Consider the following 45234-nt stretch of genomic DNA (forward strand, 5'->3'; position numbering starts at 1 on the left):
CAGGAGAACCTCATCGTCGATGTCAAACTCCGGCACTTCTTTACTGAGAGCCATTTTTATTGTCCTTTGGTGAGTTCGACCCCAAGCTCAGCGCCGCCCTATCCATGGCAACGCTAGAGCCCGTCCCCTCTACGTGACGGAACAGGCTGAATAGCGATCAACGACGCGGCAGGAATTGCAGCGGATCTACAGGTTTACCCTGGCGGTAAATCTCAAAGTGCAGTTTCACCCGGTTTGTACCCGTGGATCCATTTCGGCAATTGTCTGTCCGACCTTGACCTGCTGCCCCTCCTGAACCAACAGCCTGCGGGTTATGTCCGTAGGCACTGACGTAGGTATCGCTGTGTTTGATGATGACTAATTCGCCGTAGCCCTAAGCCACTCCCGGCGTACCCCACCTAACGCAGTCAAAGCAGGCTGTCTCAATTCACCGGCGATATCAATTCCTTTATTCCCTCACTGTGTGATTTTTACGGTCTGAATCAGTCTGCCCTGCTCTGCTTTGCCAAAATCTTGTGAGAGGACGACAGATGTGAATCCGCCTACTCGGTCCGGGTGGACACGAGCCCCCCGGGGCGTTGTCGACCCTTTCCCGATGACTATCCCACGCTTCAGGGGCAGATAGATCACGGACATTGCAAGCAGGTCTGTGGTGACAAGCGAAGGTCGCGGATTCCTCCTGACTTACGCAAGGCGAGTTGGACAGACGCTCACCATGGAAACAGACATCGGTATTTAAATCATGCGGGCGGCGGATACAATGCTCCTTTTTTGCGTCAGCAAGGCCAATGCAAAATGCCATTTATAGATTGGGTTAATAAAAACCAAGCCAAAGAAATCCCGCTTGAGGTGCCCTATCACCTACTGCAGCGTGAAAAAACCTACGGCGATACTCAGGCCGCCAGCGAGAATTTCATCATCCAAGGTGACAATCTCTTAGCCCTAAAATCGCTGATTCCATTTTACGCCGGTCAGGTGAAGTGCATCTTCATCGACCCACCATACAACACCAAAAGCGCTTTCGAGCACTACGACGACAACCTAGAGCACAGTCAGTGGTTATCGATGATGTACCCCCGCCTTGTACTCCTACGCGAGCTGCTCGCCGAAGACGGTAGCATCTGGGTAACCATTGACGACAACGAAGCGCATTACCTCAAGGTTCTCATGGACGAAGTATTCGGTAGGAAAAACTTCGTTGCGACTTTCGCTTGGGAAAAAGATAAGGGTCGCCGGAACGATACAGATATTTCCAGCGCTCACGACCATGTCATTTTATTTGCACGCCAGCGGGACGTGTGGAGCAAAACCAGAAATCTGCTCGACAGAACGCCGGAGCAGAACGCCAGGTATAAAAACCCAGACAAAGATCCAAGAGGTCCATGGTTACAGGGAGACAATGGAACTGCCAAAAGCGGGAGTGCCGCGCAGAGATATCCAATAACCCTGCCATCCGGGCGCGTAGTGACGCCTCCCTCAGGCAATTACTGGCGATTCTCACAGGAAAATTTGAAGCAAGCTCTCGCTGAAAGCCGCGTCTACTTTGGGAAGGATGGAGACCGCCTGCCGATTATCAAGCGTTATTTGACCGATGTTCAGGATGGGGTTGTCCCTCGAACTTGGTGGCCTGCCGAAGATGCGGGGTCCAACCAGTCTGCAAAGCGTGACCATCTGCGTAAACTTCTTCCTGAAATAGAGCCATTCTCTACACCTAAACCAGAAGAACTAATTCACTTAATATTCCGGATCGCTACTAATCCAGGCGACCTAATATTAGATTCATTTCTGGGATCTGGCACTTCTGCCGCAGTTGCTCACAAGACAGGTCGACGCTACATCGGCATCGAAATGGGAGAGCATGCCCGAACACACTGCGTGCCACGCCTCGAAAAAGTCATCGAAGGTGAATCAGGTGGCATCAGTCACGCTGCCAACTGGAGCGGTGGTGGTGGCTTTTCTTTATATACTCTCGGTGAAGCTGCCTTCGATGAGCAAGGCCAGCTCACCAGTTCTGTGCGTTTTGCCACTTTGGCGGCATACATCTGGCATCTTGAAATAGGAACCCCCGGCCAGCAGGATTTCAATTCCCCATTCATGGGCGAACAGAACGGAACCAGCTACTTCCTCCTCTACAACGGCATCCTCGGTGACCGGCGCCCTGCAAGCGGTAATGTCCTAACAAGTGCAGTCGTTGCCATGTTGAGAGAGCTACAACCCAACCCAGGCCCCATGGTGGTGTATGGAGAAACTACCCGCCTAGGCTCAGCCCGCATGAATGCCGAAGACATCACCTTCAAGCAAATCCCCTACGACGTGAAAATGCGCTAAGAGCCGACCATGTTCAAACTGAAAAAGTACCAAAATGACGCCTTGGACGCTCTGGGCGATTTTTTTGATAGAGCTCGCAAGGTTTCTATCCAAGATGCCTACAAGGATGTACTGCAACGACAACAGCGCACTGAAGCTTACCAAGAGATTTTTTCGGACATTCCTAGTGTCTGCTTACGCGTTCCAACAGGTGGCGGTAAAACCCTACTGGCCGCTCACGCCGTAGCACTGGCCGGCAAGTCAGTTTTGGATAGCGATGCCCCTGTTGCACTGTGGCTCACCCCTTCGGATACCATCCGAACTCAGACGCTTGAAGCTCTCTCCAATGCCCGCCATCCATACCGGCAAGCCCTGGCCCACTATTTCGGTGACCGCATCCGCATTTGCGATCTCGAAAGCCTACAGACAGTCGGCCCACACGACATAGGTAAAGCTTGCATCGTCGTAGTGGCTACCATACAGGCGCTCAACGTCAGTGATACCAGCACTCGAAACGTCTACTCATTTTTTGAAGAGCTGGGTGAACACTTCCGTGACCTACCTGCCTCACTGACATCCAACCTGGAAAAGGTGACTGAGGGCGATCTGCAAAGCCAGAAGTTCCTGACCTCCAAGGATATTGGCAGAGTTAAGTGGTCCGTTGCCAACTGGCTACACTTGCACCGCCCACTGGTCATTGTGGATGAAGCCCACAACAATCGCACCGACCGTTTCTTCAAAACGCTAGGCCGGTTGCACCCGAGCTGTGTAATAGAAATGACTGCAACCCCAGTTCCAGGCAACAACGTGCTCTATCATGTGTCCGCCCAAGAGCTACGTGCTGAGCAGATGATTAAGTTACCAATTGTTCTGGCCGAGCATCCAGAAGGATGGCGAGAGTGTCTACGGGACTCAATCCTGACGCGTGACAGTCTTGAACTCATCGCTCTAAAGGAAGACGACTACGTCCGCCCAATCGTGCTTATCCAAGCAATGCCCAAAGGTGGTGAGGCAACAGTCGACGTTGTGAAGCAGCATCTCATCGAGCAGGAAAATATCTCTCCCGAACAAATTGCAATTGCTACGGGAACCCAAAAAGAACTAAATGGAGTCGACCTGTTCGACCCGGACTGCAAGGTTCGATACATCATTACTATCGAGGCTTTGAAAGAAGGCTGGGACTGCTCCTTCGCCTATGTACTCTCCAGCCTGCAATCGGTGAGTTCCTCCAAAGATGTAGAGCAACTGCTGGGACGTGTACTCCGCATGCCATATGCAACGGATCGCAGCCAAGCTCCCCTCAACAAAGCCTACGCCCACATTGTGGCAACAAACTTTGCAGAGGCCGCCAGCAATCTACGGGATCGCTTAGTTCAGAACATGGGTTTTGAGCGTTTGGATACCGCTGGCATTATTGTGCCTCAGCAATCCCTTCCCTTGGCTGGCGGATCAGGTGGTACAGCGCAGAGTATCGGCCAGAACACAACTCCCTCAATACCGGATTGTCATGTCGAGTTGCCAGCAGTACCTGAAACTCATAATTGGCCGGAAGACTTGAAAGCCCAGGTTGAAATTCGCCCTACTTCGCAAGGCGCAACAGTGGTACTCAAAGGCAACGTGGACAACGAGGTGCTGAAACAGGCAGAAACGTTCATCACCGCGTCCCTCCCCCCAAAAGCCAAAGAGAAGGTAGCCCAGCAATTTTCTGATCACCGGGCCGTTCGAAATGCCCTACGAGCCCCAGCACAGTTAGGCATCTTGTTCTCACCAATCCCCCAGCTGTGTCTAAAGCTGGATGGTTACCTTGAAATTGTGGAAAAGGACACACTTGCGGAGCTAGGAGACTGGAACCTGCTGGACTACCCCGTGCAGCTTGCTGGCTTTAGCATCCACGAAACAGTGAATTCCTTCGAGATTGATGTGCAGGGGGAGAAGGTCAAGTTTCGGCATATTGACGCCCAGCAACTAAAGCTGAACGAGGTTGCGAGCCATATCAGCCCGCAAGACCTAGTGCGCTGGCTGGACATACAGGTGCGCAAACCCTTCCTGCCTCAGCCACAGGTACTGGCCTACCTGACAAAGATGCTTTCCTACCTCATGAGTGATATCGGCCTTAGCCTGACCGCACTGGTTCGTGCCAGATTCCAGCTGGCCGACGCCATCAAGGGGGAAATAGAGCGTCTGCGTAAGCAGGCTATGGAGAAAGGATTCCAAGGACGACTCTTTGAGATGTCCGTACCGACGCTGGAAGAAGTGGCGCAGTACAGCTTCTCGTTCGACGCTGGAAGGTATCCAGCCCGGAACATGTATCAAGGGAGCTACGAATTTAGCAAACACTTCTACCCCGTTATTCATGACCTACGGGAAAAAACTCCTGCTGGCAACACCGCAGAGGAGTTCAGATGTGCAATGGCAATTGATGCTCATCCCAAGGTGAAGCACTGGGTTCGCAACATTGAGCGCCAGGAAAGCTGCTCATTCTGGTTGCCGACCGCATCTGACTACTTCTACCCAGACTTTGTAGCAGAGTTGGAAGATGGTCGCATCCTAGTTGTGGAGTATAAGGGGGAGCCCTACAAGACGAACGACGACTCCAAAGAGAAACAACAGGTTGGGCATCAGTGGGAAAAGTCTAGCAACAGCCTCTGTCTCTTTTTGTTTGCCGTTGAACGAGATGACCTGGGGCGGGATGTCTTCAAGCAGCTGGCAGACAAATTGCTATAGATAACTCAAATGGTATCAACTCGGCTGTCTACCCCAGCGGAAGATAGCCGTAGTTTCTATTGATTGGAGTACCCGAGCTCTCCGGTATGGATTTCAATCTCGGGCGCGTACTTTTCTGACGTGGAAACCAGGGCCGATTTTTTCAACAGAATCGGCTGTTTCGGCTTGTCGTCACCGATGGCAGTCGATCTCAAACGGTCTCTGACCACGCTCAGGAAGCCAAGGCCGATTCACCAAATACAAAACAATGCGCAACCTTTACTATTCGCGCACGCCGTCTACCTTGCGCTTGGAGTTGCAATGTCCGTCCCTACTTACGACCAGTTCATTGAGCCGATACTGCGCTACTTAGCAGCTTCACCCGTAGGCGCGGCAGCTCGTGACGCCCATGAAGCAGCTGCCGAAGCGCTAAACCTGTCGGAAACACAACGGCAGGAGCTGATTGCGAGCGGCCAGGCCATATACAAGAACCGTGCAGGCTGGGCCCATGACCGCCTCAAGCGCGCGGGCCTATCTACGAGCGCAAAGCGAGGCTATTGGAAACTAACCGATGCAGGCATCACCTATGCTGCACAGCATCCTTACCCCCTCACTGAAAATAAGGTGGAACAGCTTGCCATCGGCTTTATGGATGTAAAGCTCAAGGGTCCAACCGACGCCATCCCGCTCGACGGACAAGAGCAGATTGCTCCGATAGCAAGCTCAGCCACTGTCAGCCCAGATGATCGGCTGGAGCAGGCGTTGCGTGAGCTACGCCAAGCAACTGCAGCCGATCTACTGGACAACCTTCTGCAAGTCAGCCCTAATCGCTTCGAGGTCATAGTGCTGGACGTACTGCATAGCCTTGGCTACGGCGCTAGCCGCAATGACTTGCAGCGCGTAGGTGGTAGCGGAGATGGCGGAATCGATGGGGTGATCTCGCTTGACAAGCTCGGACTGGAAAAGGTCTACGTCCAAGCCAAGCGCTGGCAAGGCACGGTTGGCCGCCCTGAGTTGCAAGCCTTCTACGGCGCACTTGCCGGGCAAAAGGCCAAGCGCGGTGTATTTATTACCACCTCTGGCTTCACTGCCCAAGGTATCGACTTTGCTCGTTCAGTGGAGGGTATGGTGCTGGTTGATGGCAATCGGCTTGTTAACCTGATGATGGATCACGAAGTTGGAGTAACGTCGCGACTGCTCAAGTTGCCGAAACTGGATAGCGACTACTTCGACGAAGAATGAGGCTATTAAGCTTGGGAGCAGGGCACTGCAAGGCATCCTAACTTTGTGGGATTTTTTACTCTTATTTGCCTTTGTGCTGTGTCGCCTCGGTTGCGACGAGCGCGTTCAACACCCCAAGCTAGGGCCCGAGTCATCGACTCACCAGGCCGGGAATCACAGATTTCTTCGAAAAGGCTCATGCCGCCAGATGCATACACTCCGATAAACATTTGAGTGCTGCCCGCTTTTGATAGCAATCCTGCCTCGTCGATTTCCCGATTGGACCGCAGCTCACTGCTGATACAGCACGTTCAGCAAGTCTTCGTACAGCTGGTTATAGCCGGCCTCGTCAATCAGTCCAGCAAAGCGCAGGGCACCGACATAGCCCATGGCATTACCATAGATCACGTATTTCTCCAGGCCCTGATACAGGTGCAGCGTCTTCTTGATCAATTCAATCGCGCCATTCAGTCGATCATGTAACAGTTCGGTCGGCACTGGATCCAGACTCATGTATTCCTCCTTGCCCGGTACCTACGGGTAGTCTCCTTGTCTGCGCATTTTAGTGTAGGCGCCGACTCCAGCCGTCAGCGCTCACGGTGCGGTAGTCTATTTTTCCCTTCACGGCACAGGCAACACCTCCTCCTCGATGAACCACTTACTCTTTCTGATGCTCTCCAGCGCAGCCTCTGGGTTTTCCGACCAGAGCACTAGCGCCAAGCTTTCGCGCGCCCGGCTGCAGGTGACGTACAAGAGCCGCAAGCTTCGGTCAATGGTTGTCTCCTTCTTCGCATCGACGTTGCTCACGTCATTTTTGCTGAGATCCTTCGCACCAAACAACTTGTCGTAAGATATTTGGAAGCCACCTGCTTCACTGTCATCCATCACCACCATCACGTGAGGAAACTCGGAACCCTTTACGACCTGATGCGTGGCGAGGTCTGTCTTTCCAGCTAAGTAGTTTCGGTAGCGCGCTAGCTCCTCCCAAGGGGCAGCAAATAGAGCACACCAGCCGCGTCGCACTCGAGCCTCCGACGGTTCCTTTGTGCGCGGAGGAGGCGCAGCAGGCGCGGGCGAATTGTCACTGAACGCTGCTACTAAACGAGTATCTACTTCGAAGAGTCGCGCTCCCAACACTGACTCCAAAATCTCCCTCACCGTGGCACTGGGATTGGAGATGACCGTCGCAAAGCCCGCTATAGCTTGGAGCATTTCCATCATGCGCAATTGTCTAGTCGCACCATCCTCGGGCAAAGAATTCAGGCTGCCATTCCGTCTCAGAACCTCCGTAGCCGCAAACTCGTTGATGCATCCGTCAGCTTCGACGCAAGCAGCTAGTTCCATCAATTCCTCTAACAACAGCCGCGCTACGGTTGGGCCTTTATTCTCACCGCTTCCCTGTGGCGCCGCAGCGTTAGGGTCTAGGAGATCCATGGCTCGGTAAGCTTGAAGAAACCCCCCGCGAGTGGCGACAAGCTTGTGCTCAAGCGCAAGGATTTGATGTCCCCGCGTTCTCCAGACGGTAGATGAAGTGGCGTCAGCCATGAGCTCGGCGCACAGTTCTTCCTTCTTTACTTTCTCATCAGAGCTGAGCTTCGCATCCCCCACAAACACTCGTACAACTCCGCCAGTTTTTTCCGTACGTGGATGCTGTTTGACACCAGTGGGTTGCTGCGTACGACCCTCATGCTCCGCCTCCCAAATCTTGTTTATCAGCGCAACGATTCGCTGTTGGCTGCGATGGTTCATCTGCAGCTCGGGACGCCCCCACCCTTCTGGCACCAGTCCAGGCAGGTCCAAATGGCCATCCGTGTAGATTCGTTGCCGATGGTCACCCAACAGGCCCAAAGTGAGTCCGTTACCCTGTGGAGTGGCAACCTCCATCAACGCATCTAGGACACCCTTCATTGTGTCCTGCGACTCGTCGATGAGGACTATCGGATGACGGTCTCTTAATATGGTTCGGAGAGTTGGCCTGTTCGCCAGCAGCCAAGACGTGGCATCCAGAACGTGTCTATGTTGAATTGCCCCAGAACCATACCTGTTCCGGTCCGGGTGGTAGATGAACTTCTCAGTAGTACGAAACTCTTCGATGTCCTGCTCAATCTCTGCGAAGTTGGTTTCATCAGTGGCGCTGATACCTCTTGCCTTCTGGGAGGCTTCGAGTCTATCCCGTTCCAATTGCTTCGTCTTGACTGCGATAAGGGCCTCTCTAATGTCGTCGTCAAACCCACCAATCAACTCCCAGCAGAAGGAGTGAATGGTCGAGACATTAACAAGGTCGTTATTACCCAGGCGTCCGTTGATTACGGAGACAGCATTCTTGGTAAACGTGATCACTCGAATAGAACGACCAAGCAGCCGAAGGTTTCTCGCGAGTTCACCTCCAGAGTCATGGGGAACCACACCCGTGAGCCGACGTAGAACCTCAACTAACGTTCTAGTCTTCCCGGATCCCGCGCCTGCAAACAGAAAGAAGCTGCGACCTGGCTTTTCCGTAAGATAGCCACAGATTTCCTCGACGACACCAGCATCGCGCTCATTACCATTGCGAATCAACCCGACGCTCACAGGTAAACCTCCGATTCAAGATTGAGCTGCTCTTGGAGCCATTCAAGTGCGTCAGCGATATATTGCGGGCAAGTAATGATCTCACCCGAAGCAATTTTCTCGAAAATCGTTGCAGAAAAGTCTCCTTTGCTGAACTTTCCATGCATCAGCGTGTGGAGCTTTTTCGCCAAATCGGCATTGGATTCGGCGCCGGTCACTGTCGTCACGACCTTGCCAAGTGCTCCAGTAGGCTTCTTTATCTTCACCCCGTCTGGGCTGAACTTCTCCTTACCCAACTCCTTGAACCATGAAATGTTTGAAAGGATCAGGGAGTCTTCGAAGGAACTCGGCCAACAGTTATCAGCCTCTTTCACAGGTAACTGCCATGTGAATCTGACCTTGCAGTCAGCCACCTCACTCCAGACTAAATGGGACTCTTTGGGTTCCTTGAAATCATCGAGCTCAGTGCACTTAGGGTGCCATGTCCTAAGCGTCGCGTTCCCACACTTCAGTCCTGCTTGCCCTTCATTGGCGACAGCAGTAAGAGTGATTTTGCCGTTAGCATCTGAAGACTCTTCCACGGGGTCAATATCAGTAATGATCACCGTTGGAATTCTCAGACGCTCCACCAGCGGGCGAAGCCGATGAGCGTGGCTACCGCCGATATCAAGGAGCGACACGTACCGACTGCTCAGCGCTCCGAACTGTCGTTCGATGAATAGAGGAACCAGCATACGCTCCGCCGTCCCCTCAACGAAAACTGCCGCATCTGCGAACAGAAGATCCGTGTGCTGCACACGGAAGTATCTCTCGGCGAAGATCCGCGTATCGTCATCGTCACCAAAAACGTCACCCATATTCACAATTTCCGTGCTGGGCATCGCCACAGTTTTTGACTTGGCAACGCGCCGCAGGTATCGCAGGTGAGCAAAGCTTTGCGCATGCGCCAGGTGACTAGAGTGCGTACTGATGAGTAATTGACTCTTCAACGAGCCAGGTTCTGTTGCCGTCGGACTGATTAGTTTGTGCGCCTTATCCGAAAAGATGCGCTGGACCTGGACATGTAGGTGCGCCTCGGGCTCTTCAATCATCACAATATGGACTGGCGCAGGCGAGCCCTTTGTAGGATTCAGCCGCGCCGCCTTAAACGACACCAACTGATAACTCAAGGACTGAAGGTTTTGATAACCAAGGCCGATTGAGTATTCCGGCAGCAGATCATCCACAGAGTCCTTGCTCATGCGGTACTGAACTGCCGTACCGTGGTCGAGGAGATCCGCGGTTTGAATGCGCGTGCGGAAGTGAATTTCGTGCGGGTCATGGAGACCGGGATATCCCAGAATCTTGACGTCCTCAACCGACGGAGCTAGAGCATCTCGAATCTTCTGGTCGAGGTCGGCCTGAGCGTTCGCGACCGCTTCGACTAGATCAGCACGATGCCCATGACCAGTGGCAGCGATGTTCAGATGCTGTCGCGCAAACTTCAACAACTGATTGGAGAAGAGGCCCACACGATGCGGACCGGATCCGGAACGCGTGTCCGCCTCTTCAGTGCCTAACCCACGCTGCGCCGGTACGAAGTCCACTCGAACAAGCCGGGAAAGGTGGGTTCGGTCAACAGGTGTCGCGTTGGATGCCAAAACCTGAGCCTTGTACACCTTACCCTTCTCGATGGGGTTGTTCTCCGCGTCCAGCTTGTAAACCTGAACGCGACCAAGGTCACCGGGGTACCGGAGCCAGAAGTCCAGAAGATCGATGGGCCAGGCGTGCGAGGCTTTGTCCAAATCCTTCACAGGAGCTCGGGCCTCACGATAGCGCCACGCAAGTCGCTGCAGTTCGTCAACAGACGAGGCCGGCTCCAACCGAAGGCGAACGCCGACCGCACCACCTGTCCAGTTGAATTTCGAAAGGAAGGGTGCGACGAAGTGATACATCCCTTCCTCGGCATTGAGCCAGAGGTCCAACGTTGGCATTGAAGATCGTAGCGTCACGAGCTGAGCGTCCCAGTCGTCGACGGACGAATCAGCTGTTGCAGGATCCTCGGCCAAGCCTTCCCAGAGTTTCCCTAGGGCTCTCAGAGCAGGCCACTGCGATAGGCTGATATCGAATGCCCCAAACGTCGGCGCATCAGAGAGGAACTGGCGAAGCGCGGTTAGGATTGATGTCTTCCCACTGTTGTTGGCTCCAACAAGAATCGTGGTTTTTTCGTCGACGTCGAGCTTGACTCTGGTGAGACGTCGAAACTGACAGAGTTCGACGTGGCTGAGGGTAATGCTTCCAGAAGTTACTGAGGTAGACGCTTTGTCGGTCATATCTATCCATAGACGTCAGGTTGAAGCAACCAACGAAATTGTGTGGTTGCAGATACATGCGAGGGCGCGATTGCGCCGTGCCGCCTGGCCTGACCAACCCCAGTCTCTCGACGAGCCCTCCCTTGAGATTTATAACGGAATTTCAACGCGAAACCCAATCCGCACTCACTAGGTGGCTCATCATCATCGTTCGGTAGCGGACGCCCCAATGGCCTATCCGCCGCCGTGCCTTGCCTGCAACGGGCTTTCGCGGCATATCCTCGGTCGCAGGCTCCCTCCGGTATTCCACGACCCATTGCACGCGGCCCAGCTCTGGATAGTCCGGGCTTACCGCGACCGACCGACGCTGACGAGCAGACCACCACCGGCAGCGCGCTCCAGGGCGAAGGGTCTTGCGGCGTCCGCTGCGCGAACGCGCTGAAAAGCGTTTGTTTACCGCTCGCAACACTCAGCCTCGGAGCAGCCAAGGAGAGCGGGGCGTCAAGTCGAAAGGGCAATTTCTCGCACGCGAGAATAGGAATCTTTAGTAAAATAATATTTTACAAATAGTTGACGCGGTGAGCGAGGCTTGAGATACTAAACCCGTCGAAGCAATACCGCTTCGATTGCCCGGATCCAGCGGCGGCAACCGCTCCGGGAATTCTGCGAAGGAGATTCAAAAATGCGTCTATCCAGCAACTTCCGTAACCCTTGCATGATCCGCAGCGATGCACCTCTGAGCAATGACGAGATCGCCCGCGTAGCGCCGTCGATCTTTGCCGAGGAAGCACACGACAGCCGCTCCGATCGTTACCTGTATATCCCGACTGTAAAGGTGCTTGATGCTCTGCGCGCCGAAGGGTTCCAGCCGTTCATGGCCTGCCAAACCCGCGTGCGCAACACCGACAAGCGCGAGCACACCAAACACATGATCCGTCTGCGCCATGCCAACAACATCATGGACAAAGAGGCGAACGAAATCATTCTGCTGAACAGCCATGATGGCAGCAGCAGCTATCAGATGATGGCCGGTAGCTTCCGTTTCGTGTGTGCCAATGGCCTGGTGCTGGGCGATTGCTCTATGGATCAGAAAGTGCGTCACAGTGGCCGTGGTGATGTTGTCGGTGACGTGATCGAGGGAGCCTATGAAGTGCTCAACCAGTTCACACAGATCGACGACAAACGCGACTGCATGAAACAGATTCAACTGCGCCCGGAAGAGCAAGAAGCCTTCGCCATGGCCGCACTGGCCTACCGTTACGACCCATCCGAAGGCCCCGCACCTGTCACCCCTTCGCAGTTGCTGCGCGCACGTCGCAGCGAGGACAGGAGCAGCGACCTCTGGACGACCTTCAACCGCGTACAAGAAAACACCATCAAGGGCGGCTTGAGTGGCCGCAACAAGCAAGGACGCCGGACAACTACCCGCGCCGTGAATGGCATTGACCAGGACGTGAAATTGAATCGCGCCCTGTGGGTTCTGGCACAGGCTCTGCGCACTCAGCAGGCCGCATAACCAACCAGCCGGGCGCCAAGTGCGCCCGGTTTCATGTGGTAGGGAGATACAGCCATGTCCAAAGTTTTCTATGTACCGGGCCAACCTTCGATCATTGATTATGCCCGCGAGATCGGCCCGAACCAGTGGGCAACCCGCTGCAGAATGCTGATGCTGGCCGAGTTGCATATCTGCCATCCCGGCGCTGTTCTTGGCGATGAAGAATCGTTCTTGCTGGCCCAGGAAGCCGCGCTAGGAACGCAGCCCCAGGAGATCAGCGAAGCCCGCTATGAGTACGCGCTAACCCGCCTGCAGGTGCTGGACTTCGCCGCTGTCGGCAAAGACTTTTCGTTCAAGCTGGAAAAATTCGAGGTCGGGAACCTCACGCGCATTTATGCGCGTTGCAATGGCCGGTATTGGACGTTTGTGGGCCTGGCCACCCTCACGCATCAAATGATTGTCCAGCGCGTCACCCTGAGCGCTGCAGGAGCCGGGCCGGAAGTTAGACAGGCTTACGCAACCCACTCACACTAGAAGCTAAAAGCGCCTGGTAGATCACCGGGCGCTTCACCCATGGAGAATATGAATGCAGCCAAAGTACACCGCCGATCAATGGGAAAAAGTATCCCCTGCCTTTCGCGGGTTGGCTGTCGGTACTGTCGAGATGGCCAAGGCCGTGTTGGTCGATGGCCAGCGCCCTGCAGATCTGGCGAGACAGGCCGACGTGTCGCGGCAGTTGGTCTATGCCGCCGTGAAGCGGGTTCGCAACATCCTAGAGGAACACGAGGCGCAAGAACTGGTGCCGGTCATGGTCTGGTTGCCGCCTGAGTTAGCCGAGCAGGTCAAGCAGATGGCCGCGCCATATGCTCAACCTGGAGGCAAGAAGTAAAGAGCGACGGCGTCGAGTGACGTTGCCGCCTTTCTCGCGTGCGAGAAATCAGGGGTGGACGTGTTGCCGTGTGGTCAGATCCAGGCCAACGGCGCGCATCACTGCGAGCATGGTTTTCAACGTAGGGTTGCCCTTGTCGCTGAACGAGCGGTAAAGCTGTTCGCGGGATAGCCCCGACTCTTTGGCCAGCTCTGTCATGCCTTTGGCGCGAGCGACTACGCCGAGGGCTTTAGCGATATGGCCAGCGTCACCGGTTTCAAAAGCATCGGCCATGAACAGGGCGATAGTTTCAGGATCGACCAGCGCAGCCGCTGGATCATAGTCATAGATTGGCTCTTTCATTCATCCTCACTCCACTGGCTGGCAAGCAGTTTGGCGGTTTCGATATCGCGGGCCTGGCTGCCTTTGTCGCCACCACACAGCAGCAATACAAGCTCGTTACCACGCTGCTGAAAATAAACCCGGTAGCCGGGGCCGTAGTGAATACGCAACTCGCTAACACCCTGGCCGACCGGCTCAACATCGCCCAATAGGCCGTTGGCTACCCGGAAGACCCGCGCCGCGATGATCGCTTTTGCCCGCTGATCTCTCAGCTTGCGTTCCCACGTCATGTAAGTAGCGGTTTGTTTGATCGTTTTCATAGGAGCATTGTAGTTTATAAATTACGGCAAGGCAATAACTATTTGTACAATATGATTTTACAAATAGTTGACACTCCGAAGGCCGTTTGAGATACTAATCCCGTCGAAGCAATACCGCTTCGACACCCGGAACCAGCGGCGGCAACCGCTCCGGGAAATCTGCGAAGGAGCTTCAAAATGACTCACGTACTTGGATTGTGTGTAGAACCTGAAGGCATGGATGTTGATTCCGAAGTGCTGGCCCAGGTCGAGCCGAAAGCGCCGCAGGACGCCATTGAAGATGGCCTGTCTCGTTTGGATTGGCTGACCACCGCTGATTTCCGCCGATTCACCCACGGCATCCACCACGCAGCATAAACACTCACCCAACCCCCCGGCCAAGCGGCGGCAACCGCCCCGGGGGATCGCGAAGGAGCGAACCAATGTCTACCACTACAACCTCCCACGTTTTCTATCAGCCTGGCACGGGCTGGATGCATGACTACGCCGTCCAGCTCGACGGCGGCGAATGGGTAACACGCAGCGGCCGCACGTTCGATCAGTTGAAGGAAGGACAGCCTGACATGATCGTTTGCACTAAGGATGAGGCGTGGCAGCAGATCGAAGCCGCGGCGAAATCCGCGCCGGTTCTGATCGATCGTGAACAGTTTGAATACGCGCTGAATGTTCTGCCGCCTGCGGGCTGGGTTCGTGCTGGTGATTGCGAGTCGTTCAAGATGATCGAGCGCGACAACGGGCGAGTAACTCGGATCTATGTTCGCCTCGGCGAAAACTTCTTTCGGTTCGCCGACCTCTTTACCACTCCGCATGCAGACGCCGTGCGCCTGGTCGAAGCTGCAGCACCTGCGCTGCTGGCCTCACGTCAAAACCAGTAACGAAGCCAGGGAGCGGCAAGCCGCTCCCCTCTTTGGTTAGGGCGAGAACATGAAACGAAAAGACGCGATTGCGCATATCACTGTTGCCGGTTATCACGACGACTCTCGTACGGCCATGCGGATCTACACCGAAAACCGGATCAGCTACCAGGTGTATACCGAGGCTTACGCGAAAGGCGCTCAGCTCAAAAGTGAAGGCATGGCCTGCACTTGCTTCCAGTGCAAGCAACGCCCTGCGTCTGCTTGAAATCTACGGTACTACTGCCCTGCAGCGGCGTCAGATTTCAACGTGCTGCAGGTGTTGAAACCATCAAACCCGCTTCGGCGGGTTTTTTATGGCCACGGTTGAGCGGTGGCCACCGCATACCCCGGGCGTGCTCGGCTTCGCCTCACCGGCTGTCGTGAACCAAGCCCCGGCCAAGAGCGCGCCGGGTCTTGGCCCTTCGGGCTTCCATCCTCACGCCTTCGCCCGTGCCGGGCTGCGCGCTCCGCTTGCAATTGGGGGCTGACAGGATTTCGGTTTGGTAGATGATCTAAAGGTCGAACAACTGCCGGGGAAATCCCGCCTCGCTCGGAAAGCCCATTGCACGATACGTACAGCCTGGCATTGTTGGTTTGTGAGGGATGAGATCAGCAACGTCCTGAATCCAGGTTGATCCAGGCGCGACCCGTTGCAACAGGAACCAGATAATCGCGATCAATCCGTACATGCGCTTCAACGCATGCTGGTTGAGGTTCAGCGCCTGAAAGTATGGGTCGGCAACAGCTGATAATGGGTTCGGGGATGCCTGGTTCCATATTCGAGTGTGGTGGGCGCATCGATTGCGAAGATAGCTGATGTGCTGCAGCCAACGACTGAACATTTTGGCATCCGAAAGCCCCAGTCGGCCCAAAATAAGATTCTGGTACTTACCCGCTAGGAGCTCAAAGAATTGGGACAGATCTCCAAAGTCCCACGCTTCGACCGCGACCCATATCGGAATGGATTTGCCCGTATTGAAATGCCACTGAATGCAGTCTTCCTTGCTGCGTTTGATGTGAGATTGTTGTTTTCGGCGCCAATCATCCCACTTGCTAACCATTTCACCATCTCGGGGGTACTTTTTTTTCCATTTGGCGAGGATGAAATTTTCGTTCGTATAAGCCATCGGATCGTGGTAGCCAACCTCATGCGCTACCAACGTTTTGAGGTTTACCTCTAGGCGCTCGATGGCATCCAGCATGAGCAGCCTGAGTTTTTTGTCGAAATTATAAAGAGCCACAGACTCATCAAAGTCGGTAGTTGCCTGGAATAGGTCAAGACGTAAAGGTTTCTTCGTGATCGCGCAGTGCTGTCGCTGCTGCTGGGCATCCAGTTGGAACTGCCGTGCTGGATACCAGTAACCGCTGAGGCGGTAGTACCCCAATTGAGCAAGCTTTCGCTCCGCACGCTGGATATCTTTGATCTGCATTCCACGGGCGGTCAGGATGCCAACCAGGTCGGAATAGGTGCGGAAAGGTTTCGGAGGAGTCAGAGGCGGCACTTTTCCATGTCCCAGAAACAAGAAGGCCCGAACGTAATGCCGGACTAAGCCAGCACCAGAGGATCGGGCGCGATTGAGGCCAGTTTGTCGGATAGGCTAGCTAAGGTCAATCGAATTTCGTTGATGTTTGATAAGTACGGCAAGCCGTTTGTAACGTACGATACAGGGAAAAAGTTGTTGGCCCGGGCCAGCCCGGGCGATGCAACCGCCGCGATCAGGATCTGTGCCCGACTCAGGAAATCACCCTGCAGTTGCCCACCGCCCGGGTAAGAAGCCGCCCGGCCCGTGGACAACTGCACCGCTCGCTCTGGCCTTTGTTGGGCCTCGCTCGCTGGGCGATTTTGCGTGCGCTAGCTGTTGCATCGGAATGCCTTCGGCGACCAAGGGGGTGCCCCCCTTGGATCCGCAGGCTGAAAGGTGCGGGCTTCGCCCGGGAGATCGGCGTGGACTAATCGCCGGTTTCGGCGACCGCCTCGGGCGGGACCTCGACCAGCTCTTTCGAGTCAACGAACTGGACTTTGCATTCGACGCATTCAATTCGGCCACTTAGACCAGGCTTGCCCCACAAATTGAGGTGGCAGCTCGGGCAGGTGTACTTGCGTTTGTTCTTCGGGTCTTCTTTGCCTGGATCTGGCTGCAGCAACCCCGCCGAGGTCAACGCGGGAATATCAATAGTCGGATCTTCGGACATGCCGGGAACCGGTTCGCCGCCAGGCCCGTAGAGCAATACCGCTGACATCGGCACGCGCTTAGTTACCACGTCGATCCAGGACAACATGCGGCCCTGCTCGATCAACTCATTGCAGGCAACATCAAACGGCCCGCCTTCGATGATGTAATGCGTCATCTGCTGGCCATGGCGCTTGCCGCCAGGCTCGCCGGTATTGGACGGCATCAAACCGACTAACTCCATTTTGTCAGCCCATTCGGCATTGTGATAACCGCTCCGCGAACGCTTGCCGTGATGAGCCTGCCATTGGTGGACTTGCTCATGTACCAACGTCGAAAGCGTTTGCTGAACGCGACGGTGTGCAAAGTACGCCGGATTCAGCGCGATCTCATCGCTTTTTCCATCGCCGTTCCGGCGAAGGAAACGCGACTCGGAGTAATAGCCGAACGTGTTGCTTTTACGCTGGAGCGTGAACAAGCAGCCAGGGAGCTGGCCACCGAAAAGCACCTCATTGAAGTACGCATAGGCGCCTTCAATTTCCTCGTAAAGCTCTTGGCTCGCAGTTGCTGTCATGTGTCCTCCTTTTCTCGCACGCGAGAATTCCCCCCAGCCTGTCCACCAGCGGGGGAAGGTCATGGGTCATCTGCAAAGTTTATCCTGTATCGTACGATACAGGATAAATCCCAAAAAAAGGGGGCGCCCCCCCTCACATCGCCAGGGCGAATCGGAAGACGAGGAAACCGCCAACCGCACCGGCCACCACTGCCGCTATCAAGGCCGTCAGCGCGATGGCCACCAGCCGACGACGCAGGCCACCGGCAGCGAGCAGCACCGGAGCTGTGCTCCGGTTCAGCTCGTTACCAATCCGCGCCGCCGCTTCGCGGCCTGCTTGGAGCAGTGCCGCTTGCTGGGTTTCCATCATCGATTCGAAGTTCATTTGCGTCTGCAGCAAGGCCTTGCCCGCTGCATCCTTGATCGCGCTCGCGACCTTCTCCCGCAGTTCGGCGTCTACTTCTTCCAGGCGGCGTACCAGGGCGTCAATGTCTTCGAGCATCTGGCCCGCCAACGCTTCGCGGGCGGTTGTCGGATCCTTGGCCATCGCAGTTACTTCCCTTTGCCGAACAGCACCGCGTAAACGTCATCGAGGTTCTGCCAGGCCGACTTGGCCAGGCGCTGAACCGAGATCATCCGTACAGCGTGTTCCTTGTCTTGCTCGGTCTTCGCCTCGCGCAACATTTCACGGTACGGCGTGGTGTCCTGTACCACCTCGGCGATGTTCTTTTTCAGCGCACGCAGGCGCTCGAACACTTCGTTCGAATAAATCACCGCATCACGCTTGAGGGTGAATTTCTTCTCCAGCTCGTGGAAGCCGAACAGAGCGGCGAAGGTGTGCGGCAGATCGTCAGCGTCATCGATCTCAACCTTGTTGAACACGATCAAGATTTTCTTGGCCGGTACACCCAGCGCGGCCAGCGTCTTGATCGTATTGATGGTGTCGGCCTGCTGCTTTTTCTCGCCGACCGTGGGCACCAGGAAGTAATCGAATTCCTCATGCGAGCCTGCGAACTGGCCCATGTACTTGAAAAAGTCCTCGACGTTCGAGGCCCCCACATCGACCACGGCATTGGTTTCAACCATCAGCCATTCCTGCAGCTCGCCGAACTGGCGACCTTTCATGCGCTCGATCTCGGCAGCGGTGTCAGATGCACCCGCGTTGATCGTCTCGATAGCAAACCGAGGCGCGTTCATCCGTGGCGTCAGCAGTTGATCCGATACGGTCGTCTTGCCGGTGTTGCCGCTGAAATTGACTACTGCGATCTTGCTCATGTGCTTTTCCTTCTGCTACGGCCCGCACTTTCGTAGCGGGCCAGTTCTGAGGCGTTCACATCGTCCCCAGGGTTCATGATTTTGCTCAGTTCGCTCGGCGCCATTGGCGCGGGTTGCTGCTGATTGTCCTTGTCTGAGTCGTACGATACAGATTCCGGTTTTGGTTCTAGTTGGACTTGGGGCTGGGCTTCCATCGCTGGTTGTTTGGGTACATCCACCGCGTCACTTTTTCCCTCTGCCTTGAGCGCCTTCCGATACCGATACAGGTAACTTTTCAGCGTCTCCATGCCGATCTCGATCCCCTGCTCTTTGAGCACATTCAGGATCGCTTGGCGTCTCACTCCAGCCTTCAGTTGTTGCTCAATAATCGGCATCACCTGGCGTATCTGTGCTGCCTTGGTTTCCGGTTCAACTGCCTTCAGTGCAGCTGCTAGGTCTAACCTTGCCATATTGCACCCTCTATGCACCCTTATTGCTATCTACGTGCATCCTACTCACCCCCTATCTGTAGTCAAGCTAAACCCTAACTGCAATCACTATGGAGCCTTACAGCACCCATTCTGCACCTACTTTGTATCCCCCCTGCTACGGCCTTCGGCCTAGGCACTGAATACGCCCTCTTAAGAGCATGATTTTTGATCCTTAACAGGATCAAAATCTCAATACACAACACGCACCACCCTGGCGGGAGGTGTGGCCCGCGTAAACTACGGGCTACAGCGCAATTGCCGCGTAATGCAGCGTGATACGTTTGTATTACAGATATACCATACAAGCCATATTTTACTAGCATTTTGTGTAGTACGTTTGTTATACAAGATGTCAGAAACAAAAAACTCCCGTTTCAGGGAGGTTTTCAACCGCCAAAAGGGGGCACCGTGGGGAAGACAGTACCGATACGTTTGAACGATCAGCAGCTGGCCAGGGTCGAGGAATCGGCTGCTTTGGCAGGCTATAAACACCTGTCTACGTACATGCGTGATCGCCTGCTTGAGCCGTCCAAAACCGACAGTCACCAAGGCGGCGTAGACCAATGGGCCGACCAGCAGCGCACCTTGGCTTTGCTCGAATCACTCGACCAGGCCCAGGCGACGAATCGAACCATTCTGGCCATCGTGGTCTACCTGCTGCGACAGAACAGTACACAAGGAAAGCTCAACGAATTGCGGGCCGAACTTTCCGCATTGGTAAGCAACGAGGAAGTGTTAGCCACCCTACTGCCGGAGTTGGCTAAGGACATAGAACGTCTATCAGGAGAGGACTGATGCACAAACAAGATGTTGAAAACGCGACAATGACGGCAGGCATAGGGTTGCCGTTGGCTGGTTGGCTCGGCGGCGCTCACCTCGCGCAAATGCCATTCACCCCATTCCCCGACGCCCTTCGGGAGACAATCCACCAGACACTGCAGAACCCCATCATGGCCAGTTGCACGGTGGCCAGCGTCGCGGCGGCTGGGGCGCTGGTCTACTACCTCAATGAGTATTGCGACGATGGCTTTCGAGGCGAACGCTTCCAGCAACACTTGCGGGGATCGCGCATTCGCAACTGGCATTTCGTAGACAGCAAGGTACGCACTCGAAACGGCCAAACCAATCGGCAGCGGCGCAAGAAAGGCATGCCGAAACTCGACCCGATCATGATCGGCAAAGTACCGATGCCGCTGCACCTTGAAGACCGTAACACCATGATCTGCGCGTCCATCGGTGCGGGTAAATCCGTGTCCATGGAAAGCATGATGGCCTCGGCGCTGAAGCGCGGTGACAAGCTGGCCGTGGTCGATCCAAACGGGACGTTCTACTCGAAATTCAGCTTCAAGGGCGACGTGATTCTCAACCCATTCGACGCTCGTTCAGCCGGTTGGACGCTGTTCAATGAGATCAAAGGTGTCCACGACTTTGACCGCATGGCCAAGTCGATCATCCCGCCGCAGGTCGATCCAGGCGATGAGCAATGGTGTGCGTATGCGCGTGACGTGCTGGCCGACACCATGCGCAAGCTCAAGGAAACCAACAACCCGAACCAGGACACGCTGGTAAATCTACTGGTACGGGAAGACGGCGACACCATCCGGGCGTTCCTGGCCAACACGGACTCCGAAGGGTACTTCCGCGACAACGCCGAAAAGGCGATTGCCAGCATCCAGTTCATGATGAACAAGTACATTCGCCCGTTGCGCTTCATGACCAAGGGCAACTTTTCCATCCACAAATGGGTGACAGATCCAGACGCGGGCAACCTGTATATCACCTGGCGGGAGGACATGCGTTCGACCATGCAGCCGCTGGTAGCCATGTGGATCGACACCATCTGCGCAACGATCCTCAGTTACGAACCCATGACCGGGAAACGCCTCTGGCTGTTTCTGGACGAGCTGCAATCGCTTGGCAAACTTGAGTCCTTTGTGCCCGCTGCAACCAAAGGCCGTAAGCACGGCCTGCGCATGGTCGGCAGCCTGCAGGATTGGTCGCAGCTCATTGCCAGTTATGGCAAGGAGGATGCCGAAACAGTGCTCTCTTGCTTCCGAAATTACGTCATCCTCGCCGCCGCGAACGCCGAAACAGCGATCAAGGCCAGTGCGATCCTCGGCGAGCAGGAGGTTAGGCGCGCCCGGGTTTCGTTTACTGCAGGACGCCAAACGCGAGCGCAGGAGATCAAGAAAGAATACGTGGTGATGGCCTCCGAAATTTCCAACCTCAACGACCTTGAGGCCTATCTGAAATTCGGTGAAGACTTCCCAATCACCAAGATCAAGCTGCCCTATGTCGATCACAAAGAACGGGCACCGTCCATCGTCATAGCCGGTCAGGCATAACGGGGGTCGGCATGTTCAACGTCACGCCCATCAAGGGAAACAACCAGTATGCGGCAGCGCACTATTTTTCTGCCGCAGATGACTACTACGCGAAGGAATCGCCGGGCGAGTGGCAAGGCGAAGGTGCCGAAAGACTCGGTTTGACCGGCCCGATCGACAGCGTGGAGCTGGCCAAACTGCTCGATGGAAAGCTACCGAACGGCAAGCGCATAGCAACCACCTTCGACCCGAAGTCCGGCAAGAAGCGCATGGGCCTGGATCTGACATTCTCAGCGCCGAAATCTGTCTCGATGCAGGCACTTGTCGCCGGCGACAAATCAGTTGTCCTCGCCCATGATCGCGCAGTGACCAAGGCCATGGAGCACGTTGAAAAGCTTGCTCAAGCTCGCCGCAAGGAACAGGGCAAGACCATGCGGGAGCGAACGGGGAACATGGTCATTGGCAAATTTCGCCATGAAATGAGCCGTGGTAAAGATCCGCAGATGCACACCCACGCCGTGGTCATGAACATGACACAGCGGGCCGATGGCGAATGGCGCGCCTTGTTCAATGACGACATTTTTGTGGTTCAGCACGAAGTTGACGCCATGTACAAAGGCCTGTTGGCCTATGAGCTGCGCGAGCTGGGCTACGAAATCCGTGTGCTGGACAACGAAGGCAACTTCGAGCTGAACCACATCACCCGCGAACAGATCGAGGCATTCTCAGGCCGTAGCAAGGTCATTGAGGATGCGTTGGCCAAAGACGGAAAGACTCGCGCAGACGCAACCACCCTCGAAAAGCAGATCATCGCCATGGCGACCAGGCCGCGCAAGGATGAGCGCGACGCCGAGCTGGTGAAACAGTATTGGGTCACGAAAAGCCGCGAGCTGGGGATCGACTACGGCGCGCGCAGTCGGCTTGATGGCCGCGAGTATGGCGAGAGCCGCGCTGAACCAGGTGCGCGAGTTCACGCCGATTCCAATCTACCCACCGGCATGACACCCGGCCAAGCCGTGGTGCAGTACGCAATCAATCACCTGACCGAACGTGAGCAGGTCGTCGGCGAGCAGGATATGAAAACCGTCGCGCTTCGCCGTGCGGTTGGCTTGGCCACACCCGACCAAGTTTCTGCAGAGATTGACCGTCTGGTGAAGCAGGGAACGCTGATCGAATCGACACCGGCCTACAAGATGGCCAAGGGATCCGCAGAAGACCCGGTGCTGTCTCCTGCAGGTTGGCAATCCCACCTGAAGGAGTTGAAAGGCTGGACAGACAAACAAGCGCAGCAGTACGTGGCCAAGGCCATCGACCGGGGTTCATTGGTCGCGGCGGAAAAGCGCTACACCACGCAGAAAGGGCTGAAGCGAGAAAAGGCGATTCTCGCCATCGAGCGTACAGGCCGGGGCCAGATCGCGCCGCTCATGTCTCAGGAGCAGGTAGCCAAAGCACTCGAAGGCTCGACCCTCACCACTGGCCAGCGGCAAGCGGTCGAGACCATTGTCAGCACCCCGAATAGGTTCGTCGGAATCCAGGGCGATGCCGGTACCGGAAAAACCTACTCCGTGGATCGAGCGGTGCAACTGCTTTCCTCGGTCAACGAGGCGATGAACCACGGCAAGACAGAAGATCAGCCCGGCTATCGGATCCTTGCATTGGCTCCCTATGGCAACCAAGTCGCAGCACTCAAGAATGAGGGACTGGACGCGCACACGCTGGCCAGCTTCTTCCATACCAAGGACAAGAAACTGGACGAGCGAACCATCATCGTCCTCGATGAGGCCGGTGTGGTCGGCGCTCGCCAGATGGAACAACTGATGCGCCTAGTTGAGAAGTCGGGTGCTCGCTTGGTTCAACTGGGCGACACCAAGCAAACCGAAGCTATCGAGGCGGGTAAACCGTTCGCCCAGCTTCAGCAAAACGGCATGCAGACCGCTCGAATCAAAGAGATTCAGCGGCAGAAAGACCCCGAGCTGAAACGGGCCGTCGAGCACGCCGCCGATGGTAATACCCCACTTTCGCTGCAGCACATCAAACACATTGAGGAACTGCGCAACCCTTCCGAGCGGCACCAGGCCATTGTGAACGACTACGTTCGCCTCACTGACCAGGAGCGCAAAGAGGTGTTGATCGTCGCGGGCACGAACAAGGATCGCAAAGAAATCAACACGCTGGCCCGCCGAGCTTTGGGGCTGGAGGGGACAGGGGCCAAGTTCGATACGCTGAACCGTGTAGACATGACCCAGGCAGAACGCCGCTATGCCCCGGCCTACAAAGCGGGAATGCTGATCCAGCCGGAGAAGGACTACAAAAAAGCGGGCCTGATGCGGGGCGAAACCTACACGGTGAAGCAGGCACTGCCGGGGAACATCCTCATTGTGACCGGCGCCGATGGAAATCCCATCCAGTTCAACCCGCGCCAGGTAACGAAACTCAGTGTGTACAAGCACGAACGCCCCGAGCTGGCCATGGGCGACCTAGTTCGGATCACCCGGAACGATCCGGCTCTTGACCTCACCAACGGCGACCGGATGCGCGTAGTCAGTACGCAAAACGGTTTGATCGAGCTGGCATCGATCAAAGAGCGCAACGGCAAACCTGAGCGAGTAGTGAAGCTGCCAGCGAACAAGCCGTTGCACCTAGAGCACGCCTATTCGGCGACGGTGCATAGTGCGCAGGGGCTGACCAACGACCGGGTAATGATCTCGATCAACACCAAGAGCCGAACCACCTCGCTCAACCTGTTCTATGTGGCGATCAGCCGGGCGCGGCTGGAGGCGCGTGTATACACCGACGCTATTGCCGGACTACCAGCAGCCATTGCCAAGCGCTACGACAAAACCACCGCTTTGAGCCTGCAGAAAGAGCGTGAAATGATGCGCCTGCAGAAACCGCACGCACTCAAAACCATCGCGGATGGCGCAACCAATGAGCGCGCCCTGGAGCGGAAACAGCGAGTGCAACCCGCGACACCAAGCGAGGGCAGAGAGCGTACAAAGTAGGATGAACAAAGCCCCGGAAGGGGCTTTTTTTCGCGTGCGAGAATTGCTGCCATGGCGCATGAGAGGAAATTTTCTTGGAATTTCAGTCAAAAACTCGCCTTTCGTGAACCAATAAATGAATCTTAAAGACTTTAATAAATCTGTTTAACTCATTGTTTTTAAAGTAATTTTTCAAACATTTTTTTTATAGCTCGATCACCTTATTCTAGAGAGAGGTGTGCGAGATCGTTATAAAGACCACATCCCAAGTCATTTGAGATCTGGCTAATGAACAGTTTTCGCAAAGCAGTAGAAGCATTGGAACGCCTCGCTACTAACGCAGATCGCTTAGTACCGCTGGTTCTGTCACTAGCAGTGTTCGCTGCTATCGTCGTCATCGGAATGCAGGGGGTTTGGAAATGAGATTGCTGCCTTGGGTGCGGATGCCCGCGATATGGATTAAGGAGGGAGGTCTGCGCGACTTTGGCTGGTCAAACCAAGCCAAGGCGTCCCGATCAACCGCGATTGCAGCATTGCAGCTGTACATCGCCCTGCTGACCCAGGCTGAAGAACAATGGAGGGGAAACGACTGCCTGCTAATAGCCGAGCTGACTTACACACGCTTGATGGAAATTACAGGCTTGAGCCGACAGCTCGTTGCTGCTGGCTTGGAAGGACTGGTTGTTACAGGCAGGATCAAAAGCGAAAAGGATGGCCGCAAATGCAGGTACGTCCTTGTGGGTTATGACTTCACCGGCAACTGGTGCAAGCTGCCCTCAAGGCCGCTTTATAACGTCTTGAAGAACACTCAAATCGAGCCTTTCCAGATGTTCCAAAAGCGATCTGTCTGTGAACTCGACGCGCTGAAGCTCTTTCTCTACTTTGCTTTTGCGCGGGACAACAAGACCATGTTCACGATGGCATCGTTTGAAACCATCAGCGAAAAGACCGGTGTGGCTGAGAAGCGGATTCCCAGGGCAAACGCCTTTTTGATCAACTGCGGGCTACTCGCAAACCTATCGCGTGAACACTCGGAAGACGTTAAGAAAAAAGAGCCGAACAAGTATTTCATGCGTGGGTATCGAGAGCTTTTCACGGGACAAAAAGCAGCACCGGCACCGGCCCCAGCCTGACAGGCCGCACGCTTAGCGTACAATCTTGTCCGTTTCCTCTATCGTCCCCCAAAGAATGTATGACCGCTGACTGGAAAAACATCGGATTGCCCAAGTGGTACGACTGCAAGCTTGGCCGGATGAAGGATCGAACATTGGCCAGGTTGGTCGGGACGACACAGCACAGGATCCGACAGCGCCGCCTGATGTTCGGCATCGCGGCCTATACGGTCGACCAGGTGATTGAACCGTTCCGTGATTTGCTGGGGGTTGAATCCGACCCGGCTATTGCCGCTCGATGCGGTGTGTCCGTTTCCAGTGTGACGACCTACCGCGAGTCGCAGGGCATACCGCCCAGACCTCGACCGACGCCGAGAAAGCAACGGATCCCGGCAAACCATCCAGTCAGACCCTACAAGGCGTTGTTGGGCCTTGTGACTGACCAGGACATAGCCAAGCTTTCAGGCGCTACCGTCGCCACAGTCAAAGCATTGCGCGAAGCATTCGGCTTCGGGCCTGCTGCCCCCCTACCTGAGTCGCCGAACCCCGTCCCGCTTCCAAACTATCAAGGGCCGTGGCTTGGGTTCGAGTCGCTATTTGGCACCATGTCTTCGGCGAAGATCAGTCGCGCAGTGGGCGTGCCATTTTCGGTGGTCGAACAGCGGCGGGAGTTTTTGGGCATCAAGCCCTATCAGCGGGTGTCGCGGGTAGCTCGTTACGAGCATCTGCTTGGGATGGTATCCAACAACGTGTTGGCAAAGCTGGCGGGTGTGGCACCGTCACGCATTGCGGACATTCGCAAGAGCAAGGGGCATAACTGCTGATCTACAAAAAAGGGAGCCTACCGGCTCCCTTGAAAGTGTGTCATGCGCTGTGTTGGCCAGCTACGGCTCGTTAAGGTCAAAAGCCCTTCCCACCAAAGCCTTTCGGCTGGTGCGAATGCTCCTTCCGTTCGTGCTGAAGCTGACGCTCTTGCACAATGCCTACCCCGGCGAATGGGTAGCGTATCGAAAGATCCTTGCCAGCATGCAGGATCCCGGCCTTGGCGCTGCTCAGAGCTGCACGTTCATGTGCAATGTGAACGGTCTTCTGTCCGTCGCTGACAGCTTGGATTACCTGGTTGCCCTGGAAGCCAAGGATCTTGCCCTCGTAGGTCTGACCACGCTCAGCATTCTTAATGGCAGGCATATCCATCGGTTTGGAAACGGCCAGAGCTTCGGCAGGCTTGCCAGCGGCAGCACCAGAAGGCCCCGATTTTTGCAGCTCCAGCGCTTCCTTGAACGAGGTTTTGAAGTCGGCAGCGCCTGGCATGTTGTCGAATGGCAGATCCTTGTAATACTGGCTACCTTCCTTGCCCACCTGCGCGAATACGCGAGCGCCGCCGCCTTGCTGAACGGTCATCACAGTCTTGTCGGAAAGCTCGGCCTTGAACCAGGCAGCGCCCGCTTCCTTCGGATCGGTGAACGTCTGCAGCTCCTTGTCTTTCTGGAACAGTTGGTACGTGGTCTGGTCAGTGTTTTGCTTTTCCATATGCGTTTCCTCTCAGTATTTCGCCTTGAAGGCGATTCCTTGATCCCAGCGGCTTTGCCAATGGTTCAAGTAGGTTTCAGCGAGCGCCGGGTCATTCCAGACCACTAATGCGTTTTCGCTGTTGCTCTTGGCCGCTGCAGCGGTGAAGTTGAAACTGCCCGTTTCGACCGTCATACCGTCCACCACCATGAACTTGTCGTGATGAATGGCGTACGCATCGACAGTGCGAGTCGGTATCCCTGCTTTCGCCAGAAGCGTCAGTGCATGGCGAGCGGCTGACGTGCGTTGTTCCTGCAGGTTGCTGCGATGGTCAGCGACAACGGCAACATCGACCCCGCGCTGTTTCGCAGCGATCAGCGCACGGGTTACGTCCGGGTTGGTGAACACGTAAGCAGACAGGCGAATAGAGCTGCTTGCTACCTCAATGGTTCGCAGCACCAGTTTTTGCGCCGATCCCTCCGGTGAAAAGCCGACTTCAATACGCCGGGGGCCATCTACTGCAGCGGCTAGGGCCAGCGTCTGAACGCTGGCCCCCGCGATCAATGCAAACGCCAATGCCAATGGCTTGAGCACACTAGAAGCCATTCGGGACGCTCCCCCAAATGTCGTTGGCCTTCTTGGCCAGGCCCTCATCGTCCTTGCACGAAGCAACCGCGTCTCCTCGGGCTGCTTTCGTACGCGACGGGCTGAAATTGCCGTGCTTGTAACGCTTAATGCCGAAATAGTTTTTGATGTACTTGTCGCAGTCGCCATCGCGGGTCATGCCCAGCAGGCAGAGCACTGCGCCACAAGCATCCGGGTCGCTGTCATGCCCATATGGGAGGTCGGTAGCGTTGGCAGCACCGGACAAAAACAACGCACCGAGCAGCGCAGCAAATGGAAGTTTTTTCATAAATCCCCCTTTTCTCGCGTGCGAGAAATTCAGTTGATGATCTGTACGAAAGAAGGTGCTGCCTGGGCTTGGGCTTGCACCGGAGCCGGAGCTGGAGCCGCTGCAGGTGCTGCGAGCGGCTGGTCAAAGCGCTGGAATCGCTGATCGCTTTCAGGAACATCGGTGTTCAGGTGAACCTGCACCTTGGGTTGTTCTGGCGCCTGAGCTTGTCCAGTAGTCGCACTCTGGAAAGCCACGGCCTGCACTGGCGCCACTTGTTGGCCGTTTTCGTCGGTCACAATCACCCACGGGCCACTCTGTTGCTGTGAGGCTCTACGAGCACGCACAGGCGCCTTGCTTGCCCCTTGCGACGGAACGGCCATGGCAATCGCCTCATCACCATCCAGCGCCTCTACAGCTGGCACAATTGGATCGGCGGCAGTGGGATTGAGAGCACCGGTAACAACCTTTTCCACATACGATGGATCGCCAGGCTTGTCCGGCTGGTATCCACGGGTGCGGTTGCCGCTGTAGTACATCGAGAACGAATCACGCAACGCTTCTTGCGGTTGAGCGCCCGAAGTCAGCGCTTTGGTGTAGTTCTTCACCATGAGATCGCTGATTGCCTTGAGGTTCTGGCAAGGCTCAAAGGCTTCGGCATAGGTCATGCCCATGGCGCGCATGTTGGTGACCAGGAGCTGGCCGATTCCCACCGAGAAACGCTGACCCTCCCGCTCCAGTCGTTCAGCGGTGGCCACCGCCTCGCGCAACGACTGGGGCTGACGCTCCAGCCGTCCACCTACAACCCCAATTGCATAGGGGTTGTAGGTCGATTCATTACCGATCAGGGACTTCAGCGTTTGCTGGTGAACTGTCGGTGCACACTTCGCCGCCAGTTCAGAGAAAGGCATAGGGGCAGGCTCGGCCCAGGCCTGGCCGACTGTACAAGCCAGAGCCAGCATCGTTACCGCGAACTTAGGCAGCTTTTGCATATTGCACCTCCGAAATGTAGCGGCGACCGTCGAAGCCGTATTCCCACTGAATGACTACATCGATCAGTTGCCGCGAATACTCGACCAGTTGGTTCTTGGTCATATCCGCACCACCTCGGGCAGCCATTGAGGCCAACCGGTCAAACATCATTTCCGGAGAGTCCGCGTGTATCGAGGACAGCGAGCCGCTGTGACCGGTGTTGAGCAATTCCAGAAACGGGAATGCCTCACCGCCGCGAATCTCGCCCATGATTGCCCGGTCGGGCGTCAGCCGGAGGATCGATTCAAGCAAGTCGAACGGCGTCACCTTGGCGCGACCTTGGGCGCCGCGCGAATAGAGCAGGTGAACCGCGTTCCGGGCTGGTATACGGATCTCACGGGTGTCTTCAATCGTGACAATCCGCTCATGTGGATCAATGTGCTGCAGCATTCCGTTAAGCCAGGTGGTTTTACCGGCGTTGGTGCCTGCAGAAATCATGATGTTCTTGCGGGCCTTGATGATGCCGATGAAAAACTCTTTCCAGCGCTTGGCCCGGTACAGCTCTATCAAGTGATCGTCTGAATAGTCGGAGTGCGCCCGAGGTTTGTTGATGTGCTCGAACGCGCCAAATTCCTCGTACTCTTTCAAGGTGATCTGCGTGATTCCTGGCTTACGGATACAAACGATGCCGCCAATGTGCTGCTCAACAGCGGGAGCCAGCACAACCTGGACGCGGTAATCACCGCGCTGGTTGTCTGCTACGCCATCCGCAAGATTGATCGGGATACGGCCCGACAGGATCGGCGTACTGGTATCAACCTTTTGGTCGGTATGCGCAGCGATTACCTCACCAAGCGAGGTAATCAGCGGAACGGTCACACCCTCGATCTGCACTGGCTGCATGAACCGATGGCCGCGAAAACCGGCCCAGACATTGTCCGGGCCGTTGATCGCAATTTCGGAAACTTCAGGATCATCCAGCAGCGTGACTAGATTTCTCAGCTTGGAACGGAAAGATGCAATAACAGACATACCGCTTCCTCACTGGATGTAGGTCACGCCGCCATTGCTGGCGTGCTCGATCTCTTTCTTGAAATGCGAGCTGAAATCCAGATCGCGCTGCAGGTAGATCACCACACGCGAACCGTGCGGGACGGTCAGCGTTGGTTGAATATTGGCGTAGCGACCCAGGATCGTCTGAGCAGAGTCAGCCGCGGCTTCCTGCACCTCAGAGCGATAGCGCGAAGACGAGTTTTCCTGATCGCCGGACGAAACCCCGGAATTCGAGGCACCGGCCCCAATGATCGACACCGCTGCAGCAACACCAAAAATCTGCGCCCAGTGGTTGTCGACAATGCCACCTTGGCCAGCGGTGCCGAGTTGGTCAGCACCACCGCTGTTGATGGCAATTTCCATCGCAGGCCTGCCAGGCAGGACAGGCGTGCGCAACCAGTTCCAGATCGTGAACAAGCGTTCCTGTCCTGGTCGCAGAGTCGCGTTGTAGCTGCCACAAACGGTCGAACCCCATGGGATCATGACCCGACGACCTACTGCCGCATAAACGTCCTGCTGAATGTCTACGCAGACCTGGCCCGGCAACTGGCTGACGGCGCGAGGTTGAAGAACACCCTCGATCACCGCGCCTTGCAAAACCTTGTACTCAAGATTTTCCAACTGACGACCCGTTGAAACCGGCACGCCATCGGAGAAGGTCGATGCCGCGTAAGCGTCGTTTGCATTGGTCGGTGTCGAAGGGCCATTGTCCCCCCCAAGCGATGAGCCAGATCCACCCTGTTGGCCACCTGCTCCATCCTTGAAGCCGTCCTCTTTCGCACTGGCGAAAATGGCCGACCGCTGACGAGCTGCAAGCATCTTCTGCCGCTCCAGCTCCATCTGCATTTCCAACGCTTGCCGCCGCTTTTCTTCTTCACTCAAGCCGGTTTGTTGGTTCTGCCGATCCACCACCGAGCGCGGCGTATCAGCAGGAGCAGACGAGCCGTCATTGCTAACGGGGCTTACCTTTGCCGCCTCACGTTTCGGCGAAGGATCCAACACACGCTTGGGCGATGCTGCGACCACTTCTTCTTTCTTCAAGCCGCCCGTAGCTTTGCTATCGCCGTTGTTGTTCAGCCAGTAAACGAAGCCCAACCCCGCCACGGTTGCGACGATCAGCGCAATGCCGGTCGCTTTGTTGGAGCCGCCTTTGGCCTTCAACATCGAGTTGGATTGCGATTCGTTCCACTCGCGAATTTCGTCCTCGCGAGTTTTCTCCGTCGCTTGTTTTTCAGGGGTCTGCTTGTTGTCTTCAGTGGCCATGCTTATGCCCCTCCGCCGTCACGGGCACCACGGGTAACAGTGCGTTTGTAGGGATTCACCAGGTTCTGCACACACACGTAGGAATTGCCGTCACGCAAAACAAACATGCTGTCCAGGCGCTCAACGACCACGTAGTCACCCTCACGACGCTTGTTGACCATCGCCTCGGTGCCATCCGGCAGCACGCGGTAGAACTGCGGCATGTCGGCACCTTTCTTGAGCAGGAACTTGGTGAACTGGCCATCGTCCATCACCGACTGCAGGCCGATTGCGTCCTTGTCACCCGAAAAGCCGTAGTTGATGTTCGGCTCGCTCGCGGTGCCGGAGCTGGCCACCGGCGCTGGCTCATTGCTTTTGAACTCGGAGTAGGTGGCCACCCGACTGGTCGGATAGATGAAGCGCACCAGGTACGACTGGCCAGCAGTTTTTTTGGTGCTGCCCAGCTGGAAGTAATAGGTGCGTTTGCTGGTGATAACGGTCAGGTTAGTGTCCGCATTTTCTTCAACCGGCTTGAGGAAAAGCCGGTTGCGGAATGGGATGGTTTGCCAGGCGATGGTATCGCCGAGTGCAACAACCTTGACCATTTCGTCTGCTTCGAATTCCAGCGAAGTTTGATAGTTGTACGTCCCTACCAGTTCATAAACTTGGTTCGGGTCGTAAGGAACTTGTTTTACCCGGCTATCGCTCATAAGCGGCTTTGGCAACTTTGCGGCATGTGCGATGCCACCCGCAAAACACAAACTCAGGGCGATAGCGGTCGGCAGAATGCAGTTTTTCTTCATGATCAGTTTCCTTGAATTGAATGAATTACCGGCGGCTCAGTTCTTCACTCTTACGGTAGACAGTAGCCAATGTTCCGAGCGGGTTTACCCAACGGTCGCCAAGTGCTCTTGGCTTCAGTGTGTTATCGATTTTTACGTTTGCCACGTAGTTGGTAACAACCGGGTCTTTCGTACCCCACTTGTGCAGATAGGATCTAAACGAAACCTGATACACGTCTCCGACTTTGTTCATCCCATACGCCTGAGCTTCAATCCAGTCCTTCGCATCAAGCGTCAGGTACGGATTATCAGGGTTTTCCGGGTTGATCAGTTGTTCATATTCCCGAGCAATGTCCGGCGTGATGAACAAGTGGCACGCATCGGACAGCTGCTGTTTACGTTTCGGATCGAACGTATTACATGCACCCACAAAGTCATACAGAGCACCTTGAATCAACGCATCTTCAGAAGACACGTTGTCTTGGTCGATAACGCGCATCTTCAAAACCTCACCATCCGCACCGATGGTCGCAACCACAGGAATGACGGTGTGGATCTCTGCCAGCGCGGCTACCGCTATGCCCAGCCCGAGAATGGCAACGGCCTGGATGCCATTGAGGTAGAACGAACGGTTGCGTTCTTGCTTGGTTTTCTGACCTTCGCGCAAGGCCTTGCGGCGCAGCTGTTCGTCATTCTTAAACGTCTTGTCCATTAGCGACGTACTCCCAAAGTTCTGATAGCCATCATTACAAGCGAGGATCCTTGCACCGCTGCACCCGAAGACAGTGCCGCCGCCCAGCCACGCACTTGCAACATGCAGATAATCAAGACGCCTTCAACGATCAGGATCGTTCCGTACTGTTGCGCGGTCATTAGTGCTGCATCGCTGATAGTGGCGGTTTGCGCGACTTCATTGATTGCATCCCCGAAAACCGAATAACCGAAACGAATAATGGCGATGGACAGAATGTAGATAAGCGAGAAGTTCAGCATCTTGCTTAACCAGTTCATGCCCCATTGCCGAGTCTCCGAAAAGAAGAAGAACGCGATCAAGATCGGAAGAATCGCCATGCTGATAGCAGCACCAAACTTTGCAATCAGCATGTTCAGAATGGCGACCACAAACAGAATGCAGTTAATCAAGAAAAGACCGTAGCCCATCAGGATCATCGCAAACTGACGCCAACTAACATTCATCAGAACGCTGGCAACCTTCCCCACGTTTACATACAGCGCGTCGAGCATCGAAGTGGTAGTGCTACCGCCACTCATAATTTTCGCGGCAACCGACTCAGTGAACGTGCCCCATGCCTGGTAAAACACAGCCCCGCCACTACCCCAGTTCAAAGTGAGAAAGATCAATGATGTGAGCATTGCCCTTTTCGTAATGTCCCAGTATTTGATGGATTGGCCGTTGTAGATCGAAAGCCCCAACGCGACCCAGTACCCAACAGCAACGACATAGACCAGTGGTGAAACCAGCTCCGCAAGGTTGGGAAATACTTCGGCGACGAAACTTGTCGTTACTTCGTCCGTAGCCCCGATCAGACCTTCGAGAGTCAGCTGCGCCATGGATTCGATGCCCCATATACACCCTTGAAGTGCGAGATCACCTCTGGAGAGCGGAAGTCTTCAGCGCTTACGGTCGCACCGGTCTGCGCCTTGATTTCTCGTGCTGTTTTCTGAATGCAACCCTGTACCAGGGCACCACCGTAGGACGACGACTGCATGTAGATCTCTGCAAAGCAGGTGCCCGGGAACCAGTCGCCAACATCCTTTTTGGTTGCCTTCAGCAGCGGATTTTCCAAGGTGGCCACCGGCGCCGTGGGTGCTTCACCATCGACCGGCGAGGTCGAAAAGTAGGACGAGGTGTTGATGTAAACCAGCCCGCCGACCACGACCACACCGACGCAAACAGAGAGGATATGGTGCAGCTTGAACTTAAGCATTGGTGCGCTCCTGGTCAGCGGTTACGAACGGGGTGAACTGGCAAGCGCATGGTGACTTGTCCAGCTTGGCGGTGTTGGTGACACAGCCGGAGGCTGCGCCGACCAGTACCGCCAGAACGATTACCTTCCAGAGCTTGGCGATCAGCCACAGCGGCCCCCAGACTGGGGTGGTGATAATTTTGAGCATCAGCAGGATTGCTTTCATTTCAGATCTCCTTTTCTCGCACGCGAGAATTACTGTTCAGTCCAGCGAAAGAATTTCTCGTTATCCGCAGTGGCCTGGTTTTCAGCGTTGTTCAGGTTCGCCTGCAGGTTCATGTTCAACGCCTGCAGCTTCGACTGGGCCGAGGCCAACATGCCGTTTTCAGCAGAAATGCGGTTCTGCAGGTCAGCGGCATCCTTGGCGTTTGTGGTCATATCCACTTGACGCGAGAGGGTGGCCAGGTTGTTCAGATGCACCTGCACTTCGCTGTAGAGCGCATCGCCACCGGACATGGCTGCGCGAACGGCATCAGAACTGAGCTGGTAGCCTTGGGCGCGTTGGCCTTGTGGGTTGGCAAACAACTCTTGCGGCAAGGTCTTGATCAATTCCTCGTAGTACGACTGCTTGCTGCCATACGCACCGGAGCCTTGCCGTGCAACGACCTCTTGCCAGGAACCCGGCACGACCGAAGCCGAGTTGATCGAGTCGTTCAGGCCGATGGCACCACGGCCATAGGAACCTTCGAGGTTGCGCAGGATGTTGCCTTGGGTCTGATACGAGTCTTTCAGCGTCTCGAATTGTTCCCGCAGCACAACAAGCTGTTGAGCCAGGGCCGCCCAGGTTCCGGCGTCACCAGTAGGAACGCCGGTAGCATTCACTTGGCCGCTCACAGCCATGGCCACTGCCACCGCGAGGCCGATTTTCTTCATAGTTGCCATCATTTGACCGCCTTCAGGTTGTGGGTGTTTTTCGCTTTGGCTTCCGCCATAAAGACAGGAACCCATTGCTCAGGGTCGTCGGTGCCCAGGCGCTTGATGATGGAATCCATCAAGGCGACACCAACATCGTTTGAGGACAGCACCGGGATAAAGTCGGACAGGTTTTCGTCATCCACTTCGGAAGTCAGATCGAAAACCGCCCTGATCGACTCCTTCCCGCGACGGATCAGAAACTTGCGGGAAGCCTGGCCGATCTCACGAATCCACTTACGTTCTGCGACGGTCAGGTTTTGATGGTCTTCATCAGTGGCCGCGTCGTTCGACAGGTAGATCTTGGTAGAGGTCTGCTTGTCGATTGAGTCGGTTTCACTGCGGAAGTACTTCGCATCAGGGGTGACGAAGATAATCAGCCCGTTTTTGCGGCGGATCTGCATGATGAAGTTGTCGATTCGCTTCTTCCAATAATCGTTCTTCACCAGGTTTTGCCCTTCCTCCAGTACCAGGATGAAAGGGGTGCCATCCATCGCTTGCTCAATACGGTGGAGCGGGTAGCTCAGGACGACCGGCAGTTCAGGCCGTGCCTCACCGCCCTTGAGCAGTTCCATCATTTCAAAGCAGTAGTGCCGGGAAGTGGTCAGGTCGATAGAGTCGTGTTGATTGTCGAACACACCAGCGTTCGCACCAGTCACGCCCTTGGCGCCGTGCCAGATGGCCATAATGTCTGCCAGCTCACCCTGGCCATACGTCCACACCACATTGCGCAACCGCCGATCCTCATACGGCAGCGAGTAGTTTTCATCTACCAGGGCCTTGAAGCGCTTAATGTCGTCAGAGTCAGCCGGTGTAGGGGCGTAGCACTGACGCATCTGCACCTGCAGATCGACCAGAAACGCCCGGTTCTCAGCCGTGTCCGGCAGCTTGAAAGGATTCCAGTTCATGCCGCTGTGCGGGGAAAGCGTGGTGTGTACCCCGCCCATTGCCTTCATGAACACCTTCGCGCCGAAGCGGTTATCGAACCAGAACACTCGCGGCCCGGCTTTGTCGGCCTCACAAACCATCGCCGAAATCAGCGTGGTCTTACCTGAGCCGGTGTCCGCTGCAACTGCGGTGTGCCCTGCAACCATCCCTTCCAGCTCGCGGTGAAAGTTGAAGTTGTAAGACGTGCCGCTTTCGGTTTCAAAAGCCGTGATCGCAGGCCCCCACAAGTTGCCGTCGCGACGGCCCCTTGCGAAGTTGTGCAGCGAAGCGAACCCGGCGAAGTTGCTCGATTTGATCTTCCCACGACGACCGATCAAGGCCTCTTGTTGGCCAGGCAGCTGCGACCAGAAGAAGGTTTCTAGGGCCATCCACTCACGAACAGATTTGACGTTCAGGTCGACAAAGCATCCCTCGATCAAACCAACAGCTTTATCCAGCGCTTTGTTGTTCGCTTTGCGATGGTCATCGGAGTCCATTGGCAGCGAAGGCACATGAACGAAGATCGTCAGGTGATGCAGGCCATTGACCGTATCGCCACGGCGCAGAGCACGAATGCCTTCAGTCAGTTCCTGGCTGTCATCGTTGGAAATCCCGTGTGTATCCGATACGGTCAGTCGGCGTTGTTCATCGACCATCGACGACTCGGCTTCAATCCGGTTCGAGAAGAAGAACGATTGCGTGATGATGAATTCCACCGGCTGCTGCAGGAACTTGTTCATCATTCGCGATGGCGTCTTACGCGGCCACTCGGCCATGCTCAACACCGCTCCGATTCTCGAACTGGTGCTACCCCGAACTTCACACATCGTTGCCAACACGCGGAAATTGAGTCGTGCGTATGGCAACATTTCGCAGATTTTCTGATCGCTCACAGGGATCTTGCGATCCTCAAGGTTGATCAGGTAGTGGAAGAACGAGCTGAGTTCGGAGAATTCTTCCCCCAGGTAATCGAGGACAACTTCAGCAGGGTATTGAGCTTGATCCCCAACCACCTTTTTGAATTCATCCCAGCTCCACCGGAAACGGCTGACAGCATCAAAGGCCTGGTCACGGCCCATGAACGTGGTGGAGCAAACCGGGTGCCGCTGGATCTGCAGCCGGGTAGCGCCGTACTCAGAAAGGCCGCGCAACAGCAGGTTTGACGCCTTGTAAAGATCGTCCGCCATTTCCTCGAAGGATTCAGCATCCTGCTTGTTAGCACTGGTGCCCGTGATGAGCGCAATTCCTCGATCCATGATCCCTGGCATACCGGCACGGAAGCGGCTACGCACCAACGAGATATAGATCTCGTTGACATAGAAGCCTTTGCTCTCGTAGCGCTTACGCCAGGCCGCATTGAACTGCTTGGAGAACCAAGTGGAACCCTGCCCTTCAGGGAAATCAAACACCTTGCGGCGGACTACATGCACATACAGCGCAAGGTCGCTGGAAGCGATAGTGCGCAGCACGGTATTACGGCGAACTTCAAACTGTTTAACCTGTTCGTCAGACAAAGAGTCAAAGAGCAAGCCGTCAATTTTGACAACTTGCACCAACGAACTTTCCTTGGTCATAACTGTTTCGTCATCGTAATGGTAATCATACGGCACCATTTCGCTAACTTGCAGTTCCAAGAGATCTTGCTCGGATCCCTCTGGATGTTGAACACCAAGAGAGAGATCAAGGTTTTGCGTCAGCTTTTTAAAAGCTTTATCAACGAGGCGCATAACTCCGATACCCCCAAACTTTCCGATTCTGTGAGGCGCGCAAGCGGAAAGCTGCTTGCATAACCCCGAACAAATAAACGTCTTTGCTGCAGATGTAGTAAGACGCGCCAAACAGAACAGGTATTAATGCAACCGGCCATAGCGAACGAATCAGCAGTGCAGCTATGAGCGGTGCGAAGATGCTTATGAGTACGCTCGACATCGTGAAGGCGCCGACCATGGATGGCCGGGCCATCGCAACGACGAGCACCTCCCCTTCATCGGGTTTGTGCTCGCCTGTAGTCATAGCGAGTTCGCCGCGCCGTTCTTGATCTCGGTAACGATGTTCGGTGCGAAGAACACCAGGAAGATACCCGCGACCGCCCAGCCAAAGGCAGACCAGGAGATATGGCCGGACTTGGCTTTGTAGCCAGTAATCACGATGGCCAAGATGCCGAGGTAGTAACCGATATCGAAAATCAGGAAGCTGACAACATCTTTAAACAGGTTGGTCAGCGAACTGAAGTTCAGCGCCGCGTTAGCGACTTCGGGTAGGAGACTGATGGAGAACAGCGACCCCAGGAGCAGGGTCTTTTCAGCTTTTGCTGTCCAGTCCTTGCGCATCAGAGCCGCATGGCTCGGTTGTTTCTGCGCGAACAGACTACGGAGGGAAGTTACAGCCTTGCTCTGTTGTAGCCGGGTGGCCCAGGAAAGCTTGTTGTTTTTTACTTCATGACAAACCATTTTCCCAGATTCGAGTTGCATACCTTTGCCTCATCTATGTCATGACGGGGGAACCCCGTACGTTACAGTTATTACGTTATTAGGGTTGTTAGGGCAGGTTTCCTTTATGAAGTCGATAGCGGTATCGGCATTCTTAAATAGTCTGGTTTTCCCTAACGCAGTTACTACAGTGAACATCTGTCCAGTAGATGGACTTTCAATGATTAATATCCATTTCCTCCCGTCGCTCTGAATTAGTTCTTTTAAGTGAACTCGATAGTCAGGTTGAGCGAAGGCGAAAACCGTCAGTTCTTTCTTATCTAGGCTCTGCATCATGTCCTCTGGATAGCTGGTCGCTAAAAACAGAGCGGATACTGGAGCTGTCGAGGATTTTCTTCTAGATCCCACCTCGCCTTTCTTCCCTCTTTCGAGTTTCGTAAGATGTTTTCCGTGTTTCGTGATTCACTTTAGACATTTCATTTCACGAAATCAACATTTCGTTGGTTTTATTTTTGGATCCGTTCGCTATAACAGGCACGGCAAAACCTCGAAACAAAGCTCGATACCAGTGAATTCCGCATAAGTGATTGAGTTTCAAACGGTTTTCCATGTTTACCGCTTAGCGCGTGTGTGATGGCTCCATGCCACGCGTAAAGAAAGGAAGGGAGTGAATAAACCAGCCCGCGCGTGTGACCGCACGAATATTGTTTTGTTCACTACGGAGGAAAGCTCTGACGAGCGGTAGTGATAGGAAGGGGGAACAGGGCTTGGCCGGGAGCCGCCCCGGACAAGCCCCTGGCCGTCCAAAGAGCGCGCAAGGAAACTGACCCCGCGCTACCAGGGAGCGGCGTGGCGCGAATTCTAGCAGCCAATCAGGGCTTTATCGCGTGCGAGAAACGCCGGTTTGCCCGCCCTTTTTCTCGCGTGCGAGAAAAACAAAGTAAACCCTTATTAGGGGTTGACTGAAGGGTTTACCGCCTGCACACTTGCCCCATAGTTCCACTATCGGACCAGCCGGAGATCACATGAAGATCATCACTGTAGCGAATCAGAAAGGCGGTGTAGGCAAGACCACCGTGGAGTGTCACTTGACCGCCTATGCAGCCGAAGAAGGGAAGCGTGTGCTGGTTGTCGACCTCGATGAAGGCGACCTGTCGCAGTTCTTTGCCGCTCTAGAGGACGGTGATGAAACGCCCTACCTCATGTCCAGTCAACTGTTCACCGGCAATCATGACGGTTATCAGCCGCGCCAGGTTGGCCCTAACACTTGGTTGATCGAAGCAGACGTGCCGCTGCTCGATGTGGACGATATGCCTCTTGATGTAATTCACCAGTTGCGGCCTGCCCTCGAACGCTTTGCCGGTGATTTTGACCTGTGCATGATCGACACCCCACCCAACCTGCAGCGTCGTATGGTCGCCGCTCTGACGGCTTCTGACGCGGTGGTCGCCCCCTTCAACATCAGTGCTTTCACCTTGGCTCGGCTGCCGAAACTGATGAACACCATCGAGACTGTGCAGGATCGGTACAACCCGGAACTGAAGTTCTTGGGTTACTTGCCGAACCTGGTCAACAGCCGATCACCAGAAGAAATTGATGCCCTCCCCGGTTTGCGCGAAGCCTACGGGGACTCGATGTTTGCTGAACAAATCATTTACCGGCCCTGCATCAACAAAGCCTTGGCCGCAGGCAATCCCGTCTGGTGGAAAGCTCGCAGCGGTAGCCAGCGCGAAGCCGGGAAAGAAATGAAACGGGCCTGCAAGGCTGTTCTCGATAAAGTTTTCACGGCTTGAGGGAGATCCCATGACTACGACAAAGAAACCGAACGCATTCGGGGGAGCAGTCAACAAGCTGTCTGACTTCCAAAAGCAGAAAGCCGTTCAGGAAGGCGAGCGCATCATCAAGGTCAACCCTGGTGAAGTTGAGTGCAAGCCACAGATCCGGGGGAAACAGAATCCGGGCTTCACTCAAGAGTCGCTGATGGAGCTGGGCGACGACATTGAGCAGAACGGTCAGGCAGAGCCTGCCATCCTCCGGCCTCACCCGAATCCTGAAAGCGGCTTCAAATATCTGATGGTAGCCGGTGAACGCCGACAGCGTTCATGCGCGTTCAAAGGCCTCCTGCTTGAAGCCGTTGTGCGCGATCTCACTGACGCCCAAGCGAAACGGATTCAACGCGCTGAAAACGTCCAGCGCGAGAACCTGACACAGCTTGAGGTAGCCCTTGCCCTCAAAGGAGACAAAGAGGAATTGGGCACCCTGCAGGCCGTCGCTGACGAGTGGAAAAAGAGCATCAGTTGGGTTGCTGAACGCCTCGCCTATCTTGATGCGGTAGAGCAGCCAGGCGCGAGCCGCACAGCCGTACAGAACGGGGTCACTGCCGATATATCCGTGGTCAATGACCTGGCCCGACTTGAACGGCTTGACCAAGCCGCAGCCGTCGAGCTGGTGCAGCGCGCCGAAGAAGATCCCGACCTCAATTTGCGCAACGAGGTTCGCACCCAGCTTCGCACCACGAAGGCACTGAGGATCAAACCCGGTGGCAAAGCCAAGACCGCGAAGCCTGCCGCCAACACGGACGAAGACACAGAACTCGACGTGCTGAAAGAACAGAACGCCGTCCTGGCCGAGCAGGTAAAGACTCTGGAGGCCGAAAAGGAATATCTCACCCAAGAGCTGGAAAAAGCCCGACAACAAATCGCTGAACAGTGGAAGCCAACAGAATGACTGGCCGCACCATTGACCAGGATCTACGGATACCGCTCGAAGACTTCGAGCGGATTCGCAGCAAGTCCAAGATGCACAGCCGTAGCCTCGACGTCGCCTTTGAAATCCTTGTCGAAGGCAAAAAGCTGGTCGCCGTGGCCACCGCTCACGGGCTGACCAAACAGCGAGCGATGGCCATCCGCGACAAGATCTATTCAGCCTATATGCTCCAGGCACCCGAAGGCTGGGCCTATGCGCAGATCTGCGCACCAGAGCAGATGATCGATCGTTTCGTAAAAGAGGCGGACGAAGAACGGTTGAAGTATTGGCAAAACAAATCCATGACGAAGAAGGATCACGAAGCATGACCGACAAACAGACCCTCGAAGCATTCGCCAAGCTGCTGGAGCCACTGGCGAAGTCCCTCAACGGCATTGACCGTTCCCTCTCGCTGTTGGCCGATCTCGAACTCGCTAAAGAGTTTCAACCCGACCCAGCGAAACGCCAGAGTCACTACGCCGAGATCAACGCCGCAGTAGCTGCAGATGCTGCAGCTTTTGAAGCCCTCGAAAAGGCCCGGGTAGAACGTGAAGCCATTGACCCACGCGGGCATGAGCAGTTGGTGAAAGAGAAAGGCGCGGAAGAAGCTGCCAGAATCCTTGCCCCAGTGAAAGCAGCCTTGGACGCTCGCGGGGAATCGCTGAAACATGAACAAAAAGTTCGCGACTCATTCCCCGCTCTGGATCGTATTCACCGGCGCCGCAACTCATAGCCCTCGCCTCCCTTTGGAGATCAGCCACATGGAACTGAGTGAGCAACATCCTTTGATTGGTAGAGCAGTGACGTTTCAGACCGATCTCACCTCATTCGGCACAGGCCAGATCATTGCCCTAGACCTGGCCACCGAACGAGTCAGCGTGATCGATGCCGAGGGGCAGCGCTGGAACGGCAACATGGATCAAATCGAGATTGAAGGAACAGCTGATCTAACGGAGGGAAAAACATGAGTCAGCTTATCGAGGCATTACGCACAACCGCCACTCAATGGCGTGCAGCCAACCAAGATCACCATGGCGGCGTAGTGCTGATCTGGAAAGATGCCGTGTATGGATGGAAAAACTGCTTGCGGGACGCAAGTCACGAACGCCCCGGCGCTTATGCCGTAGACGAGGCTGGCCATGTCTTCATCTCTGAAGGTGGTGACGATTACAACGGTGCCAAGTGCTGGGTTGCGATCAATCCCACTACCTGAACCCAGTGTGTATTTTTAGGGCATACCCGTGCTGAAACAGCCTTGAGTACATCACTCAGAGCTTTACTTCGATTACTGGTACGCCTAATTTGATACGTCAATAAGTGAACACTCAAACTGATACAACGAGGTGAAGTCCACCATGTTCATCCGTTCATACCTCCGCGCCTCGACCGTCGAGCAAGATGCAAACCGGGCCAATGCAGCGTTGGAGCAATTCGCCGCTGAACACGGACACCTTGTTGCCAACACATACACTGAGAACGTCAGCGGCACAGAAGCTGACAGGCCTGAATTGCTGCGCCTGCTCAAAGATGCACGAAAGGGGGATGTTCTTCTTGTCGAAAGCATCGACCGATTATCGCGCATGGAAGATCCTGACTGGCGAACACTCAAAGCCGCTATCGACTCAAAGGGTTTGCGAATCGTCGCCCTCGATCTGCCAACCAGCCACCTGGCAATGAGAACGAACCAAAACGACGAGTTCACCAGTCGTATGCTTGCAGCGATCAACAACATGATGGTCGAAATGATGGCCGCTATCGCTCGCAAGGACTATCAGCAGCGTCGAGAGAGGCAAGCACAGGGAATCGCGAAGGCCAAACAGGGAGGCGTCTACAAGGGCCGTCCTGCAGACCAGGACTTGCACAAACGTGTACGGGAACTGCTCGCTGCAAATTTTGGCATTCGTGCTGCAGCCAGGCACGCGAAATGCTCGGCAACCACTGTTCTCAAAATCCGTGACCAATTGAGCCGGTCGGAAGTGACTGACTAGCGAAGGCGCAGCCGTAGTCTGTCAGGCGCTTACGAGTGGCTGCTGCCGCAGGCGACGTTGCCTGATTAACAGCAAACGCAGAAGGTGACAGGTAGAGATCATGAGAGGCAGGAGTTGCGAACCCTTGATTTACGGGGCTTCCAGAGTAGTAGGTAGCTCAACATATGAGCGAACCCTCGGTCATCGTTGATGAACCAACCTCGCTCATAGCATGTGACCTAACCTAGCTCACCTAATGAGCTACCCCAAACCATGAGCGAACCCTCGCTCATCCTTGCTCGATAGCAAACAGCGATGAGCTACCCATAGCTCATACTGTGAGCTACCCCTAGTTCATTTCTTGATTGCTATCTAACAAGCCTGTGAGATATCGAACAAATTTGATCTACCCATAGAGCACGGTGTGAGCTACCCTTGGCTCATTCTTGCACGCTATCGAGCAAGATTTGAGAGATAGCGAACACAACTTGGATGTTCTGACAGGAGGGTCAATGTCTGACGAAATCCGCAACCTACACCAGCCCGCTCAACGCGGGACATGGGTGCAGACAGAGCGTGCTGGGCACGAAGCCTGGGCACAGCTCATAGCGCACGCTCCGCGTGCTGCTCAGCTGCTACACATCCTAGTTGCAAACATGGACAAAAGCGGTGCTCTGATCGCCAGCCAGGCTACATTGGCCAAGCTGATGGAAACCTCGACCGCTACCACCAAGCGGGCCTTGTCGGTGCTGATCGATCAGGCGTGGATTCAAACCATCAGGCTCGGTAGTGATCGAGGCGGTGCACTGGCGTACGTGGTCAATAGCCGAATCGCTTGGGCCGATAGCCGCGAGAACATCCGGTTTGCGCGTTTCAATGCGCGAGTGCTGGTGTCGTCGGAAGATCAAAGCGACCTTGGCACCGGAAAGCTGCTGAAAGCGCCTGTCATGGAACCAGGTGATATGCAGTTACCAGCCGGTGATGGCATGAACCCACCAGTTCAAGAAACATTGGAAGGCATGCTGCCTGATTTACCGTCGATCACGGACAAGGCCTAAAAACGACGAAACCCGCAGCACGGCAATGCTTGCGGGTTTCTAGGTTTCTGCGAAGGAGCAAAAGACCGTTCCGACATGCTACCCCAGCGCCCGGTTTTTTCCCACCACTCGTACCATTGCGAACAGTCGGGCTCTTTATGCTGAGTATGTCGTGCTACTGAAAAATCGACTCGCACGACAGGCCATTCTTCTCGAGAATCTCCCGAAGACGCTTTAGGCCTTCAACCTGAATCTGTCTGACCCGTTCCCGGGTCAGGCCAATTTCCAGGCCTACATCTTCAAGCGTGCTGCTTTCGTGCCCGCGCAGGCCGAAGCGGCGGATGACCACCTCGCGCTGCTTGTCGGTCAGTTCCGAGAGCCATTGATCGATGCTCTGGGACAGGTCGTCATCCTGCAACAGTTCGCATGGATCGGTCGGGCGATCATCGGTGAGTGTGTCCAGCAGCGTTTTATCCGAGTCCGGGCCCAGCGAGACGTCGACCGAAGAAACCCGTTCGTTAAGGCCGAGCATGCGCTTGACCTCTCCCACCGGTTTTTCCAGCAGGTTGGCGATTTCTTCGGGTGAGGGTTCATGGTCGAGTTTTTGCGTCAGCTCCCGCGCGGCCCGCAGGTACACATTCAGCTCCTTGACCACATGGATCGGCAGCCGGATGGTCCGGGTCTGATTCATGATTGCGCGCTCGATGGTCTGACGTATCCACCAGGTCGCGTAGGTCGAAAAGCGGAAGCCACGTTCAGGGTCGAACTTCTCTACCGCCCGGATCAGCCCGAGGTTGCCCTCTTCGATCAAGTCCAGCAGCGACAGGCCACGATTGACGTAGCGTCGGGCGATTTTCACCACCAGCCGCAAGTTACTTTCAATCATGCGTTTGCGCCCGG

The 45234-nt window shown here is 55.2% G+C and carries 47 protein-coding genes and 2 pseudogenes; 22 read left to right on the plus strand and 27 right to left on the minus strand.

The genetic code is table 11. The features are described 5' to 3' along the window. Nucleotides 1-157 precede the first annotated feature (157 nt). Nucleotides 158-453: pseudogene (locus tag D8V06_RS28680) on the minus strand (peptidoglycan DD-metalloendopeptidase family protein); the annotation flags it as partial. A 342-nt stretch (nucleotides 454-795) separates the two neighbouring features. Here D8V06_RS28680 and D8V06_RS28685 point away from each other — a divergent pair. The 3 genes from D8V06_RS28685 (at nucleotide 796) to D8V06_RS28695 (ending at nucleotide 6252) form a co-directional block, all read left to right on the plus strand. After that, on the plus strand, nucleotides 796-2328 hold the full coding sequence (locus D8V06_RS28685) for a site-specific DNA-methyltransferase (protein ID WP_130906398.1): 1533 nt from the start codon (nucleotides 796-798) through the stop codon (nucleotides 2326-2328). A 9-nt stretch (nucleotides 2329-2337) separates the two neighbouring features. Continuing rightward, entirely contained in the window at nucleotides 2338-5031 is a 2694-nt protein-coding gene (locus D8V06_RS28690) for a DEAD/DEAH box helicase family protein (protein ID WP_130906399.1), read from the plus strand. Nucleotides 5032-5331: 300 nt separating this feature from the next. Next, a complete protein-coding gene (locus D8V06_RS28695; protein WP_130906400.1) occupies nucleotides 5332-6252 on the plus strand; it encodes a restriction endonuclease in 921 nt (306 codons plus the stop codon). A gap of 5 nt (nucleotides 6253-6257) precedes the next feature. Here the strand turns inward: D8V06_RS28695 and D8V06_RS30985 are convergent. The 4 genes and pseudogenes from D8V06_RS30985 to D8V06_RS28715 form a co-directional block, all read right to left on the minus strand. Then, nucleotides 6258-6485 (minus strand): annotated as a pseudogene (locus D8V06_RS30985) (hypothetical protein); the annotation flags it as partial. 37 nt (nucleotides 6486-6522) lie between these two features. After that, nucleotides 6523-6744, minus strand: a complete 222-nt coding sequence (locus D8V06_RS28705) for a hypothetical protein (protein ID WP_130906402.1) — start codon at nucleotides 6742-6744, stop codon at nucleotides 6523-6525. Nucleotides 6745-6852: 108 nt separating this feature from the next. Further along, nucleotides 6853-8802 (minus strand): UvrD-helicase domain-containing protein, encoded by a 1950-nt coding sequence (locus D8V06_RS28710; protein ID WP_130906403.1) that lies wholly within the window; start codon nucleotides 8800-8802, stop codon nucleotides 6853-6855. Continuing rightward, nucleotides 8799-11093 (minus strand): AAA family ATPase, encoded by a 2295-nt coding sequence (locus D8V06_RS28715; protein ID WP_130906404.1) that lies wholly within the window; start codon nucleotides 11091-11093, stop codon nucleotides 8799-8801. The genes D8V06_RS28710 and D8V06_RS28715 overlap by 4 nt, the downstream gene beginning before the upstream one ends. A gap of 661 nt (nucleotides 11094-11754) precedes the next feature. Between D8V06_RS28715 and D8V06_RS28720 the strand changes: the two genes are divergently transcribed. The 3 genes from D8V06_RS28720 to D8V06_RS28730 are packed head-to-tail and all read left to right on the plus strand — an operon-like array spanning nucleotide 11755 to nucleotide 13456. Then, entirely contained in the window at nucleotides 11755-12588 is an 834-nt protein-coding gene (locus tag D8V06_RS28720) for a DUF932 domain-containing protein (protein WP_130932295.1), read from the plus strand. A gap of 54 nt (nucleotides 12589-12642) precedes the next feature. Beyond that, nucleotides 12643-13101: a hypothetical protein gene (locus D8V06_RS28725; protein ID WP_130932296.1), complete on the plus strand. Its 459-nt coding sequence runs from the start codon at nucleotides 12643-12645 to the stop codon at nucleotides 13099-13101. A 52-nt stretch (nucleotides 13102-13153) separates the two neighbouring features. Then, nucleotides 13154-13456, plus strand: a complete 303-nt coding sequence (locus D8V06_RS28730) for a TrfB-related DNA-binding protein (RefSeq protein WP_016715865.1) — start codon at nucleotides 13154-13156, stop codon at nucleotides 13454-13456. Nucleotides 13457-13504: 48 nt separating this feature from the next. Here the strand turns inward: D8V06_RS28730 and D8V06_RS28735 are convergent, their stop codons facing one another. Both D8V06_RS28735 and D8V06_RS28740 read right to left on the minus strand, forming a co-directional pair. Further along, a complete protein-coding gene (locus D8V06_RS28735; RefSeq protein ID WP_016715864.1) occupies nucleotides 13505-13798 on the minus strand; it encodes an addiction module antidote protein in 294 nt (97 codons plus the stop codon). Then, the gene (locus D8V06_RS28740) at nucleotides 13795-14097 is read right to left on the minus strand and encodes a type II toxin-antitoxin system RelE/ParE family toxin (RefSeq protein ID WP_016715863.1); all 303 of its coding nucleotides are present in this window, start codon (nucleotides 14095-14097) and stop codon (nucleotides 13795-13797) included. The genes D8V06_RS28735 and D8V06_RS28740 overlap by 4 nt, the downstream gene beginning before the upstream one ends. Before the next feature lie 177 nt (nucleotides 14098-14274). Here D8V06_RS28740 and D8V06_RS28745 point away from each other — a divergent pair, with 177 nt between their 5' ends. The 3 genes from D8V06_RS28745 (at nucleotide 14275) to D8V06_RS28755 (ending at nucleotide 15219) form a co-directional block, all read left to right on the plus strand. Next, nucleotides 14275-14454, plus strand: coding sequence for a hypothetical protein (locus D8V06_RS28745; RefSeq protein ID WP_130932297.1), 180 nt, complete (start codon nucleotides 14275-14277; stop codon nucleotides 14452-14454). A gap of 65 nt (nucleotides 14455-14519) precedes the next feature. After that, on the plus strand, nucleotides 14520-14972 hold the full coding sequence (locus tag D8V06_RS28750) for a hypothetical protein (RefSeq protein ID WP_130932298.1): 453 nt from the start codon (nucleotides 14520-14522) through the stop codon (nucleotides 14970-14972). A 49-nt stretch (nucleotides 14973-15021) separates the two neighbouring features. Next, nucleotides 15022-15219 (plus strand): hypothetical protein, encoded by a 198-nt coding sequence (locus D8V06_RS28755; RefSeq protein ID WP_016715852.1) that lies wholly within the window; start codon nucleotides 15022-15024, stop codon nucleotides 15217-15219. Nucleotides 15220-15505: 286 nt separating this feature from the next. Here D8V06_RS28755 and D8V06_RS28760 read toward each other — a convergent pair whose 3' ends face one another. The 5 genes from D8V06_RS28760 to D8V06_RS28780 form a co-directional block, all read right to left on the minus strand. Further along, nucleotides 15506-16495 (minus strand): Abi family protein, encoded by a 990-nt coding sequence (locus D8V06_RS28760; protein ID WP_241667876.1) that lies wholly within the window; start codon nucleotides 16493-16495, stop codon nucleotides 15506-15508. A gap of 448 nt (nucleotides 16496-16943) precedes the next feature. Then, a complete protein-coding gene (locus D8V06_RS28765; RefSeq protein ID WP_241667877.1) occupies nucleotides 16944-17801 on the minus strand; it encodes a SprT-like domain-containing protein in 858 nt (285 codons plus the stop codon). Between the two features lie 70 nt (nucleotides 17802-17871). After that, the gene (locus D8V06_RS28770) at nucleotides 17872-18264 is read right to left on the minus strand and encodes a hypothetical protein (protein WP_130932299.1); all 393 of its coding nucleotides are present in this window, start codon (nucleotides 18262-18264) and stop codon (nucleotides 17872-17874) included. Between the two features lie 5 nt (nucleotides 18265-18269). After that, nucleotides 18270-18992 (minus strand): StbB family protein, encoded by a 723-nt coding sequence (gene stbB / locus D8V06_RS28775; RefSeq protein WP_016715835.1) that lies wholly within the window; start codon nucleotides 18990-18992, stop codon nucleotides 18270-18272. Continuing rightward, a complete protein-coding gene (locus tag D8V06_RS28780; protein ID WP_130932300.1) occupies nucleotides 18989-19441 on the minus strand; it encodes a TraD protein in 453 nt (150 codons plus the stop codon). The genes stbB and D8V06_RS28780 overlap by 4 nt, the downstream gene beginning before the upstream one ends. A 453-nt stretch (nucleotides 19442-19894) precedes the next feature. Between D8V06_RS28780 and D8V06_RS28785 the strand changes: the two genes are divergently transcribed. From D8V06_RS28785 to D8V06_RS28805, 5 genes are all read left to right on the plus strand, one after another. After that, nucleotides 19895-20257, plus strand: a complete 363-nt coding sequence (locus tag D8V06_RS28785; protein WP_233428456.1) for a hypothetical protein — start codon at nucleotides 19895-19897, stop codon at nucleotides 20255-20257. Next, nucleotides 20257-21807 (plus strand): type IV secretion system DNA-binding domain-containing protein, encoded by a 1551-nt coding sequence (locus D8V06_RS28790; protein WP_016715832.1) that lies wholly within the window; start codon nucleotides 20257-20259, stop codon nucleotides 21805-21807. The genes D8V06_RS28785 and D8V06_RS28790 overlap by 1 nt, the downstream gene beginning before the upstream one ends. Nucleotides 21808-21818: 11 nt before the next feature. Next, complete coding sequence (gene mobF / locus D8V06_RS28795; RefSeq protein WP_130932301.1) at nucleotides 21819-24788, plus strand: MobF family relaxase; 2970 nt, start codon at nucleotides 21819-21821, stop codon at nucleotides 24786-24788. A gap of 398 nt (nucleotides 24789-25186) precedes the next feature. Beyond that, nucleotides 25187-25900 (plus strand): DNA-binding protein, encoded by a 714-nt coding sequence (locus D8V06_RS28800; protein WP_241667878.1) that lies wholly within the window; start codon nucleotides 25187-25189, stop codon nucleotides 25898-25900. 59 nt (nucleotides 25901-25959) lie between these two features. After that, the gene (locus D8V06_RS28805) at nucleotides 25960-26703 is read left to right on the plus strand and encodes a hypothetical protein (RefSeq protein WP_241667879.1); all 744 of its coding nucleotides are present in this window, start codon (nucleotides 25960-25962) and stop codon (nucleotides 26701-26703) included. A 76-nt stretch (nucleotides 26704-26779) separates the two neighbouring features. Here D8V06_RS28805 and D8V06_RS28810 read toward each other — a convergent pair whose 3' ends face one another. The 14 genes from D8V06_RS28810 to D8V06_RS28880 form a co-directional block, all read right to left on the minus strand. After that, a complete protein-coding gene (locus D8V06_RS28810; protein ID WP_130932302.1) occupies nucleotides 26780-27409 on the minus strand; it encodes a nuclease in 630 nt (209 codons plus the stop codon). 12 nt (nucleotides 27410-27421) lie between these two features. After that, the gene (locus D8V06_RS28815; protein WP_241667880.1) at nucleotides 27422-27994 is read right to left on the minus strand and encodes a phospholipase D family protein; all 573 of its coding nucleotides are present in this window, start codon (nucleotides 27992-27994) and stop codon (nucleotides 27422-27424) included. Next, complete coding sequence (locus D8V06_RS28820; protein WP_130932303.1) at nucleotides 27984-28301, minus strand: TrbM/KikA/MpfK family conjugal transfer protein; 318 nt, start codon at nucleotides 28299-28301, stop codon at nucleotides 27984-27986. Before D8V06_RS28820 ends, D8V06_RS28815 begins: the two co-directional genes overlap by 11 nt. Before the next feature lie 29 nt (nucleotides 28302-28330). Continuing rightward, nucleotides 28331-29272 (minus strand): lytic transglycosylase domain-containing protein, encoded by a 942-nt coding sequence (locus D8V06_RS28825; RefSeq protein WP_130932304.1) that lies wholly within the window; start codon nucleotides 29270-29272, stop codon nucleotides 28331-28333. Then, the gene (gene virB11 / locus D8V06_RS28830; RefSeq protein ID WP_130932305.1) at nucleotides 29256-30284 is read right to left on the minus strand and encodes a P-type DNA transfer ATPase VirB11; all 1029 of its coding nucleotides are present in this window, start codon (nucleotides 30282-30284) and stop codon (nucleotides 29256-29258) included. The genes D8V06_RS28825 and virB11 overlap by 17 nt, the downstream gene beginning before the upstream one ends. A gap of 9 nt (nucleotides 30285-30293) precedes the next feature. Next, nucleotides 30294-31568, minus strand: coding sequence for a TrbI/VirB10 family protein (locus tag D8V06_RS28835; RefSeq protein WP_130932306.1), 1275 nt, complete (start codon nucleotides 31566-31568; stop codon nucleotides 30294-30296). 2 nt (nucleotides 31569-31570) lie between these two features. Continuing rightward, nucleotides 31571-32350 carry a TrbG/VirB9 family P-type conjugative transfer protein gene (locus tag D8V06_RS28840; RefSeq protein ID WP_130932307.1) on the minus strand — a complete coding sequence of 260 codons (780 nt, stop codon included), beginning with the start codon at nucleotides 32348-32350 and terminating at the stop codon, nucleotides 31571-31573. A gap of 25 nt (nucleotides 32351-32375) precedes the next feature. Continuing rightward, the gene (locus D8V06_RS28845) at nucleotides 32376-33041 is read right to left on the minus strand and encodes a type IV secretion system protein (RefSeq protein ID WP_016715822.1); all 666 of its coding nucleotides are present in this window, start codon (nucleotides 33039-33041) and stop codon (nucleotides 32376-32378) included. Beyond that, entirely contained in the window at nucleotides 33041-33901 is an 861-nt protein-coding gene (locus D8V06_RS28850) for a type IV secretion system protein (RefSeq protein ID WP_130932308.1), read from the minus strand. Before D8V06_RS28850 ends, D8V06_RS28845 begins: the two co-directional genes overlap by 1 nt. Beyond that, entirely contained in the window at nucleotides 33889-34278 is a 390-nt protein-coding gene (locus tag D8V06_RS28855; RefSeq protein WP_130932309.1) for a hypothetical protein, read from the minus strand. The genes D8V06_RS28850 and D8V06_RS28855 overlap by 13 nt, the downstream gene beginning before the upstream one ends. Next, nucleotides 34271-34483, minus strand: coding sequence for a hypothetical protein (locus D8V06_RS28860; protein ID WP_130932310.1), 213 nt, complete (start codon nucleotides 34481-34483; stop codon nucleotides 34271-34273). Before D8V06_RS28860 ends, D8V06_RS28855 begins: the two co-directional genes overlap by 8 nt. Nucleotides 34484-34512: 29 nt before the next feature. Further along, complete coding sequence (locus tag D8V06_RS28865; protein ID WP_240890481.1) at nucleotides 34513-35202, minus strand: type IV secretion system protein; 690 nt, start codon at nucleotides 35200-35202, stop codon at nucleotides 34513-34515. Next, nucleotides 35199-37883, minus strand: a complete 2685-nt coding sequence (locus D8V06_RS28870; RefSeq protein WP_130932311.1) for a type VI secretion protein — start codon at nucleotides 37881-37883, stop codon at nucleotides 35199-35201. The genes D8V06_RS28865 and D8V06_RS28870 overlap by 4 nt, the downstream gene beginning before the upstream one ends. Before the next feature lie 282 nt (nucleotides 37884-38165). Further along, on the minus strand, nucleotides 38166-38627 hold the full coding sequence (locus D8V06_RS28880) for a TrbC/VirB2 family protein (RefSeq protein ID WP_130932312.1): 462 nt from the start codon (nucleotides 38625-38627) through the stop codon (nucleotides 38166-38168). Between the two features lie 983 nt (nucleotides 38628-39610). Here D8V06_RS28880 and D8V06_RS28890 point away from each other — a divergent pair. The 8 genes from D8V06_RS28890 to D8V06_RS28925 all read left to right on the plus strand — a co-directional run bounded on the left by D8V06_RS28890 (nucleotide 39611) and on the right by D8V06_RS28925 (nucleotide 44355). Then, the gene (locus tag D8V06_RS28890; RefSeq protein WP_130932314.1) at nucleotides 39611-40378 is read left to right on the plus strand and encodes a ParA family protein; all 768 of its coding nucleotides are present in this window, start codon (nucleotides 39611-39613) and stop codon (nucleotides 40376-40378) included. Between the two features lie 10 nt (nucleotides 40379-40388). Beyond that, the gene (locus tag D8V06_RS28895; protein WP_130932315.1) at nucleotides 40389-41312 is read left to right on the plus strand and encodes a ParB/RepB/Spo0J family partition protein; all 924 of its coding nucleotides are present in this window, start codon (nucleotides 40389-40391) and stop codon (nucleotides 41310-41312) included. After that, nucleotides 41309-41659, plus strand: coding sequence for a TrfB-related DNA-binding protein (locus D8V06_RS28900; RefSeq protein ID WP_130932316.1), 351 nt, complete (start codon nucleotides 41309-41311; stop codon nucleotides 41657-41659). Before D8V06_RS28895 ends, D8V06_RS28900 begins: the two co-directional genes overlap by 4 nt. After that, a complete protein-coding gene (locus D8V06_RS28905) occupies nucleotides 41656-42063 on the plus strand; it encodes a hypothetical protein (RefSeq protein ID WP_130906393.1) in 408 nt (135 codons plus the stop codon). The genes D8V06_RS28900 and D8V06_RS28905 overlap by 4 nt, the downstream gene beginning before the upstream one ends. A 28-nt stretch (nucleotides 42064-42091) precedes the next feature. Next, on the plus strand, nucleotides 42092-42298 hold the full coding sequence (locus tag D8V06_RS28910; protein ID WP_130906394.1) for a hypothetical protein: 207 nt from the start codon (nucleotides 42092-42094) through the stop codon (nucleotides 42296-42298). Further along, the gene (locus D8V06_RS28915) at nucleotides 42295-42543 is read left to right on the plus strand and encodes an antirestriction protein ArdR (RefSeq protein ID WP_130906395.1); all 249 of its coding nucleotides are present in this window, start codon (nucleotides 42295-42297) and stop codon (nucleotides 42541-42543) included. The genes D8V06_RS28910 and D8V06_RS28915 overlap by 4 nt, the downstream gene beginning before the upstream one ends. A 142-nt stretch (nucleotides 42544-42685) precedes the next feature. Then, nucleotides 42686-43318 carry a recombinase family protein gene (locus tag D8V06_RS28920; RefSeq protein ID WP_130932317.1) on the plus strand — a complete coding sequence of 211 codons (633 nt, stop codon included), beginning with the start codon at nucleotides 42686-42688 and terminating at the stop codon, nucleotides 43316-43318. Nucleotides 43319-43809: 491 nt separating this feature from the next. Next, nucleotides 43810-44355, plus strand: coding sequence for a helix-turn-helix domain-containing protein (locus D8V06_RS28925; RefSeq protein WP_130932318.1), 546 nt, complete (start codon nucleotides 43810-43812; stop codon nucleotides 44353-44355). A 154-nt stretch (nucleotides 44356-44509) separates the two neighbouring features. Here D8V06_RS28925 and rpoS read toward each other — a convergent pair. Next, a partial coding sequence (rpoS, locus tag D8V06_RS28930) for an RNA polymerase sigma factor RpoS (protein ID WP_130932319.1) occupies nucleotides 44510-45234 on the minus strand: 725 nt, incomplete at its 5' end.

Source organism: Pseudomonas sp. Sample_24 (assembly GCF_004307605.1).
GTDB lineage: Bacteria > Pseudomonadota > Gammaproteobacteria > Pseudomonadales > Pseudomonadaceae > Aquipseudomonas.

Bases quoted from the DNA above. Each gene is read 5' to 3' on its own strand.
- D8V06_RS28910 (WP_130906394.1), top strand. From the start codon at position 42,092: ATGGAACTGAGTGAGCAACATCCTTTGATTGGTAGAGCAGTGACGTTT.
- D8V06_RS28695 (WP_130906400.1), top strand. From the start codon at position 5,332: ATGTCCGTCCCTACTTACGACCAGTTCATTGAGCCGATACTGCGCTAC.
- D8V06_RS28805 (WP_241667879.1), top strand. From the start codon at position 25,960: ATGACCGCTGACTGGAAAAACATCGGATTGCCCAAGTGGTACGACTGC.
- D8V06_RS28800 (WP_241667878.1), top strand. From the start codon at position 25,187: ATGAGATTGCTGCCTTGGGTGCGGATGCCCGCGATATGGATTAAGGAG.
- D8V06_RS28720 (WP_130932295.1), top strand. From the start codon at position 11,755: ATGCGTCTATCCAGCAACTTCCGTAACCCTTGCATGATCCGCAGCGAT.
- D8V06_RS28895 (WP_130932315.1), top strand. From the start codon at position 40,389: ATGACTACGACAAAGAAACCGAACGCATTCGGGGGAGCAGTCAACAAG.
- D8V06_RS28810 (WP_130932302.1), bottom strand. From the start codon at position 27,409: ATGGAAAAGCAAAACACTGACCAGACCACGTACCAACTGTTCCAGAAA.
- D8V06_RS28855 (WP_130932309.1), bottom strand. From the start codon at position 34,278: ATGCTTAAGTTCAAGCTGCACCATATCCTCTCTGTTTGCGTCGGTGTG.
- D8V06_RS28865 (WP_240890481.1), bottom strand. From the start codon at position 35,202: ATGATGGCAACTATGAAGAAAATCGGCCTCGCGGTGGCAGTGGCCATG.
- D8V06_RS28860 (WP_130932310.1), bottom strand. From the start codon at position 34,483: ATGAAAGCAATCCTGCTGATGCTCAAAATTATCACCACCCCAGTCTGG.
- D8V06_RS28685 (WP_130906398.1), top strand. From the start codon at position 796: ATGCCATTTATAGATTGGGTTAATAAAAACCAAGCCAAAGAAATCCCG.
- D8V06_RS28780 (WP_130932300.1), bottom strand. From the start codon at position 19,441: ATGGCAAGGTTAGACCTAGCAGCTGCACTGAAGGCAGTTGAACCGGAA.
- D8V06_RS28890 (WP_130932314.1), top strand. From the start codon at position 39,611: ATGAAGATCATCACTGTAGCGAATCAGAAAGGCGGTGTAGGCAAGACC.
- D8V06_RS28790 (WP_016715832.1), top strand. From the start codon at position 20,257: ATGCACAAACAAGATGTTGAAAACGCGACAATGACGGCAGGCATAGGG.
- D8V06_RS28915 (WP_130906395.1), top strand. From the start codon at position 42,295: ATGAGTCAGCTTATCGAGGCATTACGCACAACCGCCACTCAATGGCGT.
- D8V06_RS28835 (WP_130932306.1), bottom strand. From the start codon at position 31,568: ATGGCCACTGAAGACAACAAGCAGACCCCTGAAAAACAAGCGACGGAG.
- D8V06_RS28705 (WP_130906402.1), bottom strand. From the start codon at position 6,744: ATGAGTCTGGATCCAGTGCCGACCGAACTGTTACATGATCGACTGAAT.
- D8V06_RS28750 (WP_130932298.1), top strand. From the start codon at position 14,520: ATGTCTACCACTACAACCTCCCACGTTTTCTATCAGCCTGGCACGGGC.
- D8V06_RS28840 (WP_130932307.1), bottom strand. From the start codon at position 32,350: ATGAAGAAAAACTGCATTCTGCCGACCGCTATCGCCCTGAGTTTGTGT.
- D8V06_RS28815 (WP_241667880.1), bottom strand. From the start codon at position 27,994: ATGGCTTCTAGTGTGCTCAAGCCATTGGCATTGGCGTTTGCATTGATC.
- D8V06_RS28845 (WP_016715822.1), bottom strand. From the start codon at position 33,041: ATGGACAAGACGTTTAAGAATGACGAACAGCTGCGCCGCAAGGCCTTG.
- D8V06_RS28925 (WP_130932318.1), top strand. From the start codon at position 43,810: ATGTCTGACGAAATCCGCAACCTACACCAGCCCGCTCAACGCGGGACA.
- D8V06_RS28820 (WP_130932303.1), bottom strand. From the start codon at position 28,301: ATGAAAAAACTTCCATTTGCTGCGCTGCTCGGTGCGTTGTTTTTGTCC.
- D8V06_RS28770 (WP_130932299.1), bottom strand. From the start codon at position 18,264: ATGGCCAAGGATCCGACAACCGCCCGCGAAGCGTTGGCGGGCCAGATG.
- D8V06_RS28690 (WP_130906399.1), top strand. From the start codon at position 2,338: ATGTTCAAACTGAAAAAGTACCAAAATGACGCCTTGGACGCTCTGGGC.
- D8V06_RS28870 (WP_130932311.1), bottom strand. From the start codon at position 37,883: ATGCGCCTCGTTGATAAAGCTTTTAAAAAGCTGACGCAAAACCTTGAT.
- D8V06_RS28745 (WP_130932297.1), top strand. From the start codon at position 14,275: ATGACTCACGTACTTGGATTGTGTGTAGAACCTGAAGGCATGGATGTT.
- D8V06_RS28725 (WP_130932296.1), top strand. From the start codon at position 12,643: ATGTCCAAAGTTTTCTATGTACCGGGCCAACCTTCGATCATTGATTAT.
- D8V06_RS28880 (WP_130932312.1), bottom strand. From the start codon at position 38,627: ATGCAACTCGAATCTGGGAAAATGGTTTGTCATGAAGTAAAAAACAAC.
- D8V06_RS28825 (WP_130932304.1), bottom strand. From the start codon at position 29,272: ATGCAAAAGCTGCCTAAGTTCGCGGTAACGATGCTGGCTCTGGCTTGT.
- D8V06_RS28740 (WP_016715863.1), bottom strand. From the start codon at position 14,097: ATGAAAACGATCAAACAAACCGCTACTTACATGACGTGGGAACGCAAG.
- mobF (WP_130932301.1), top strand. From the start codon at position 21,819: ATGTTCAACGTCACGCCCATCAAGGGAAACAACCAGTATGCGGCAGCG.
- D8V06_RS28735 (WP_016715864.1), bottom strand. From the start codon at position 13,798: ATGAAAGAGCCAATCTATGACTATGATCCAGCGGCTGCGCTGGTCGAT.
- D8V06_RS28850 (WP_130932308.1), bottom strand. From the start codon at position 33,901: ATGGCGCAGCTGACTCTCGAAGGTCTGATCGGGGCTACGGACGAAGTA.
- D8V06_RS28730 (WP_016715865.1), top strand. From the start codon at position 13,154: ATGCAGCCAAAGTACACCGCCGATCAATGGGAAAAAGTATCCCCTGCC.
- D8V06_RS28900 (WP_130932316.1), top strand. From the start codon at position 41,309: ATGACTGGCCGCACCATTGACCAGGATCTACGGATACCGCTCGAAGAC.
- D8V06_RS28755 (WP_016715852.1), top strand. From the start codon at position 15,022: ATGAAACGAAAAGACGCGATTGCGCATATCACTGTTGCCGGTTATCAC.
- D8V06_RS28920 (WP_130932317.1), top strand. From the start codon at position 42,686: ATGTTCATCCGTTCATACCTCCGCGCCTCGACCGTCGAGCAAGATGCA.
- virB11 (WP_130932305.1), bottom strand. From the start codon at position 30,284: ATGTCTGTTATTGCATCTTTCCGTTCCAAGCTGAGAAATCTAGTCACG.
- D8V06_RS28905 (WP_130906393.1), top strand. From the start codon at position 41,656: ATGACCGACAAACAGACCCTCGAAGCATTCGCCAAGCTGCTGGAGCCA.
- stbB (WP_016715835.1), bottom strand. From the start codon at position 18,992: ATGAGCAAGATCGCAGTAGTCAATTTCAGCGGCAACACCGGCAAGACG.
- D8V06_RS28715 (WP_130906404.1), bottom strand. From the start codon at position 11,093: ATGACCGACAAAGCGTCTACCTCAGTAACTTCTGGAAGCATTACCCTC.
- D8V06_RS28765 (WP_241667877.1), bottom strand. From the start codon at position 17,801: ATGACCTTCCCCCGCTGGTGGACAGGCTGGGGGGAATTCTCGCGTGCG.